The sequence below is a fragment of the Paenibacillus lautus NBRC 15380 genome, from assembly GCF_004000945.1.
GTDB lineage: Bacteria > Bacillota > Bacilli > Paenibacillales > Paenibacillaceae > Paenibacillus_AQ > Paenibacillus_AQ lautus.
In genome coordinates, this window is the sequence record NZ_BIMF01000008.1 from 57,672 (window position 1) to 115,342 (window position 57,671).

The 57,671-nt window shown below is 47.7% G+C and carries 51 protein-coding genes and 1 pseudogene (2 of these 52 cut by a window edge); 5 read left to right on the top strand and 47 right to left on the bottom strand.

Annotation, left to right across the window (positions count from 1 at the left end; genetic code table 11):
- The 13 genes and pseudogenes from PLA01S_RS15855 to PLA01S_RS15920 form a co-directional block, all read right to left on the bottom strand.
- Positions 1 to 1,169, bottom strand: the 5' end (the start) of a protein-coding gene (locus PLA01S_RS15855) for a polysaccharide lyase family 8 super-sandwich domain-containing protein (protein ID WP_164817439.1). Its footprint begins 2,773 nt before the window's first position; the window shows 1,169 of its 3,942 coding nt (coding positions 1-1,169); it begins with the start codon at positions 1,167 to 1,169; the stop codon falls past the left edge of the window.
- A 320-nt stretch (positions 1,170 to 1,489) separates the two neighbouring features.
- Entirely contained in the window at positions 1,490 to 2,461 is a 972-nt protein-coding gene (locus tag PLA01S_RS15860) for a metallophosphoesterase family protein (protein ID WP_127593046.1), read from the bottom strand.
- Positions 2,436 to 3,683, bottom strand: coding sequence for an MFS transporter (locus tag PLA01S_RS15865; protein ID WP_127593047.1), 1,248 nt, complete (start codon positions 3,681 to 3,683; stop codon positions 2,436 to 2,438). Before PLA01S_RS15865 ends, PLA01S_RS15860 begins: the two co-directional genes overlap by 26 nt.
- Positions 3,680 to 4,498, bottom strand: coding sequence for an MBL fold metallo-hydrolase (locus PLA01S_RS15870; RefSeq protein ID WP_127593048.1), 819 nt, complete (start codon positions 4,496 to 4,498; stop codon positions 3,680 to 3,682). Before PLA01S_RS15870 ends, PLA01S_RS15865 begins: the two co-directional genes overlap by 4 nt.
- Before the next feature lie 331 nt (positions 4,499 to 4,829).
- Positions 4,830 to 5,597, bottom strand: a complete 768-nt coding sequence (locus PLA01S_RS15875) for a DeoR/GlpR family DNA-binding transcription regulator (protein WP_127593049.1) — start codon at positions 5,595 to 5,597, stop codon at positions 4,830 to 4,832.
- Between the two features lie 109 nt (positions 5,598 to 5,706).
- Positions 5,707 to 6,567 carry an aldo/keto reductase gene (locus tag PLA01S_RS15880; protein WP_127593050.1) on the bottom strand — a complete coding sequence of 287 codons (861 nt, stop codon included), beginning with the start codon at positions 6,565 to 6,567 and terminating at the stop codon, positions 5,707 to 5,709.
- 28 nt (positions 6,568 to 6,595) lie between these two features.
- Positions 6,596 to 6,928: an ArsR/SmtB family transcription factor gene (locus PLA01S_RS15885; protein ID WP_127593051.1), complete on the bottom strand. Its 333-nt coding sequence runs from the start codon at positions 6,926 to 6,928 to the stop codon at positions 6,596 to 6,598.
- A gap of 282 nt (positions 6,929 to 7,210) precedes the next feature.
- On the bottom strand, positions 7,211 to 8,425 hold the full coding sequence (locus PLA01S_RS15890; protein ID WP_127593052.1) for an MFS transporter: 1,215 nt from the start codon (positions 8,423 to 8,425) through the stop codon (positions 7,211 to 7,213).
- A gap of 142 nt (positions 8,426 to 8,567) precedes the next feature.
- Positions 8,568 to 9,152 carry a TetR/AcrR family transcriptional regulator gene (locus PLA01S_RS15895; protein WP_127593053.1) on the bottom strand — a complete coding sequence of 195 codons (585 nt, stop codon included), beginning with the start codon at positions 9,150 to 9,152 and terminating at the stop codon, positions 8,568 to 8,570.
- A 191-nt stretch (positions 9,153 to 9,343) separates the two neighbouring features.
- Positions 9,344 to 9,679, bottom strand: coding sequence for a hypothetical protein (locus tag PLA01S_RS15900; RefSeq protein ID WP_246059586.1), 336 nt, complete (start codon positions 9,677 to 9,679; stop codon positions 9,344 to 9,346).
- A gap of 320 nt (positions 9,680 to 9,999) precedes the next feature.
- Positions 10,000 to 10,965: a phosphotransferase enzyme family protein gene (locus tag PLA01S_RS15910; RefSeq protein WP_164817440.1), complete on the bottom strand. Its 966-nt coding sequence runs from the start codon at positions 10,963 to 10,965 to the stop codon at positions 10,000 to 10,002.
- 38 nt (positions 10,966 to 11,003) lie between these two features.
- A pseudogene (locus PLA01S_RS32610) lies at positions 11,004 to 11,287 on the bottom strand (TipAS antibiotic-recognition domain-containing protein); the annotation flags it as partial.
- A gap of 90 nt (positions 11,288 to 11,377) precedes the next feature.
- Positions 11,378 to 12,583, bottom strand: coding sequence for an MFS transporter (locus PLA01S_RS15920; protein ID WP_127593056.1), 1,206 nt, complete (start codon positions 12,581 to 12,583; stop codon positions 11,378 to 11,380).
- A gap of 125 nt (positions 12,584 to 12,708) precedes the next feature.
- On the opposite strand from PLA01S_RS15920, the gene PLA01S_RS15925 reads away from it, so the two are divergent.
- On the top strand, positions 12,709 to 13,323 hold the full coding sequence (locus tag PLA01S_RS15925; protein ID WP_127593057.1) for a TetR/AcrR family transcriptional regulator: 615 nt from the start codon (positions 12,709 to 12,711) through the stop codon (positions 13,321 to 13,323).
- Between the two features lie 79 nt (positions 13,324 to 13,402).
- Here the strand turns inward: PLA01S_RS15925 and PLA01S_RS15930 are convergent, their stop codons facing one another.
- From PLA01S_RS15930 to PLA01S_RS16010, 17 genes are all read right to left on the bottom strand, one after another.
- The gene (locus tag PLA01S_RS15930) at positions 13,403 to 14,524 is read right to left on the bottom strand and encodes a hypothetical protein (protein WP_246059587.1); all 1,122 of its coding nucleotides are present in this window, start codon (positions 14,522 to 14,524) and stop codon (positions 13,403 to 13,405) included.
- Positions 14,525 to 14,658: 134 nt separating this feature from the next.
- A complete protein-coding gene (locus PLA01S_RS15935; protein ID WP_127593187.1) occupies positions 14,659 to 15,462 on the bottom strand; it encodes an ABC transporter permease in 804 nt (267 codons plus the stop codon).
- Positions 15,463 to 15,474: 12 nt separating this feature from the next.
- Positions 15,475 to 16,284, bottom strand: coding sequence for an ABC transporter permease (locus tag PLA01S_RS15940; RefSeq protein ID WP_127593058.1), 810 nt, complete (start codon positions 16,282 to 16,284; stop codon positions 15,475 to 15,477).
- The gene (locus PLA01S_RS15945) at positions 16,281 to 17,264 is read right to left on the bottom strand and encodes an ABC transporter ATP-binding protein (RefSeq protein ID WP_127593059.1); all 984 of its coding nucleotides are present in this window, start codon (positions 17,262 to 17,264) and stop codon (positions 16,281 to 16,283) included. The genes PLA01S_RS15940 and PLA01S_RS15945 overlap by 4 nt, the downstream gene beginning before the upstream one ends.
- Positions 17,265 to 17,324: 60 nt before the next feature.
- On the bottom strand, positions 17,325 to 18,500 hold the full coding sequence (locus PLA01S_RS15950) for a radical SAM protein (protein ID WP_127593060.1): 1,176 nt from the start codon (positions 18,498 to 18,500) through the stop codon (positions 17,325 to 17,327).
- Complete coding sequence (locus PLA01S_RS15955) at positions 18,472 to 19,578, bottom strand: glycosyltransferase family protein (RefSeq protein ID WP_127593061.1); 1,107 nt, start codon at positions 19,576 to 19,578, stop codon at positions 18,472 to 18,474. Before PLA01S_RS15955 ends, PLA01S_RS15950 begins: the two co-directional genes overlap by 29 nt.
- 26 nt (positions 19,579 to 19,604) lie before the next feature.
- Positions 19,605 to 21,119 carry a hypothetical protein gene (locus tag PLA01S_RS15960; RefSeq protein ID WP_127593062.1) on the bottom strand — a complete coding sequence of 505 codons (1,515 nt, stop codon included), beginning with the start codon at positions 21,117 to 21,119 and terminating at the stop codon, positions 19,605 to 19,607.
- Complete coding sequence (locus tag PLA01S_RS15965) at positions 21,106 to 21,381, bottom strand: acyl carrier protein (protein ID WP_127593063.1); 276 nt, start codon at positions 21,379 to 21,381, stop codon at positions 21,106 to 21,108. Before PLA01S_RS15965 ends, PLA01S_RS15960 begins: the two co-directional genes overlap by 14 nt.
- Positions 21,382 to 21,799: 418 nt before the next feature.
- Complete coding sequence (locus PLA01S_RS15970; protein ID WP_127593064.1) at positions 21,800 to 23,059, bottom strand: MFS transporter; 1,260 nt, start codon at positions 23,057 to 23,059, stop codon at positions 21,800 to 21,802.
- 140 nt (positions 23,060 to 23,199) lie between these two features.
- Entirely contained in the window at positions 23,200 to 23,610 is a 411-nt protein-coding gene (locus PLA01S_RS15975) for a DUF6157 family protein (protein WP_127593065.1), read from the bottom strand.
- Between the two features lie 1,254 nt (positions 23,611 to 24,864).
- Positions 24,865 to 26,631: a glycoside hydrolase family 2 protein gene (locus tag PLA01S_RS15980; protein WP_127593066.1), complete on the bottom strand. Its 1,767-nt coding sequence runs from the start codon at positions 26,629 to 26,631 to the stop codon at positions 24,865 to 24,867.
- A gap of 37 nt (positions 26,632 to 26,668) precedes the next feature.
- On the bottom strand, positions 26,669 to 29,143 hold the full coding sequence (locus PLA01S_RS15985; RefSeq protein ID WP_246059589.1) for a family 43 glycosylhydrolase: 2,475 nt from the start codon (positions 29,141 to 29,143) through the stop codon (positions 26,669 to 26,671).
- Between the two features lie 5 nt (positions 29,144 to 29,148).
- Positions 29,149 to 29,985, bottom strand: a complete 837-nt coding sequence (locus tag PLA01S_RS15990; RefSeq protein ID WP_127593067.1) for a carbohydrate ABC transporter permease — start codon at positions 29,983 to 29,985, stop codon at positions 29,149 to 29,151.
- An 11-nt stretch (positions 29,986 to 29,996) separates the two neighbouring features.
- Positions 29,997 to 30,890 (bottom strand): carbohydrate ABC transporter permease, encoded by an 894-nt coding sequence (locus tag PLA01S_RS15995; protein WP_127593068.1) that lies wholly within the window; start codon positions 30,888 to 30,890, stop codon positions 29,997 to 29,999.
- A gap of 96 nt (positions 30,891 to 30,986) precedes the next feature.
- Positions 30,987 to 32,369, bottom strand: a complete 1,383-nt coding sequence (locus PLA01S_RS16000) for an ABC transporter substrate-binding protein (protein ID WP_127593069.1) — start codon at positions 32,367 to 32,369, stop codon at positions 30,987 to 30,989.
- A gap of 128 nt (positions 32,370 to 32,497) precedes the next feature.
- Positions 32,498 to 33,574, bottom strand: coding sequence for a GntR family transcriptional regulator (locus tag PLA01S_RS16005; RefSeq protein WP_127593070.1), 1,077 nt, complete (start codon positions 33,572 to 33,574; stop codon positions 32,498 to 32,500).
- 271 nt (positions 33,575 to 33,845) lie between these two features.
- Positions 33,846 to 34,901: a GntR family transcriptional regulator gene (locus PLA01S_RS16010; protein ID WP_127593071.1), complete on the bottom strand. Its 1,056-nt coding sequence runs from the start codon at positions 34,899 to 34,901 to the stop codon at positions 33,846 to 33,848.
- Between the two features lie 131 nt (positions 34,902 to 35,032).
- Here PLA01S_RS16010 and PLA01S_RS16015 point away from each other — a divergent pair, with 131 nt between their 5' ends.
- Positions 35,033 to 36,634 carry a sialidase family protein gene (locus PLA01S_RS16015; RefSeq protein ID WP_127593072.1) on the top strand — a complete coding sequence of 534 codons (1,602 nt, stop codon included), beginning with the start codon at positions 35,033 to 35,035 and terminating at the stop codon, positions 36,632 to 36,634.
- Positions 36,635 to 36,756: 122 nt separating this feature from the next.
- On the opposite strand, the gene PLA01S_RS16020 is transcribed toward PLA01S_RS16015, so the two are convergent.
- The 5 genes from PLA01S_RS16020 to PLA01S_RS16040 all read right to left on the bottom strand — a co-directional run bounded on the left by PLA01S_RS16020 (position 36,757) and on the right by PLA01S_RS16040 (position 41,268).
- Positions 36,757 to 38,055: a hypothetical protein gene (locus PLA01S_RS16020; protein ID WP_127593073.1), complete on the bottom strand. Its 1,299-nt coding sequence runs from the start codon at positions 38,053 to 38,055 to the stop codon at positions 36,757 to 36,759.
- Positions 38,048 to 38,596, bottom strand: a complete 549-nt coding sequence (locus tag PLA01S_RS16025; protein WP_246059617.1) for an RNA polymerase sigma factor — start codon at positions 38,594 to 38,596, stop codon at positions 38,048 to 38,050. Before PLA01S_RS16025 ends, PLA01S_RS16020 begins: the two co-directional genes overlap by 8 nt.
- A 183-nt stretch (positions 38,597 to 38,779) precedes the next feature.
- The gene (locus tag PLA01S_RS16030) at positions 38,780 to 39,514 is read right to left on the bottom strand and encodes a class I SAM-dependent methyltransferase (protein ID WP_127593075.1); all 735 of its coding nucleotides are present in this window, start codon (positions 39,512 to 39,514) and stop codon (positions 38,780 to 38,782) included.
- Positions 39,515 to 39,828: 314 nt separating this feature from the next.
- On the bottom strand, positions 39,829 to 40,248 hold the full coding sequence (locus PLA01S_RS16035; RefSeq protein ID WP_127593076.1) for a hypothetical protein: 420 nt from the start codon (positions 40,246 to 40,248) through the stop codon (positions 39,829 to 39,831).
- Between the two features lie 33 nt (positions 40,249 to 40,281).
- A complete protein-coding gene (locus tag PLA01S_RS16040) occupies positions 40,282 to 41,268 on the bottom strand; it encodes a phosphotransferase enzyme family protein (protein WP_127593077.1) in 987 nt (328 codons plus the stop codon).
- A 218-nt stretch (positions 41,269 to 41,486) separates the two neighbouring features.
- Between PLA01S_RS16040 and PLA01S_RS31995 the strand changes: the two genes are divergently transcribed.
- The gene (locus tag PLA01S_RS31995; protein ID WP_164817442.1) at positions 41,487 to 41,657 is read left to right on the top strand and encodes a hypothetical protein; all 171 of its coding nucleotides are present in this window, start codon (positions 41,487 to 41,489) and stop codon (positions 41,655 to 41,657) included.
- 11 nt (positions 41,658 to 41,668) lie between these two features.
- Positions 41,669 to 41,848 (top strand): H-type small acid-soluble spore protein, encoded by a 180-nt coding sequence (locus PLA01S_RS16045; RefSeq protein WP_127593078.1) that lies wholly within the window; start codon positions 41,669 to 41,671, stop codon positions 41,846 to 41,848.
- A gap of 106 nt (positions 41,849 to 41,954) precedes the next feature.
- Here the strand turns inward: PLA01S_RS16045 and PLA01S_RS16050 are convergent, their stop codons facing one another.
- A complete protein-coding gene (locus PLA01S_RS16050; RefSeq protein WP_127593079.1) occupies positions 41,955 to 43,361 on the bottom strand; it encodes an outer membrane protein assembly factor BamB family protein in 1,407 nt (468 codons plus the stop codon).
- Between the two features lie 196 nt (positions 43,362 to 43,557).
- Positions 43,558 to 44,124 (bottom strand): DUF4367 domain-containing protein, encoded by a 567-nt coding sequence (locus PLA01S_RS16055; protein WP_127593080.1) that lies wholly within the window; start codon positions 44,122 to 44,124, stop codon positions 43,558 to 43,560.
- Between the two features lie 574 nt (positions 44,125 to 44,698).
- Between PLA01S_RS16055 and PLA01S_RS16060 the strand changes: the two genes are divergently transcribed.
- Entirely contained in the window at positions 44,699 to 46,042 is a 1,344-nt protein-coding gene (locus PLA01S_RS16060) for an FAD-binding oxidoreductase (RefSeq protein ID WP_127593081.1), read from the top strand.
- 238 nt (positions 46,043 to 46,280) lie between these two features.
- On the opposite strand, the gene PLA01S_RS16065 is transcribed toward PLA01S_RS16060, so the two are convergent.
- From PLA01S_RS16065 to PLA01S_RS16110, 10 genes are all read right to left on the bottom strand, one after another.
- Positions 46,281 to 47,870, bottom strand: a complete 1,590-nt coding sequence (locus tag PLA01S_RS16065) for a response regulator (RefSeq protein WP_127593082.1) — start codon at positions 47,868 to 47,870, stop codon at positions 46,281 to 46,283.
- A 22-nt stretch (positions 47,871 to 47,892) separates the two neighbouring features.
- Positions 47,893 to 49,638: a sensor histidine kinase gene (locus tag PLA01S_RS16070; protein WP_127593189.1), complete on the bottom strand. Its 1,746-nt coding sequence runs from the start codon at positions 49,636 to 49,638 to the stop codon at positions 47,893 to 47,895.
- A gap of 163 nt (positions 49,639 to 49,801) precedes the next feature.
- A complete protein-coding gene (locus tag PLA01S_RS16075; RefSeq protein ID WP_127593083.1) occupies positions 49,802 to 51,322 on the bottom strand; it encodes an ABC transporter substrate-binding protein in 1,521 nt (506 codons plus the stop codon).
- 105 nt (positions 51,323 to 51,427) lie between these two features.
- Positions 51,428 to 52,330, bottom strand: a complete 903-nt coding sequence (locus PLA01S_RS16080) for a carbohydrate ABC transporter permease (RefSeq protein ID WP_164817443.1) — start codon at positions 52,328 to 52,330, stop codon at positions 51,428 to 51,430.
- Positions 52,331 to 52,352: 22 nt separating this feature from the next.
- Complete coding sequence (locus PLA01S_RS16085) at positions 52,353 to 53,279, bottom strand: ABC transporter permease (RefSeq protein WP_127593084.1); 927 nt, start codon at positions 53,277 to 53,279, stop codon at positions 52,353 to 52,355.
- Between the two features lie 293 nt (positions 53,280 to 53,572).
- Positions 53,573 to 54,724, bottom strand: coding sequence for an N-acetylglucosamine-6-phosphate deacetylase (nagA, locus tag PLA01S_RS16090; RefSeq protein WP_127593085.1), 1,152 nt, complete (start codon positions 54,722 to 54,724; stop codon positions 53,573 to 53,575).
- Complete coding sequence (locus PLA01S_RS16095) at positions 54,721 to 55,509, bottom strand: DeoR/GlpR family DNA-binding transcription regulator (RefSeq protein WP_127593086.1); 789 nt, start codon at positions 55,507 to 55,509, stop codon at positions 54,721 to 54,723. Before PLA01S_RS16095 ends, nagA begins: the two co-directional genes overlap by 4 nt.
- A 273-nt stretch (positions 55,510 to 55,782) precedes the next feature.
- Positions 55,783 to 56,256: a GlcG/HbpS family heme-binding protein gene (locus PLA01S_RS16100; protein ID WP_127593191.1), complete on the bottom strand. Its 474-nt coding sequence runs from the start codon at positions 56,254 to 56,256 to the stop codon at positions 55,783 to 55,785.
- 113 nt (positions 56,257 to 56,369) lie between these two features.
- The gene (locus PLA01S_RS16105) at positions 56,370 to 57,239 is read right to left on the bottom strand and encodes a hypothetical protein (protein WP_127593087.1); all 870 of its coding nucleotides are present in this window, start codon (positions 57,237 to 57,239) and stop codon (positions 56,370 to 56,372) included.
- A gap of 398 nt (positions 57,240 to 57,637) precedes the next feature.
- A protein-coding gene (locus PLA01S_RS16110; protein ID WP_127593088.1) for a short chain dehydrogenase crosses the window boundary here: on the bottom strand, positions 57,638 to 57,671 show its end. It continues 566 nt past the right edge of the window; only the last 34 of its 600 coding nucleotides appear in the window; its start codon lies off the right edge, out of view; its stop codon occupies positions 57,638 to 57,640.

A 57,671-nucleotide genomic window follows, 5' to 3' on the forward strand; every position in this document is an offset into this window, starting at 1 on the left:
GCTTTTATTTTGCCGATACTGAAGATGGACAGCCCCTCCGTATAACTCGGGAACGTTGTATCCGACATCATTTGGCCTTTAGCAATTTGGCGTACCGTCGCTGCATCCCGAGCGTTCAGGCCGTCCGCCAGCATGACGAGTGAAGCCAAGATTTTCCGTCCCGCCTGATGATCCTGTGATGCTTCGCGCGATATCGCACGTCCTCGTACCGTATCCATCATGGCGCCTTTATACAGAAAAGGGCGGTACGCCTCTGTTACCCAACGAATGACATTAGCGATATTCGGGTCCGTAACGTCCCAACTCGAACCGCCAAGGAGGTACAGCAGCTTCGCCATGTCTTCGAGCAGAACGGCACCGTAGCTTCCTGTATACGCGACATAGTCATGTTGGATAAACGACCCATCCTCGTAAAACCCGTCCCTGCTCTGCACATACAACAACACCTGGCTGATCGCATCACGGCCTTGAGCCATCTTGGCATCCGTCTTGCTCAGCACGCCGCGCAAAGAGACAATCAGCGCTTTATCAAGCCGATTCGCACCCGTTTCTTGGAGTGAAGGGGAATTTGTACGATAGGTTGGATCCGGAACGAATTTGTCCAATGCCTTCGTGTAGTTTGTTTTTTGCGTTGCGGACATTTGATCATAAATTAAAATCATCGCATCCGTCAGGTTCATCGGCACGCCGATCTCCCAATCCCACCAATTGCCCGTTTCACCCTTCGTTTCGTTATATTTGTTAGCATACATCCAGTCCAGTCCACTCAGAATGTCAGCAGCTAGCTGCTCATTTCCTCTCAGGGATGATCCTGTTGTAGCATAGGCCAGTGCCATTTCCTTCAGCCTTACATAGTTGGATGAAATCGTACTGGAAACGCTCCAGTTTGCCAGATCACTCCACAAATAAGTTCGCCCGGCGTTTTTGTTCATCGCTGCCCAGTACTTGTTCGCGTTTGTTTCGATTTGACTGATTTTCGCTGCAATTTCCGTGTCCGACGTATCGATTGCCGTCCCCCCTGTCAAATATACATGCCACCTCTCCCTCAGCAAATCGTACTCGTCTGCAGCGGTTGATGCTTGTACTGGTCCGGCAAACAACAAAATGGGATACAGCATGAAACTGGTAAGAAGAGAAACCACAGTGAATTTCTGCCAACGTAAGCTCATCACAATATCTCCTTCCAACTTTCGATTTAAACTACTGATTGATAACACCAGCATCCTTTGGTATGAATCCCGTCTGTCGCATCACCCCCTTTCATGCGGCCATCCGCTATTCACAAGATCGAGAAAAAAGCCACGTTCAATCCCTCAGATAGTATGGTGGCGTCAAGACAACATTCTAAAAGAAAGAGGCAGATTGAATGTGGCTCAGTATGAAAGGAAGAAGATTCGTAGCTTATTGTTAACTCTTTAGGAACTTTATTTTCAGGATGAAGAGAAATTGCGTGGAAAAGGTTGTGAATCAATACTCTACCCTTGATATTCTATCGATGAAGCTGAGCGTCCGGCTCATGCAACGGTAATTCCGCGACAAGTCCGTCGCTCTGGCGGATCCATGTCTCGAACTGTCGTTCGCCCGCTTTTAATCGAATGACTCTTGCTCCCGTCGGAAACTTATCCTTACGCATACCGTCTACATAACTAACGTAACGAGTAGACCTCCCGTAGCATAGACGTATGCCGTGGAGTGTCCCGCAATAATCGTTAGAGTGGTCATGACCGACGAATGTGCCCATAACATCGCCCATCTCTACCATGGCGGCGAACAAGCCTGAATTTACCTTCGGCGAGCTGATCCATTCGCTGCAATGGCCCTCGCATACGCTCGTCTTCCATACCTCATCGTATTCCGGCAGCGGAATATGAAAAAAAGCCAGTGCGGGCAAAGGCGCCCCGCCATTCCGTTCGGCCAATTGCCGAGATTCGGATACATACCATTCGATTTGATCACGGCGTATCCAGTCGTATCCGCCCACCGCAGCAATCGGTGAGTAATCGCCGCTGTCGAGAAAAAACAACGCGGCCGCTGGCTTCCCTGCCCGATCGTCAATCGTCAGCACATAGTTTCCCGCTCCGCTAACTCCCGGAGGATCCGGTTGGGCAACGCAATATTCATGCAGGAGCTGCTCCTCATGCATTCTCTTTCGAGGCAAGCTCCCTTCCGAGTCATGATTGCCAAACACAGCCGCCCATGCCACGCGGCTTTCTTCAGCAACAGCGACCGCGCTTCGGAACGATTGAAGCGGATCTTTGCTTCTAGCGCTTGCCGTCAAGTCGCCTGCAAACACAACAAGATCCGGCTGCTCAATTGCGATGATTCTCTCCATCGTCGCCTTCGTCATCGAGTCGAGAAGCGGCGTCTCCGGATCCAGGTCCTCAGCGTCAATAAACTCTACATCAGAAAACTGTACGATAACAAACGTTCCATCCTCACGAAACTTCAGCTTTTTCACCAAGGTATACCCGCCCCTTTGTCTCATATTCTTTCCAATACCATAACCCGATTAAAATGAATACAGCAGCACACGCCAAATACATCGATGTCACGCCATACTGCAAACCGACTACCCAATAAATCAACGTCGGGCCGATCGCCGCCCCTAAATCGGTAGATACGGAATAAGCGGTCATGACTGTAATAACGGAAGTGCTCTTGGCTGCGTCAGAAGCCATAGCGTCCATGATCGTACCCAGCGCGGTGCTTGTTATCATGACGAAAATAACAATAACAATCCAAATACCAATCGGCAGCTGCCACGGAAGTAATGCGTAACCAGCCGCCGCACCCGCCAACGACAGCATAAATAAAGGCAGCCTTCCTCTCGGCCCATCCGTACGCTGTCCGAACCATCGGGCCAAGAACGGCTCCCAAGCACAGCGCAGCGCTGTCAATACGCCGCCTAACGCCGTACTGCCGATAATCAATCCGAACCACGGGATCCCCGTTGGATAACTCGTATCGATAAGATACGTAAGTGTCGCGCCGAACACGGCGTGCAGCAACGATATAATTAATCCGCTTATCACGATTTTCTTCACCTGAAGCGACCACACCTTACTTCTGTTACCGCGAGGTAATTCCATTTGGTGTGATCCGGATGCTTTCCCCTGACTTATGGATGCCGCGATCAACGGAAGTCCGACCAATGCCATCATGCCAAACCATATCGAGACGGACTGTAATCCGAAGAAGGGCACAAGCAATCCTCCGAACAGCACGCCTACCAAGCTGCCAAGGCGCCACAACCCGTTATACGTTCCCATTAAGCGCCCTCGATTCGTATCGTCGGAGTAGCGAATGACGGTCAAGTATCCGCCCATTCGCATCAAGGACCATGCAATCCCCCACACCGCTCGCAAAGCTATCCAAAGAACGAAGCCTTTGAAGACGCCGTATCCTACGGTGGTTAGAGCCGCGAGCAATACGGAGATGAACAGACCGGTTCGAAGCGACATGCGGTGATACAACCAGCCAATAACAGGATTAAGGGGCAGCCTTACTAGTCGGTTTATCGACAGCAGTACGCCTACCTGCCAAAGCGCGTCCAGTCCCGCTTCCTTCCAATACACAGGGAGGACAATGTACAGCATCGAGTCTCCGAAGAGGGTTAGCGCCGTTACGATACCGACAATCCTAATCTGGCGCTGTTCTATTGCGTTGCTGCTGTCACTCGTCATAGGTCTACTATCAGGCCATCGTAAGCCACCTTAATGCCCGCGGGTTCGAAAGCGCGTTCAAAATCATCATGCAAAAATCCGGAGTTATGTGTAAAATGAGTCACGTATACAAGGCCATTACTTCCAAGCGTACCTTCTTCCCGCCACACGCGCTGAACCTCCAGCACGGTTTCAATCCCCATATGGTTTGGATTTTGATTATTGTTCGTAAAGCTGTGCGTGCAATCGAGTATCGCCATATCAATCACTTTGCCTTGAAGCCATTTCCAAGTATCGTCATGCAGCCATCCGGTGTCATTGCCGTAAAATAGCGTTTTGCCCCCTTTTTCTATGTGAAACAGCAAACAAGTTTCCATTTGGTCATGATTCGCGAGCAAAGGGGTGACTTGTGTGTCGCCGAGTGAAATCGTCTCGAACGGGCGCAATAAGTGGAACGCAAACCTGCCTCTAGCGTCCGGACCAAGTGCAGTAACGCTCTGGCTAATCGCAACATCGTTGCCATAGATATGTAAGGGGTGATCGATACCGTGCGCAAATCCTTCCATTCGGTTGTACAAATCCGATGGTTGAAAATGATCGTAATGCGTATGCGTAAACAATAGATGCTCAACCGCGCCCAAGTCGATCCGATCACGGAGCGCCTGCATATGGGAATCTGCGGAATAGTCAACCTTGATAACGCCATCGATTAATACAGAGCTTCTGGTACGAATGTTTTTTCCTCCGAGCGATCTCGCGTTGCAGCAGGTGTCACAGCGGCAAAACGGGTTTGGGAATCCTTCCGCCGCAGCTGTTCCAAGAAAGTGGATTTTCATTGGTTTCTCCTCCCTTTGAGAAGCAATCGTTTATTTTCTTGACCCTTGATTAATACAGATAATACCACATATATACAATCAATCACATACAATTATTTATGATTTACAACCTTTTTTCTTTCGAAATCCGTTGACCGAATATGCCTCGAATAGATCATGAACTACCTAGTTAATTCAATGGATCGAGTCAAGCTACTATCGGGGTTAAAAGTTGATTATGCTGCGACATAAATACACATGAATACAACCCCTTATAACCAAAAACCGCCCCATAAATATAAAAAAAACGATCCCTGGTTCGTGGAAACCAAAAATCGTTCATGTGATCCTATTATTGGTATACGATTTCGATGCCGTTTTTGCTAAATGTATCAACAATATCCCGGTCGATTTTGGAATCCGTCACAAAGCGTTCGACTTCTGTTACTCCGCATACTTTGATAAATGAATTTTGTCCGAACTTGCTGCTGTCTGCGAGGGCGATGCAGCGCTTCGCGTTCGCGTGCATTATTTTTTTCACTTGGACTTCGCCGATGGCGTTATCCGTAATTCCAGCTTCTAACGTAACCCCGCTCATACTCATAAAGAACAAATCCGCATGAAAGCGCGATGTAAACTCTTCCGCCAGATCGCCGATGATGCTTTGCTCTTCGTGACGAATAACGCCCCCGGTCATAATCACCGTATAACCCGGCATCGAAACCAATTCGTTCACGATCGGAAGCGAGTTTGTAATAACGGTTAATCGATCGAATTTGGCCTTCAGCGCTTTAGCAATCTGGGTGTTCGTCGTACTTGGGTCAAGCGCGATGGACATTCCTTCGGTCACATAACGAACCGCAATTTGAGAAAGCTCCGTCTTCTCTTCCATATATATAGATTCGCGGATCGGCAGCGGGATTTCCCGGCTATAGTCGGGCTCATTCAGAATCGCACCGCCGTGCACCCGCCGCAGGTAGCCTTCGCTTTCTAAATATTCGAGGTCACGTCTGATCGTCTCGAATGAAACCCCGAAATGCTCTATGAGCTCCGACGCTCGGATCGATTTGTCCTGATTCAGTTTCTGAATAATAATTTGATGCCGCTGCTCAGCAAACAACTACTCCACTCCTTACTTGCCTAGACTTCTTAAATAGAAGTTTACCATAAAAGCATTCAATCCTCCTGTTCAACTGAATTGTGCTATTTCGTTTAAATCCAGCCCGCACTTATTTTACAAATAGCTTCATCAACTGTATGTAAATCGGATTTATCATGTAGCCAGTCGGGTTAACCGAATTTCTTGTACCCGTGTCTAGTTCCCGGATTCTGTCCATTTCCTCATCGCTCAGGTCAAAGTCAAAAATTTCGCTATTTTCCTTTATCCTTTGCAAATTTGACGATTTAGGGATGATAATAACTCCCCGATTTATATGCCAGCGTAATATGACTTGTGCAACTGACTTTTGATGATGATGGGCAGTCTCAACGAGAACCGGATGCTCCAGTAATGCCTTGTTTCCTTGTCCCAATGGACCCCATGCTTCATGCAGTATCCGATCACGAACCATATAATCATGCAAATCGTGTTGTTGAAACTCCGGGTGCGTTTCGATCTGATTGATCATCGGTAATATCCGAGATTGCATTTTGAGATGCTCCAAATGCTCGATTTCGAAATTTGCTACGCCGATGACTTTTATTCTCCCTTCCATGTACAAATCCTCCATCGCCGCCCATGCTTTCTCGTAATGAGGGCCAGCAAAATGAATCAAATACATATCGAGATACGTAACATTCAGTTTCCGACAGGTCTGCTCAAACGCCTTCTTCGTTGCGTGATATCCAAGATCGGTTGTCCATACCTTGGAAGTAATGAACAGCTCTTCTCGTGGAAGACCGCTTTTTTGCAATTCTCGTCCCAACGCTTCTTCATTGCCGTATATTTTCGCTGTATCAAAATGACGATATCCCGATTGAATTGCCGCTGCGATGGTTTTTTCAAAGACAGCTCCCTTCTCGATTTTATACACGCCAAAACCAAGCTGAGGAATTTGAACACCGTTTGCCGCCTCGACGGTTCGATACATCTGTGACCACTCCTTCTGTTCTTACGATTTATTCACATTGCAACAACGCTCTTTCGATTACATGAACTAGATTTTTTAATGACTGAAGCTTGCTTCTCGAATCCAGCCTATAGTAATTGATGGTCCCTTCTTTACGAACACTTACAATCTGAGCATCTTTTAAAATCTTCAAATGATGAGAAACGGCTGGACGAGATAGATGAGTATTCAACCTGATCTCTCCCACTCGCATTCCGGGATTTTGCGGTCCCTCTATCAATGTTTTAAGAATGGCTTGTCTTGTTTCATCACCGATGGCGATCAGCACCTTTTGGTTGTTTTTGAACTCCTTAGCGATATCGGCTGCGATTTCCTGATTCACCTAATCCCCCCGTTTGTTTAACCGTTTAGTCTTTTTGACCAACCTAGAATAACACACTACAAGATTCGAAATGCTATCGGTAAAGCAAATGGAGATCCATATTTTTCCTTGCTGATAAAATACCTGCAATTTCGATTCATGTTTAAATTATGGCTGCGCAAAAATTAAAAAAGCCGCGATTTTACGCGGCTATGTCAAACATGGACTCCGATATATTCACGTGCTCAACTAGAGCCATTTAAAAAATCAATGTCGCATTCACGACAGACTCGACACCATCATTCAACTTATATCGGCGAGTGCTCCCCTTTTTTCCGTAAAAAAGTACAGTAATGCCAAGATCGGAAAAAGAACGCCAACCCACATCGCCGCTTTCCAGCCGCCTATGGCGTAAGCCCATCCCCCGGCTGCGGAGCCTATGGCTCCACCCGCAAAAAAGATCGCCATATACATGCCGTTCAGTCGGCTGCGCACCTCAGCTCCCAAAGCGAAGATCGCTCGCTGTCCCAACACCAAATTGGCGGACACGCCCATGTCGAGCAAAATAGCAGCAAGGACGAGGATAACGATAGAAAATATAGAACCTCCAGAAAACATAATTGGCAAAACTTCCGATAGAATCACCAGCGCGATGGACCATCCGGTTGCCGAACGGATCAAGCCTTTATCTGCAAAGCGGCCAGCTATAGGCGCTGCCACCGCACCAGAAACCCCTGCCAAAGCGAACAGTGCTACACCTGTTGAAGAAAAATGAAACACTGGACTCGTTAAAACGAGCGGAACCGTTGTCCAGAACAGACTAAACATGCCGAACAAAAACGCGTGATACAGTGCGCGGCGCCGCAGAATCGGCGTTGTCTTGAGCAGATGCAGCATGGATGAGATGATTACCGGATATTTGTCCTTCGTTTGCGGCCGCCTTGCCGGAAGGACTTTTGCCAATACAAGAGCCAGTACCAAGAGCATAGCGGAGGAAATAATAAAGATGGCATGCCAGCCGAAATATGTATCCACCATACTCGAAACCGGACGGGCCAGCATAATACCCAATAACAGACCGCTCATTACGTTGCCTACATTACGTCCACGCGTCTTCTCAGGGGAAAGATGCGCCGCGTATGGAACTAGGATCTGGGCCGCAACGGACCCGACACCTATAAACAAGGAAGCGGCAAGAAACAGAGCCGCACTTCGGGCTTCAGCGGCGATGATCAAAACAATAGACGTCAGAATCAGCAGCGTAACCACCAATTTGCGGTTTTCAAGCAAATCTCCCAAAGGGACTATAAATAATAAGCCGATCCCGTAGCCGATTTGGGTCAGCGTGACGATCAAACCTGCGGCTTCCGAAGATAACCCTATGTTCGAGCTGATCGATTCAATTAAAGGTTGTGTATAATAAAGATTTGCAGCGATCAATCCACAGGCAACAGCAAGAATCATGGTGATCCATGTTGAAACAGATTTCTCCACTCTTTCCTTTGCGTTTTCATTCATGTTAAGCACTCCTTTTTTATGAACTATTGTATTACAATACAGGAATGATCGTTCCAGTATGGAGATAGCTTGCCCCCTAAGCTCACACTCAAAGGGGGTGGATTTTCGGAACGATCATTCCGATTTGTTGAAAAAAATAGGTTTACAGCATCTCGAAGACCGCGTTCATCATACCATGGACTTTATGGATATCGCTTTGGATCCTGGCCATTACGTTAATGCTATGGTTGAGATTCAGCAGCAGGTACGATAACATTTTAATATCTTTCTCCGGGGCTATTTCTCCCGTTTCTTGCCCTTTCCTTAACGTCTCATAAAACAGCTGCTCTAATTCCGTAAAGCTTTGACGAATCGTATTCTGCAAGGGCTCATCCACGGTATCCAGACCAACAGAAGCATTCGTAATCAGACATCCATTGGGGAAAGCTTCACCGTGCGTGGCAAAAGCGTTCGTGATATGCAGCTCGAAATACTGGCGGATCCCCTCGATCGCAGAAGTTGCATGTATCATCTGATCGCGTTTTTTTTGCGACATTTTTTTATAATATTGGATGGCCTCGTAATATAGCGTCTGTTTATCCTGAAACGTTTCGTACATACTGGATCTGCTCAACCCCATAGATTCCAATAAATCCGGTATGCTTGTAGCTTCATATCCTTTTTCCCAAAAAACAATCATAGCTTTGCGCAGTACTTGCTCCCTGTCAAATTTCTTGGTCCGTCCCATTGATACCCCCTCCTTTTCTACATGAGTATAAACCAACTGGAACGAGTAGTCCAGTATTTTTTCAAGCAGCAGAAGACGATTCAAAGTGATACGACTAAATAATATTAGATCATCGTTAAATCGGCCTTGAGTCTCCAGAATACAGAGAAGAGAAAGGTCATCGTCCAATGACCTTCCTCCTCCTCATTCGTTCATTTAAATAGATTTTCGATAACCCCACGATCGAAGTCGTTCACGATTTTATACTCCTTGCCGTACCTTTTATGATTGCTCGAACCGTTATAGATTCGCACGTGGTCCGGACTAAAAAAGTATACGGCGAAGGTCGGGCCGTTCCGGCCCTGGAACCAAACTTCATATTCTTCGCTACCGTAATCCACGCTGCTGGTTTTACGCAGTTTGACTTCGGAAAAGCTGTTCATAATCCGCTCAATCTCCGCGGGATCTGTAATTTGTATCTCTTGCTCGTTCGGACGGAACCGATTTTTCCTGACGCTCATATGGCTGATGGTCTTAGGCTCAATCAACTGATCGAGCACCATCTCCTTAAACGATGTTCTGTTTTGAAACGCCGAATATATCGTCGCGCTAATTAGAATCAGGACGCAAATTGCCAGAAAGACATACCATGTGCGTTTATTCAGCCGCCATCTCCTCCCTCGTGTCGAAATAAAGCGTCCACTTTGATTATAACATCAATCACAACCCAGAATTATCCAATATTCGAAGGCTATATTTTCACCTTGTACCAGCCAGCTTCTCCTAAGAAATCGGACCTTGTCAATCCATCTTCACCTAACAAGCATCGGTAGTTCGTTACCGTTCCATCGGATCCTCCCTTTTAGGATTACTGGAATTCGTCGATCAACGATATTCCTTTTAGAATCCGCATCCTGCTATCCCTTAAAAAATCACGGGTCCAATCATCTGGTTGACTTAAATCCCAACTCCGATGCATACCGACAACGACGATAATTTCACGCAGTCTCAGGAAAAGCTTCAGCTGATCCTTCCAGTCGTCAGGCATGTGACGACCATCCTCTGTATAGCCTTGCTCGAAATGTTTCATGAAAAGTTCGTACTGCACCTTACGTTCAGCCTTCGAATCTTCCCCGAATACATAGAGCAAATAATAAAGCTGGATGGCAATGTCTTCGACATACCAACTGTACTGGCATTCGTCGAAGTCGAAGAGCGTTATTTCCCCTGATTCATCAACCATGAAATTTCCTACATTGATATCTCCGTGTATCAAACCGAAATTATCAGTCGTAATACGGAGACTGGCCAAATGTGCCTTAAGTTCATCAAGCGCAAAAAGAATGGGTAGATGCTCTGTCGGTATATAATTTCTGGCCAGTAAGAGGTATTCATTGCATTCCCATGTGTGTCTGTTAGCCTTAGGTTTGTAACGCTTTGACAGTTCGTGGAGACGACCAGTCAGCCGTCCGCATTGTTCGTAAAGTATGGAATTACCTAGGCATTCTGGGTATCCGATTTTACGGCCAGGTGCATATCTGAAGGAGGTCACGTAGAAATCAATAGAATTTCCTTGGATTCGTTCGAAGTCCTTTCCATGAACCGAAGCTACCGAGTCTGAGACAGCCAAACCATTCTCTGATAGATAACGAATCCACTCTATTTCAGCTGCAAGTTCTTCCCCTGTGCGATGAGAGCTCGGTGTGAAACGGAGGATATAGTTCACATGATTGCGATTGTAGGAATAAATAAAGTTCTGAAAACCTCCAATGAAAGTCAGCTCCTCCGGGCTAACTCCGAACCGTGCTGCGCCTTCAATGGCATGTTCGTCCAAGAACATTAATTTTATGTTTGGGTCCATGCGCACTCCTTTCATTCTAATCCCAAATAGGTATGATGCATAATAGCATCATATATAAATTCGGCTAAGTCTTCATCACTAAATTGATTGATATAATGATTGAAGCGATTATCAAATTTATACGTATGTCAATACATGTTAACATGTATTGCACATACGATAGATTCTTCCAGATAACTTTTCCATTCTGAGATTAATTGCTGTACTTCATCGGAATATGGAGATTGATGCATGCTGGACGCCATTTTTTAAATACATTTTCCATGTTCTGTTCAAATTCAGAAAGGAGGTTCGCTTATTCACCACGAGAGAGTCCCCGATACATATTCATCCAATGTGGTAATGATGGTTTCTAGTTGTTGTTTTCATACATTAATGTTCATATCTATGGTTTGCTGGGAAAGCCATGTTTCTTCGAACTCCACGCAATAATCAATGCAATGAGCAGCAAAATCAACAGAACTCCCGGAAACGACTTGACTCCAATAAACTCCAGCAAAGCGCCGCCGACAAGCCCACCACCGGCGATGGCCAAATTCCAGACTGTGGTATTGATCGGCATGACGATATCCACACCTTCTTCACCACTTGCATCGGCAAGCGCTGTTTGCAGCATGGTGGCGGCACCCCCGAAGGTAAGTCCCCATAATGCCACGGCCGCATAAACGACGAATGCCGATGTGGCGCCCGTCCATAGTGCTGCGGCAACCAGCAGGAAGCCCAATAGACTGAGTAATACAAGCAGGCGTAGGTGACGATCTATCAACAGACCCACAATCCAGATCGAGATCAGTGCGAACGCTCCAAATACAAGCAAGACCAGATCAACACGCGCAGCCAGTCCCAAAGGCTCAAGAAACGGCGCGATATACGTATATAAAATATTGTGTGCCAGCATCCACGTCAGCACCACCATAAGAATCGGACGGATGCCGGGCATAACAAACACCTGACGGATAGTCATACGTTGATTTGCAGGCTGCCCGGGATAGTCCGGAACCTGCCACACAACCCATCCAATTAATGCGAGAGTCAGAAGCGACATGAGTCCGAATACAAGGCGCCAACCGATCAGGTCACCGAGCAAGGTGCCAACCGGCACGCCTAATGTAAGAGCAATCGGAGTCCCGACCATCGCGACTGCCAAGGCACGGCCTCTTAAGGCATCCGGAACCATACGTCGTGCGTATCCGGCAATCATCCCCCAAGCGGCACCCGCAGATACACCGGCAAAAAATCGAGCGACCAGCGTCAATACATAGCTGCTAGACAGTGCGGTCATCGAGTTGAAGATGAAAAAACCTGCAATAATGGCTAGCAGAAGCGGACGCCGCCTCATCCCGCCTGTAAACATAGCAAACGGAATTGCCGCCACAATGGAACCCAAAGCATAAGACGTCACGAGCTGTCCGGCCATCCCTGTTGTAATATTCAAACCTCCCGCGATATGCGGCAGTAAACCGGCCGGAATGGTTTCTGTAAAAATACAAATAAAACCTGTCATCGCAAGCGCAAGCAGTGCCAACCAAGGAAGCCTGGCGGGCATATTGGCCGTTTGTGCCGTACCCGTAGAAGATGATAATTGAGACAAAATAGTTTCCTCCTTAAGAAAAATTAAATTATGGATCGATCATTCCATATATTAAATTTAATCCTTCTCCCTTGTCAAGGACTTCTGGATCGATTAGTATATAATTAATTAGGGGGGGCATTTATATGGCACGAACAGGACGTCCACGCGCTTTTAACCGTGACGAGGCAGTTGCTGCCGCCATGCTTCTGTTCTGGGAACACGGCTATGAATCCACTTCGCTAGCTCAGTTGCGTGCTGCCATGGGCGATATATCTGCTGCGAGTTTCTATGCCGCTTTCGAATCAAAAGAATCCCTGTTCCGAGAAGTGATGAATCGGTATATCTCTACTTATGGACAAGTTTCTGAAAGTTTCAGGGATACAAGCGTGACATCCAAAACGGCCATCGAGCAAGGGTTACGGCAATCGGCTCGAATGCAGACAGAAGGTTCCCATCCTCTCGGTTGTCTGTTGATTTTGTCCGCTGTGAACTGTTCACCCGAGCAACAACACATCCGAGAGATGCTTGCCAAGGAACGAGCAAGGGTCAACGGTTGGCTAAAAGGTTGTATAGAGCGGGCCGTAGCCAATGGAGAGCTGCCGGGTTCAACGGATATCCCCATGCTGGTAACCTTATTCGAAACCTTTCTGCAAGGAATTTCGACACAAGCCCGGGACGGTGTTTCATACGAAGCCATGGATGCAGCCATTACTCAACTGATGAGCGTATGGGATGCATTATCGACGAAGTCAGGCTAACGCGACCATCATTAAACCGTAAAGTAAATGAACAAAAAACCTGCTAGCCATGGCTAGCAGGTTTTGTTCTAACAAAGCTTCACCTGTTTCTGAATACCCGGTCTTCTTTCTTGTATGAATCGCATCCGCTTCCGCAGGTACTCACCAGTGAGTCTTTGGAACCTTCGAGCAGCGTAATCAGTTTTTGCAAGAGAACAGGCTCTTCCTTTTGGAACTCATCGAACCGGAGCTTCAGCCGTTCAAACATTACTTTATCTTCGCGAATTTCATGACGAATGTATTGATCTCTCAGCTTCATCGCCCTTTTGGCGATATCCTTGTAGCCAGCCACAAGCTCTTCGTCATACGGGATAATCCCCTCATCCACCAAGTATCCGATCCGCTCGCTCATCATTTTTTTGTGCTCCCAGAGCACATGAAGATGCCTTACATCGTTACGGTCACCAAGCCTTGCATCATTGCCCTCTACAGCCTCATAGTACAGTCGCAAATAGTCATATACCTTGATTCCGAAAGCTTCCTCGTTGTCCGAATTGTAATTGATCCGGTTGAGATGGGTCTCTCCGTTTAGATAATCGCGCAGCTGGTCAATCGCGGCCGTTTTATCAAAAGGATATGGAGAATGCGGTTCGTATTTATAAAAATACGTATGATGATCGGCCGTGAGCTTCTCCTTTAGAAGATGCCTCATAGACTGAACGGCGTCCTGGAATTCCCGGAACGGGATCTGCAAATTGCGGTAAACTCCCATAAGGTCGAACATCGATGCATAGAAGGCACTTTCGCCCCAGTCGAAACCGTATAGAAAAAGATGATGAGGAAACGGCTCTTTCTGATAGGAGGCCGCCGGCGATAGCCTGGCTTCGTCCAAAAACACAACGCAATAATAGCCGTTTCGGATCTGATCCGCGAAAAATTTCGGCCAGGCGTCCAATGCCAAACTCTCCAAAATCGTATAATTGACCGAGCAGGTGAGAAGAAACGGGTTGTTGAAATTCAGTTCGTTGGGCTTGCCCCGAAAAAAATCGACATAGTACTGCCTGCCGTCCTCCAGAAAGTTTTTTTTGCAAAACAACTGGATAAAATTGCTGTAATACCAAGGAATCGTCTCTTCGTGGATGCTGGTGATCGAAAGCGTGTAAGCCCACCGCAAAAATCCTTTAAGCGGCGGATTCACCACCGGAAGCTGAAATGCGTTCATCATGATTTCCCCCTTTCTGACAAGTGATCCGGAATCGTGATCAGCAGTGTTCCGACGATTGCGTCCGACACATCTAGTCTCTTTCTTTGATGCAAGGATGCAAACTCGGCGTTCAGCCCCACCAAACGACTGGCTTAACTGCTCGCGCTGCTGTATCCTTTTACGGCCTGCTTCCAGAGCAGCCGTACAGCTGCGAAGAGCACAAGCGAGGCGGCCAGCGCCAGTCCCGCATGAAGCCAATTGATCTGTTCAAGCAGAAACATCGGTCCGAAATTGGTAATGAGGAATAGAGGAATAACAAAGGTTCCGATTCGGCGGACCCAGGCAGGGTAAATTGCCATGGGGAAATTGTTGGCGTCCCAGATGGAATGGGCGATCTCCGACACAGAGCCCGTCTGAACGAACCAGAATGAAAGCAGCGCCGGGATAATCATCAGGCAGTATGTGATGACAACGGAGACGAGCAGCAGCAGGGCAAACCCCGCGAGCTGCAGGAACGACAGCGGAATATCCATCGCATGCCAGCCGATACCGACCATGACGAACCCAACCAGAATATCGGGGATCGGCAGCGCCAAATCAACGTAGCGCAAAGACGCCATGAACTGAAGGGATACCGGCTTTGTCAGCATTAAATCAAGCGAACCGTCCTTAATGTATTCCGGAATTTTCATGAAGTTTGTAAAAAACAGGCCAACGTAAATTCCGGTCACCACCGTATGCATGCCTATAAATAGAAGCAGCCCTTCCGGCGGTATGCCATCTACATGAAGATCGGTGCGGAACACAACGAGCACATATAACAGCTTGGCAAGCAGGTAGACGGATTCGACCAGCAGGCTCATCATAAAATTGCCCCGAAACTCCATTTGGGCGATGAGACAATTTTTGATGAATATGCCATACAGCCGCATGTATTTCCTCGCGATTTTAAACATACGCAACGTCCGCTACCCCCCTACTGCCGAATATTTCTTCATGGAAACGCGCCATGTCAGCCTGGATAACCAGAAGAACAGCAGAATCCACCCACACTGGATAAGCAGCCCTTGGTACATAGCCGCTGTTTCCGCTTTCCCGCTGAGGATATTGACCGGAAAATAAATCGTATATGGGAATGGCGTGTACTGAAGTGCCTTCACAACCGACTCCCCGAAAATCTCCAGCGGAAACATCCCTCCGCTCAAAATATTGACGAGCAGACTTGTAATGACGAAAAAATACGAGATTTCATGCAGATAAAAGGCGCTCGCACAGATGCAGTAGGCGATCAGGAAATTGAGTAAAAGTGCCCCCGACAGCGTGACCGCGAACAAGATCAGTCGTATCGGCTGGAGCTCCAGCACTTCACCGACAGACGCGAACCCAATAATGCCGACGAGCAGCAAAGCCGTAATCCCGTAATAGATCGCCTTCTGGCCGAAAAAAGATACCAACCGATACCCGAAATAGCTGACCGGTTTGATCAAATACTTGTTAAGACCGCCGTTTTTGATATCGTCGGCAATCTGGTGCTCGAACTGGGTAGCAATCAGCTTGGACACCAATCCTGCCATGATCGTATACAATATAATTTGACTGTACGAATACGAGAACAACGCAGCCTGACCGGAATGACGATACACCGCCGTCCAGATGAAATACTGGACCAGAATCGGAAACGCAGCCCCCAGCAGACCAAGAAAGAAATGAAAACGGTATTCCATTGAATGCTGGACGCCCATCGAAAAAACAGCCCTATACAATTTGCGTCTGTTCATCCGACGGATTCCTTACGATAGAGCATCGAAATACTCTCCTCGATCGCCACGTCCTCGATCGTCCAGTCAACGATCGGAAACGAATCGAGCACGGCACGCGACACTTCCTTCAAGCGGTACTTAGGCAGCTCCAAAACAGCATTGTAATCGTCTGCACTGACGATTTTCCCGAATTTGGCCAACCGCTGCTCGGCAACGGGTTCGGAGAACTGCAGCTTTATTATTTTGTTCTCGTCAAAAAGATCGTTGATTTTATGAAGATCACCGTCGTACAGAATACTGCCTTCATTGATGATGATCGTCCGCTTGCATAGGTCCTCCACATCCTTCATGTAGTGGCTCGTCAGCAGGATCGTCGCGCCGAATTGTTCATTGTAGTATTTCAGAAACTCCCTGACCTTCTTCTGGGAAGGGAAATCGAGGCCGATCGTCGGCTCATCGAGATAAAGCAGCTTAGGCTGGTGGATCAGAGCGGCGATGAGCTCCATTTTCATCCGCTCCCCAAGAGACAGCCGACGCACCTGCACGTCCAGAAGGTCCTGCACTTCGAGCATTTCCGATAACTCGGCAAGAACCCGGCAGTAGAGATCATCGTCTACGTCATAAATACATTTGTTCAAATAAATCGACTCGCTGGCGGGAAGGTCCCACCAAAGCTGGTTTTTCTGGCCCATCACAATGGAGAACAGCCGTTTGAACTCGTTCTTCCGCTCCCATGGCACATAGCCAAGTACATTGGCTTCCCCGCTCGTGGGATATAAAATGCCCGATAACATCTTGAGCGTTGTGGTCTTGCCCGCCCCGTTGGGCCCGAGAAATCCAACGCACTCGCCGGGACCGATATCGAAGGAAACGGATTTAACCGCTTCCTTCACCAGTGACTTGCGGGCAAACAAATTTTTTAATGAATTTTTAAGCCCGGCTTCTTTCCGATAATACACAAACGATTTGTGCAGCTCCCGCACACGGATAAAGTCCATCTCCGATCCTCCCGAACGTTTGCCTGATTCGCCTGATTGAACGGCATAAAGTTTAAACGCTTAAACTCCATTGTTATAAAGCAGCACGCATTTCGAGCAAATCGGCATCAGACCGCACGCCAGAACCTCACGCTGTTTCCGAAGATCTTCGCCGTGGAAAATATCCGCCACACTATCTTCATACAAATTGCCGACACTGAATTCCGGAAAAAATTTGCACGGATTCACTTTCCCGTCCGGCATCACGTCCATCCGGTTCGAGATCGAGAAGCACTTCGTCCGGTTCATGGCCGGCTTCTCGCTTCCCCGGATAAACCCTTCCACCTCTTCCGGCTCCAGCGCGGGCTGATATCGTATCCGTACATTCCATACGCGTGAATTGACGCGTTTCAGCTCTTCGATCAACGTATCGAAATGGTCCGGTGAGATGTGGAACGTGAAAGAGTGCCAGCTGTTCTTATGGTCGTCCACAAAGCGGGAGGCAAGGTGCGGGAAATGGGCATCGAAGTAGGCGTCCATTTTCTCCGCCGTACCGGAAGGGATGTACCAAGGGAAGCAGAAGTATACGGAATCTACGCCCATCTCTTCGAAGAATTCCATAAAGCTGTAAAGCTGGCCGACCATCTGGTCATTTACCGTTAGAGCTACAGACACTTTGCCTTTGTACAGGCCCTGCTTTTGCAGATCCAGCAGCAGCTGTATGGCGTGGATCACTTTCTTGAACGTGCCTTTGCCTCTTATCGCGTCATTCTCTTTTTCGAAGCCTTCCAGGCTGACCAGCATGACCAGATTTTCCGACATTTTCAGAATGGAATCCAGCTTTTGTTCTATGAGTATCGCATTCGTACAAATGGTTGTATACCGATCTTCTCTGGCCAGCAGCTCCGCCAGTTCATCGAACTTGGAGTAGAACAGCGGCTCCCCGCCCCACAGGAACACGCGCGATTTGCGTTCTTTCGTTTCGGCAAGAAGCTTCTCCACGACAGGAATCTCGATTTCGTCGTTCTTTACTTCTTTGGCGAAGCCGTGATGGAAGCCTTCCGGATTCCATTCGAAGCAGTGCTTGCAGCGCAGATTACAGCCGTTATTGAGCTTGATCCCGATCTCATAAGGCACGGGGGCTGCATAAGTCGGATCCTCCTTGAGCTTCCTTCCCGTTTCCGCTAGCGGCACCAGGGTTCTTTTCATATTACGGAACGTCAGTTTGTCAAACGTAACTGCTGTTTTCGGCTGCATAGGTGTTCCTCCCAAAATGGTTAATTTTTGATCGCTGCTCCAGTAAACGTCTGCAAATCTCCTGCAGCATAGGTTTGGAAAAATCCTGGGCTTTCCACTCCGCAAACCGGATACCGAAACCACAGGATTCCCAATAGGTTGAATTATGAAGCTCATGGTCGCCGAACGGTTCCAGCATGACAAATGGGATTCCGAACGACAGCGAGTCGTTCATGGTCGCTCCCCCCGGCTTGCTTATGATGGCTGCGCAATTTCGCATCAGGTCCGTGTAAACGGAGTAATCCTCGAGCGGAAACTCCCGCAGAACGCCGTCTTCACGGACATAACGGAACATCGGCGGAAACGTGTGCCGCCCCTGCTCGTTCTTGCTCCACGGATCCCAGGAGGCCTCCGTTCCGAAGTAGCGCGTAGCCCCGTCGTCCTCCTCCACCTCGGAGGGATCGTAAACGATCACATCAAGGCTGTGGCCGAGCTTACGAAGTTCTGAGATCGTCCCGGCATAGGTCCCGATCCCCCAGCCACCGCCATGGATCAGAATGCGTCCGGTACGCTGCGTGTAAGGAAGAGGCTCCGCTTCGTCCGAAGCAAGGTAACTGCCCGGCGACAGCTTTGAAGGCTCGTAGAACCAGACGTTGTCGTAGGCTAGATATAACTGCTTGTGTACCTTATAAGACGGTGTATCACTCGCATCCAACCGAATCAGCCGGATGTCCAGGGGGATGCCGGCAGCTGCCTTATAACGCTCCAGAATCGGCAGCCAGAATCCCGTGAAGACTGCAAAGCGGGAGATGCCGGCATGTCTCCAAACGTCCAGCATTCTCCGAACCGCTTCCTCGTCCAGGGAGGAGTCAACGGGCTTGGCCAGCTTATGCCCCATACGGGCAACGGAGAAATCCGCATGGAATGCTTTTTTGGTGGAACGTATTTTGTGCCGGACCTCTTCGTGGTACAGATTTTCCAGAACATAAACGTCTGCTCCGATACCTCTGCCTTGCAGGTACGTTTGCAGATGCATAGCCGGAATGTATGCGCCGAGCGAATTCCCCGACGCCAGCAAGGTAACCGAAGATGAATTCATGCGCCCCCCCCCCCCGAGTTCCAGATTTAGTTGTACACTTTAACGGACAAGTCGGCGAGCATTTGACGCAGTCTTTTGACCAGTTCGCTGCGATGTCCATCGTCACGTCCCAGCACGGCTGCATACAGCCGTCCCTTCGGCATACCCCGTTTGTCCTGTGTTCCTTCGGCGATACGGCGTCGGGTCAGAATCTCGTTCACCATGACGGTATTAGATGATAGCGGCACGATCCCGTAATCCCCGGGTGCTGCCAACAGAAGACCGGTTTTGCGTAAAGCTTGCAGGAGTTTCCCAAATGTGAAGCCTTCGGGAAGACCGAGAGAGAAAAACGTAAGCCATCCGGTATGGCCGTATGGTTCCCACCATTTATTGAGATACGCGTTAATCAGTCCCATGGACTTGCGGGCGTTGATCTCCACAATGGATACGACTTCTCCGTCCTCCAGTATCATGGAGTCGAAGCAGACGAAGCCATGGTAGCCGTCCTCGACCAGAGCCTGGAGCGCTTTCTCCATCACGGTAAAATAGCCGGCGTTCTCCAGCATTCCGTTAAAAGCTTCATCGGCTTTGATAGACCCGCTGTAATTTTGCTGGTGATTCATCATCCGCTGAACGGAAATGAACTCCTTCTCACCGTTCTCCCGGATGAACCAGTGAGAACTGAAGTCGGTCACTTTCGGAAGCAGGGGCTCCAGCAGGAATTGAACGCGCAATCCGCTTCCCTCCTGTTTATGCAGGTGTTCTGCGATCCTTCGCTGCATGGCTTCACTGTCGATGAACAGGTTGCCCTTGCCCGAAACACCGAATGGGTCTTTCATTAGGTATGGCCCCCGCTTCAAAAGCGTAGTTCCGATCGCCTCCATTTCCGCAGCGCTGTTTGCCTCCATGCCGTAGCGCTTCTCGCCGATTCTGGCCAGGAGTCGGCTCGAGTATATCTTGGAGTTAACACGTACAACCGTCTCCATGTCCGGCAAAGAACCAAAAGGTCCGGCGGCACGGAGGTAAGTTTCCGTTTCTGCTGTAATGGCGTACGGAGATAGAATGTTTGCGGCGTGGGTAAACAACGCTTCATCCGGTGATTGTGTTTGGCGCAAACGGTTTGCGGCATTCCTGGAAGAGGTTGGGTCCGGCAAGACCGCACCCTCAGAATAACCGGCACCGGCTGTCTGCAGCGTTCTGTTTGCCGGTATTAGCTTTTGGGCTTGTTCGGCTGCAAGGCTGAACATGCACCGCTTGAAATCGTCCGATTCCGGTAAAGGCTTATTCTCATCGTTCAAATCATAGTGATAGCGGGTCCGAAAAGAAAAGCCCAACCCGTTTAGGTATTCGTGCAGCGCCGGATCGATTTTGCAACGACTGTAAAGGACATCGTCCGGAACGCATAATGAAAAAAGCAGCTCGTCCATGCATAGGACAATCGATTCTCGGTCCTTATCGGGCATAGCGGGCAGCCGGGCCAGATTCGGATCCCTCCAACGTGTTTCGGGATCGAAGGTACCCATTACAATTTTCGGAATCACGCCGGCTTCATTGCTTGACATCTTCGTACAAAGGCTGCTCCTGCGATTGGCAGCTTTTCAGAAAAGTGATAAATGAGTCGATCGACTGGAGATGTTCGTAATCGAATTGGTCATAGTCAATGACCACGTTTAACTGATCTTCGACTTTGAGCATAAACTGGATCATTTGCAGTGAATCGAGGCCTATATCGTTGTTTAGATCCGTTTCGGGGGACAGGACTTCGCGGAGTTCCGGTTGGTCTTCTTTGATCGAGCACAAAATGTCTACGATTTTATCGTACATGACTACACTCCTTTAAAAGGTTAATATACGAGGTACAACCGAATCCTTACGTTTAGAAAATCCATTCGAATAAAAAACGCCTTAAACATTTCCCTCCTTTTTCCATAGTTACAATTATTATCTTCTTGGTGTTAAAATCTGTCAACAATAAATATAACATGATTCTATAGAGCGAAATTTGTTGAAATTGTCTTACGAAAAAAGGAGCCGTAACCTCAAAAGGTCACTAGCTCCTTGTACTCATGACATGGCCATATGCGTTATGGTTCCTGCGCAACTCCTAGGATACTTTGTATAAGCTTCCACACTTCGTTCGGTATGTCCATTCTCCGTCGATCTTTAATGAAAGGATCGCCTGGATATTCAGCCTCGCTTGCTTTAAGTGGATAAACTCCCATTTTGTCGAGGCTTGGAAGCATTAATCCGGTATGGCTTCTTGTTCGTTCTGCAGCGGCATGCCTGCTTCAACCAATCGCTTGTTGCGAGCGAAGAACACAGTAAGCACGAGCATAAACAGTCCGGTACCGACCAGCAGCCATTCGATTTTGACCACGTCGGCAAGAGGTCCGAATATCAACATCCCGATGGGCATCATGGAAGTCGAGATCATCCCGAAGACACCGAATATACGTCCCAGATAATTTTCGTCCACCTTCTCCTGCAGCATGACGGTCGTCGGCGTATTAAATATGGGCATCGCAACTCCGAACACAGCCATGATGGCTAAATAAATCCAGAATACAGGTACAATGCCAAGCGCAAAAGTGGACAGGGCCATGATGAAGCTGGCTATAGCCATCGTGTACACTTTATTTTTGAAGCCGCCCCATGACGCGATGATCCCTCCTCCGGCCATCATGCCGACGGAAAAAGCGATCTCGATTGCCGTCAAGCGCCAAACATCGTCACCGAAGCTGCGGGTAACCTGCAGCGGAGTCAGAAAGGCAGCAGGTGCCATGAGCACGAAGAAAAAAGCGAAGAAGATAAAAAAAGATTTTAAAAAGGCATGCTGTTTTATGTACACCAAGCCCTCCTTGAAGTCGTCCAGATAGCCTGTACTTTGCGTGTCAGATGCCTTTTTGTGCAGCGGAATTTTGAGAAACACAAACAAGGTAAAGATCGCGATCGCAGCCGTAACGACGTCGATGAAAAAAATCACTTCGATCGTTGCCATGGTAAGCAAAGCCGCGCTGACGATGGGTGCTACGAACATGGTGAGTGCTTGTAGGCTGCCGTTGATGCCGTTTACTTTCGTTAGCTTTTCTTGAGGCACGATTTGAGGCAATATCGCCCCGACCGCCGGCGTCTGAATACCTGCTCCGAGTGCGCGTACGGCAGAGATGATAAACAGCAGCCAAACCGCTTGGTAGCCAAGCATAAACGTAATGGCCAAAATGAGCGTAACCACCGCGATCATCGCATCCGCAATCATAATGAGCGATTTACGGTTGAAGCGGTCCGCCCATACCCCCGCAAACGGCGACAGCAGAAACGTCGGAATGAATCCGCAAATAATATACAGCGTCATCATGATGCCTGACTGCGTAGTCAGCGTAATGTACCACATGATAGCATATTGCACCAAGGCAGAACCAAACAGCGAGAGGGTCTGGCTGCTTAAGAAGAGAATGATGTTCCTCTTCCAATGGATTTTCTTATCCTCTTCGGCTTCTGACATCGTCCCACTCCTTTCTTAGATAAATCTCCCTCACTCGAATTACACTCATTGTAACTTAAAATGAAATGCGATTTTTCTTCTTAATTGCTCATTTTGCGTCCATTTCTGGTTAGGTAGACATGAACTTTCCGATATATCTCCTATGCGCGTTTGGACCTCATCGCCTTAAATTGGGTAATACCTTTATAGTTCATGAGTTTTATGTATTCCTCTGACTCTACAGCGTAGATCGCGACTTTTCCTTGAGCGTTATGATGAATACCCCAGCCATAACGCTTGCCCAATGCTGAGGTCCGAAGACAAGGCTGGCCTTTGGAGAAAAACTTCTCGCGAGCGGTTACTCTTTCATTTTCCGAGATATGATTGCGCTCGGCAAATACTTCAAATAACACATCCTCTTGCGTGTATTGGTAAGGATGGTTCGATATCATCTCATACTGAATAACCGGTACGGTCTTAGACTCACCTTTAGCCTTCGGAATGATAGCCATGCTAGCAGGGCAGTCTTCGGCAACTTGAATAAAGGTATTGTAATGATTCATATCTTTCATATTATAAGGGTTACCTCCCGTTCATTTTAGTTCTGTCGTCCAATCCTTTCCATAAGAACATAATATCCTCATTTTCTTTGGAGCGACAGTGTTTTCTCAGGACAAGAGCTCACGTCGTAATATTAGTTCTCCCGTCTACATTGCATTCTAGTTTCATTCTCGGAATAGCTTTTTGGATCGTAATATAATTTATTGAACCTCCATTCTGAGGCGTATCGGTCAATGTTATATGTATTCGATGACTAGGGAACATCACCATGATGCGCACCATAATTTTAAGCGCTTAGATGGACGACAAGTTTTCTTGGATCGCCATACATACTTTGCAATATATCAAATCTTAGACAACATTATAAAATCTGGAATACATATCGCCGAGATACGAATTATATTTAAATATAGGGAACCCATATGGGAAACCAATGACACTTTGAACTGAACCCCAATTGCTAGACACCATCTAACATTGGAGGTGCAGTTCACTTTAGGTGGTTTTTATGAGCAAGAAGCTGTTAGACTAACTCCGTATGGACCGTGATTCCGCTATTTGTAAGTAAAGGTACTAGATATAAGGTTAAGCGGACACAGGTTCCGCTATTGCCACACATATTACCGCAAAAACAGAGAAAAGCCGAGAATAACGGATTCTGTGTCCGCGAATCATTGAAATTGGTGCAGTTATTGGGAAATAGCGGACCTCCTGTCCGTATACATTAGATGCACACCACAATACAACAGAGCACACCGACACATCAGTGCACACTGCATACATTAGTGCACTATGCATACATCAGTGCACACCGACACATCAGTGCACACCGCATACATCAGTGCACACTGCATACATCAGTGCACACTGCATACATCAGTGCACACCGCATACAACCGTGCACACAGCATACATCAGTGCACACTGCCATCAATTGTCCGATGTTTGTATTTATTGAATCAGTATTGTCATTTCCAGCTCTTTGGTGGAGTTTTTCGCGCTTATCCATACTGTTCAGTTGAGTTTCCATCAAGCAATTGCTTATGCCACCTCTGGATGTTCTATTGCATGTATTTTTCCCCTATATAAAAAATAATCCAAAGTGGCTGGAAGAAGCAGCAGGGACCCGTCCTATTGACGAGTCCCTGCTGCTCTGTGCACACCTATATCTCACCAGAAATCTAAACTATTCCAGAAAAAAGTATGGATGAACGTTCTCTATTCGCTCAAGCCAGATTAATGCTTCGCATCGAGTCCATATTCGCTTAAGCCAGATTAATGCTTCGAATCGCTTCCATATTCACTTTCGGTTTGCGCTCGATCGTCAGCAAGCCGTTCACTTCCTGCTGCACATCCGTAATTTGCGTGTAACAGAATCCGCTCACGTATGGCAAATTTTTAATCGCTTGCGTAACTCCCTCGTACCGCTTCAAAAATTCCTCCTCGCTGCGAACCTGATTGCCGTAGCCCCAGCCCTCTTCGCTTGTAAAGGCGATGCCGCCGTATTCGCTGATGATCACAGGCTGGCCTCGATATCCATAACCCTGCGCGAATGGATAACGATGCTTGTTATGCGCGAATTCGTTGCCTAACAGCGCATCTTTGTCCCGGTATCGCTCTTCCAGCATAGCGCCTATCTCTTCATAATCGTGAAGTGTAATGATATCCGAAACCGTATGTTCCCAGCCGTCGTTCACGATGACCGGCCGCATCTGGTCGAAGGCCTTGGTCAAATGATAGATTGATTCCGTAAATTGCTGCTGCTTGCGGTCGGTGGCTATGTCGGTTATCCCCCAGGACTCGTTAAACGGTACCCATGCGATAATGGAGGGATGATTATAATGCTGCCGGACGACGGCCATCCACTCATTCGTGAATCGCTCAACCGCATCGTCACCAAATTCGTAGGTCGACGGCATTTCCGACCATACCAGCAGCCCTTTGCGGTCGCACCAATATAAGTAACGGGGATCCTCCAGCTTCTGATGCTTGCGCACGCCGTTGAAGCCGAGGGCCAGCGTTTTGTCGATGTCTTCCAGCAGCGCTTCCTCCGACGGAGGCGTCAGATGCGTATCGTTCCAATAGCCCTGGTCCAGCAGCAGTCTCTGATAGATCGGCGTATGATTCAGTATGACTTGATCGCCTACGATCCGGATGCTCCGCATGCCAAAATAGGAGTAGACCGTGTCGATGGGATTACCATTTTGTTTCAGAATCATCTCGACGTCGTATAAATTCGGATGGTTCGGGTGCCATGGCTTGATCTTCCATTCCCCTGCCGCTTCGTTGACGACACTTAAGTCAACCGTTAATGTTCCTCGCTCCACGCTCGTTTCCGTCGAGCGGATCAGCTTCCCGTCAAACCGGATGATCGTCTGAAGGGTTAATCCGTCGTAGCCGTGCGCGGCATTGCCTAGTTCATAACCGAAATTCGCCGACCCGCGTTCCAGTTCCGGCGTTATCTTCACTCGGCTGATGTGAATCGGATTCACGTATTCCATCCATACGGTTTGCCATATTCCGGTCGTCTGTACGTACCAGCAGCCGAAGTTGTCCTTCATCCATCGCTGCTTGCCGCGCGGTTGGGTGCAGCTGTTGCTGTCCACGGCTCGAACGGTAATCCTGTTCTCCTGGCCAAACTCGACCGCTTCGGTAATGTCGAAGGAAAAGGCTGCGTATCCTCCCTCGTGCGTGCCGATTTTGCGTCCGTTGACCCACAGGGTCGCCGCGTAATCGACCGCTTGAAAATGCAGCAGGATCCGTTTGCCTGCTTCCTTGGCAGGTATGACAACCATCCGCTCATACCATACGCAGGGATGGAACGATTCATCCGCTATGCCGCTTGCTTTTGTCTCATACGCGAAGGGGACCGTAATTTTGCGGTCGGCTCCAAGACGGTCGTACCACTTGCCGCTTTCCCCTTCCCATGCATCGTCGAACCGGAAATCCCATTCCCCGTTCAGATTTTCCCAGTTTTCACGCACCAATTGCGGTCTAGGATAGTCTTTAATATATTTGTGTGAGCTAGACATTATGTTCCACTCTCCATCATCTGTTAGTTTATCGTTTCTATTTCGTACCCATGGATTCCACCGTTAAGTTGCCGAGCTCGATCTGCTCCGCATGAACCGATCGTATGCCTACTCTCCCTTGCATGAATGCCCGGGGATCATCATAAGTCAGGACCGGCTCTGCCCCGTCCTGCACATATACGTGAATCGTGCCTCGTACAACCTCGATACGCAAGCTTGCCGGCTCGTTTGGTTTCAGCGAAACCTTGACGCTATGCAGCAATTCTGAATCGTAATTATGTTTGTACAGCTCGAGCTTCGTAGCGCTGACCGCCAGGAAATATCCCATCAGCGAATCGCTCACTTGATCCCGGAAATCCGACTCGTTGGTCACTCGGAAGAGCACGCCCGCCTGACCGGACGGATCGTCGCCCAGCTTCACGGTCGTTCGGATGCGATAATCGGTCCAAAGAGGGCTTCCTCCATACATCTTGGCATCGGAATCGGCTGCGCCGACATACCCGCCGTCGGTTTCGATCCATTGGCCGTGAACGTCCTCGGAGCTTGTTTGTTCCAGAAGATGCTCCAACTTGAACGTTTGCTCGTCGACCAGCTCGAAGTCCATTGTTTTCCATTCCATCGTTTGGTCGCTGTCCAATTGAATGGCAACGCTATGTAATCCCTTTTCGAGCTTTAGGGATCCAACCCGAATTTTAACCCAGGGTTCGCTACCGGAGTATTGGCTGCCGTCAGCTTTATAGTTTCCGGATTTCTTATCGTCCACGAGCAGCTTGAAGGATGTCGGCCCCGCTCCTGCCTTAACCGTCAAGTCCAGCGCATAGGTGCCGGATTCCGAAACATTCACCGCATAACGCAACCAGTCGCCTTTTTCTGTCAGCGAAGCCGAGTAGCTTCCATCCTCAGCCGTCCGGATCGCCGTACCGTCCGAACCACGCCATGCACCTGCTTTCGAAGGATGGCGGACCGAGAATCCTCTGTCTTCGCCGCTTAAGTAGTGTACCGCCTCCATGCTGCCCGGAAGCGGCTTGGCTGTTTCGAAGTCACTGCTGCCGGAAGCGTGGTTCGAGAATGCCGTATACGAAAAGCTCGGCTCGCCGGTTTCGTATCGGTATCCGATTTTGCCTGGTCCGAACGGCTCCGCCGATTGATCAAGCTTCAGATTGCCGTCCAGGTAAACCCGCAGCCGATCTTCTCCGCGCTCGACGCGAATCGTGTGCAGCTTGGACCAATCCGTATCTGCGGGGATCTCCGCCGTTGCAAGCACCTTGCGTGTTCCGTCCTCCATCCTCCCCACGGATAACCGGCCCTGCTCCGGCTCGATTTCGGCGAATCCGTAAAGATTCGTTTCTTGATACGCAAACAACGCGGCGACACGGGCTTTTGATGGCACCAAGTTATATTCGGCCGTATATATTCGATCCGTGCTCTCCTTGCTGACGATTTGTCCGCTTCCTCCTGCATTCGCTGCCTTCCACCGACTTGGATCGATGGCGGCTGCATCCAGCCGATCGGCAAAGACCGGCCCTCCCGGGACGGGCTGATCGTAATTCGTAGGCCCCAGAATCTCCATCTTGTCACCGTTGAATACTAGCCGGTCGATGTTCATGCGACGGACGGGCGGGCCTTCCTGGGATCTTCCCGTCAAGTTATGGTAAACGAGATAATAGGAATCCAGATCGGGTCCCAGGACGGTCGAGCTGTGGCCGAGCCCGTAGAAGTCCGGCTTGGTGCTGATGACGAGCGGATTGTTGGCCGGTATGTTGTACGGACCAAGCGGCGAATCATGCGACACGGCATAATGAATGCGGTAACCTTTGCTGAACACATGATTGCCAGTATAGGTCATGTAATAGGTGCCGTTCCGTTTGATGATCATCGACCCCTCTGTCCAATGCCCCAGATAGGGACCTGGAATCGTCTGACCTACACCGAAATCGGCCGGTCCGTCCATCGGAACGCCGACAATGCCCGACGAACCTGCATGGGTAAACAGCCAGGAGCCGTCATCGTCGATAAACACCGAGCCGTCGATACTCATCCCGACGTTATCGGAGATCCTTTCGAACGGGCCAGTCGGCGATTCGCTGCGGAACACGTAATGTCCCTTTCCTGCCGGAGAAGTGTATAGATAAAACCAGCCGTTCCAGTAAATCACTTCAGGTGCGTAGGCGCCGGTCGATACGGGATCCTCCGTCACCAGACCCGCATACCTCCAATCGACCAGATTGTCCGATACCCACGCCTTGATGCCCGTCCGGTGATCCTTCGTGCTGACATACAGATAATAGCGACCGTCATGCCGCAGTACATACGGGTCTCCGTTGCCGTAATCCTCCCATTCTTCCTCTAGGGAGGGAAAAGGATTGGCGTACATTTTTCCGTTGTAAATATCCAAATCGACCGCCTCCGGTTTCGTTCTTGAATCGCATCCCGACAATGCCAATCCGGCCGCTAATCCTAACGTGCCGAGACAACAAACGATCTTCAACAGGCGCGTCATTCTTATCGGCACGTGCCTCACCCCTTGATTCCGCTGATTGCCATCGACTCGATAAAGTATCTTTGGCAGAAAAAGAATACGATGATCACCGGCACCATGGCGATGATGGCGGCGGCCATGATCATCGGATAATCAGACTGGCCGATGTACATGGCCTGCATCGAGGCGATCAGCACTTGAATCGTTTGTTTCTCGGGCGTATGCAAGTAAATCAGCGGACCGAGAAAATCGTTCCAGATGCCCATAAAGCCAAGGGCGGCTTGGGCGGCAAGCGCCGGCTTCATGATCGGCAGCGCGATCTTGAAGAAAATGCCCGGAAAGCTGCAGCCGTCAATCTTCGCCGCTTCGATCAATTCCGTCGGCATCGCGCTTTGCAAATATTGCCTGATGAAAAAGATGACAACGATGTTGCCGAACAGGCCGGGCACGATGAGCGGCAGCAGTGTGTCCACCCAATCCAGCCTGGAAAATCCGATATACTGCGGTATCATAACGACCGAATACGGAATCATCATCGTTCCGAGCAAACCCATGAACAGCATGCCTTTGTAAGGAAATTCGAATTTGCCGAACGCATAGGCAGACATCGCTGATACCAGCATCCCAACCGTGAGGACGATCACCACGATAATCAAGCTGTTCATGAATCCGTGAAGCAAGGGCGACTCCAGCCAGACTTTCGCGTAGTTATCGAACGTGATCGGATCAGGAATCCACTGTGGCGGAATTTCAAATACGTTTCGCCGATCCTTTAACGAAGTCGAGATGGTCCAAATAAACGGTGCGATCATAAAGATCGAACCGCAAAGCAACAGCAGCAGCGACCAGAGGTCCGTCATTTTTTCCCGTTTCACAGATTTCCCCCCTAGTCTTGGTAAACCCATCGATTGGAAAGCTTAAATTGAATGAGCGTGACGATAAAGATGAGAATGCCCAGTACCCAGGCCACCGCGCTGGCATAGCCCATATTGAAGTACTCGAACGCGTGCTGGAAAATGTAATAGACGACTGTCGCGCCGCTGTATTCCGGCCCGCCATCCACCGCAAGCACGTAAATTTGGCTGAATGACTGGAACGCACCGATGATGCCCATGACGATGACAAAGAAATGGATCGGCGTGAGCAGCGGGATGGTAATTCGCGTCAGCTTGTGCCAAGCACCGGCGCCATCGATTTCCGCAGCTTCATAATACGTCGAGGAGATCGATTGCAGTCCTGCAAGGTACAGCACCATGTTCCCGCCGATGCCGCTCCACAGACCGATCAGGATGAGCGAAGGCTTTACCCACTCCGGCTTGCCCAGCCAGTTAGGCCCGGTTATGCCGAACGTTTCCCACAGGAAGTTGTTGAGCAATCCGTAATCCTGATTCAATATCCACTGCCACAGCAGTGATACCGCAATAATCGGTGATATCACCGGTAGATAATAAATCGTGCGCATGAACGAGATGCCGGCGAATTTGCGGTTCATTAAGATGGCCAGCAGCATCGAGAGTATCATGCCGAGCGGAATGCCGATCATCAAATAGACCGTATTATACAACGATTTGTACACTTTCTCATCGTTCAACAGATCCTTATAGTTGGCGAGCCCCGACCACTGCGGATCGGTAAGCATATCCCATTTGTGAAAGCTGATATAGATCGAGAACAAGATCGGCACAAGGCCGAACAAAAGAAACCCGAGAACCGGCGGAGCGACGAACAGATACAACCACGCCAGTTCTCTTCTGCGATACCCGCCAAGCTTGGTACCCATATTCCATTCCACCTTCGCCTGTATTTCGTTATGACAGGATGCCCGTAAGGCGGGAGGCGCCGATATGAATGGCTGACGCCCCCTGCCCCTTCGGCATTATTTATTGCCTTTGTCGTACAACTCCTGCATCTTCGGCTGGATCTGGGCCGTAAAGTCTTTTGCCGACATCTCACCGTTCCATACTTTGCTCGCGTTCTGGTTGAACGTATCTAGCCATTGCGTATCCTTTGAGAAAGCTACAACGTCCGGACGTCCGTAATCTTGGATAATATCGAGGAATACTTGGCGTGTTTGCGGTCCTTTGTCCATTTCCTTAAATTCGCCTTCCGCCATGTCGATCAGGTTAGGAACCGCTTGACCGAGCTGGTAGTTTTCGCGCTGCCCTTGCTCATCCAGGGACAGGAAGGCCGCCAAGTCGAACGCTTCCTGCGGGTGTTTGGATTTCGCCGAAACGGCAAATCCCATTGAGCCGAGCCAGGTCGCCGTTTGTCCCGTATTCGGGCTTGCCGGCCACGCGGCAATGTCCCAACCGAAAGGCAGCTCCCAGAATGCAGGTTGATCCCATGGGCCCATCGCAAACATAGCCAGCTGGCCGTTAATAAACCGGGTATATGCGTTCATCGCTTGCTCGGCTTCCTGGTTCGGGCTGACCTTGTGCTTCAGGTTCAGGTCTGCAACAAATTGCATCGCCTCATAAAATTCGGGCTCGTTCACCTTTACCGTGCCAGTGGCGTAATCGATATATTCACCGCCGTTGCCCCATACCGCCGATTCAAGACTGTAAGCGCCTACACCATATTGATCGGGCTTTCCGTCGCCGTTATCATCGACCGTCAGCTTTTGGGCTGCTTCCAGCATGTCGTCCCAGGTCCAATCCCCTGCCGTTGCGGAAGGATACGGGACACCCGCTTCATCAAACAAATCCTTGTTATAGACAAATGACCACGGTCCTACGTCCTTCGGCAGCCCGTACAAGTCTCCGGCACCGACCTTGCTGCCGTCGAAGCGGTAGCGGTCCATCGCCTGCTTCCATACGTTATCGGGATTAAACAAGGATGTCTGATCCAGATAGGACTGAATGTTGAGAAGCGTTCCGGCTTCCGCGAAGCGGTAAAACTCCGGACCTCCGACGTAGAATACGTCCGGAACCTTGCCGGAGCTGATCAGCGTCGTCATCTTCTGCGAGTATTCGCCCGGCGGCACCGAAGTGTATTTAACGGTGACGTTCGGGTACTTCTCCTCGAAGGAAGCGATCAGCTTTTCGAAAATCTTTTTTTCGTTCGGATTGCCGTGGCCCATAAACTCAATCGTTACAGGTTCTTTTGGGTCCTGCCCGGCGGAAGCTTCATTGCCTGGCGTCGAAGTGTCCGGGTTGCTTGGAGCAGCCCCGTCATTGGGTCCGTTGCCGCCGCTGCATGCGGTTAACGCAAACATCAGCAGCAGCATGATCATGCCTGCGAATTTGCTCTTCGATTTCATGCGATTCCCCTCTTCTTTAAAAGATGTAGTGTAAGCGCTTTACGAAATCATGATAACTTATAATAATATAATTTTATATACTATATTTATTATAAAATAGGTGTCTCCTCGCTTCTCGACCTTTCGCTTTATTCTTTTACCAGCATGACCGGCACCACGATTCTTCTCGCCTCAAAAGCTCCTTCGATCTGCTCGATTAACAGCTCTACGGTTAACCGGCACATATCCTCCTCGTTTTGGCGGATATACGGGACATTCGGCAGATCCGGCGGATCGAACGTGATCAGCTCCAGTTCGTCCGGCACCTGTCTACCGGATGCAACTGCCGCTTTATAGGCATTTCTGCACAGTTCCGTATTGGCCGTTATGATGCCGGTAATATGGGGACAGCCATCTAAAAACGCCCTGATATGCTCGACGGATTGACCTGATGCGATCTCTTCCAGCGGGAGGAGACACCATAAGCTTTTGTCGATCGACAGCCCATGCTCGAGATAAGCTTGCTCAAACCCCTGGGCCCTCTCGTCCGTCACCGTATTCGTAATTTCGGGAGAGATGAACGCGATGGACGAATGGCCTTTGTTAAGTAAATACTCCACGGCTTCCCTTGTGCCGTTTACGTTATCCGAGCTTACGCTGTAAGTCTTGATCTCCTTCAAGAACCGATCGATCAGAACGAATGGGAAACGATCCAGCGAAAGCCGCAGAATCGAATCGTTGTACGTCTCGTTTTCAACCGGAAAAATGATCATGCCGTCCACCCCCTGCTTCAGGAAGGACGAGATAACCTTAGACTCCTCGAGCTGGGATTCGCGCGTAATTCTCAGCATCACTTCATAGCCTGCGGCGGACGCGTACTTCTCGATATTGTCCAAAAAGCGCTGGTCCACTTTCGTTTTCATCGTCGGCAGCACTAACCCGATACGCCCGCTCTTGCCCGGACCTGCTGTCCATTCTCCCAACTGATCAAGCGCCGTGGCGTTCTCCGGCCTGCTCATCACGAAGGTGCCCTTGCCTTGGATCCGGACGAGTAAGCCTTCCTCCATCAGTCCAACCAGCGCGTTTTTGCTTGTAATTTGACTTACGCGGTAACGTTCGGCCAATTCCTTCTCCGAAGGGACCCTGTCGCCCTCCCGCAGCTTGCCGATGGCGATCAGCCGCTTGATATCTTCCTGAATTTTTTTGTATAGCGGCAGAGATTTCAATGCCCATCACAACCTTTATAATTTAAATAGTATATTTAGTATATTATTATAATATAACTTGACGTTTGTAAATGACGAAAACATCTACAAGAGGATTCCAATGGAGACGGACTGTTCTTAATGGAGGTTTTTCTTGCGATATCAGGAATGCCCATGCTTCGAAGTTTATACTTTCTGATATCTTCAAAAAAAACGGTCTGAACTTAGTTCAGACCGTTTTTTGGCGGGATATTTGATTGTATTCTTAGACCAGAACTTCGCAAAGTCCGGATCATTGTGACCAAATCCAGCGGACCGGTACGACTTCACGCCTTGGCTCGTGCGTCCCGGACAACTGTTCCGTCAGCAAATCGACGGCACGCCGACTTACTTCATCCAATTGCTGACGAATGAAAGGAATACCTTCGAGATCCGGATCATCAAATGCTGCTAGCTGCGGTTCGTTCCCTGTACCCGTCCAAATTTCCCGAATGGCATAATGGGCATAGCGGGCCAATTCCGCGTTAACGGCAAAAACGGCCGTGATATCGCTCCGATCGCGCAGAAAACGGGCAACCTCCCGTTGTCCGTGCCCTTCTGCTATGGTCTCTAAATCCAGCATGCACCACAGCGTCTTATCTATAGGCAAACCCTGTTCCATGCAAGCGGCCTCGAAGCCTTTGGCTCTGTCGTCTGTAACCGAATTTGTAATTTCCGGTGACAGGAAGGCAATGCGCCTGTGCCCCGCCGCAAGCAAACTGGATATGGCTTCGCGAACACCTCCGTAATTGTCGGAGCTGACGCTGTACGCCTTGATCTCCTTCAAGAAACGGTCGACAAGCACTAATGGAACCCGATCGAGCGACAAGCGTAGAATGGCGTTATTGTAGCTTTCCTGTTCAACCGGGAAAATGATGAACCCGTCGGCTCCTCGTTCTTGGAACTGCTCGATCGCTCGGGATTCTTCCTCCTGCGACTCGCGCGTAATGCGAATTAATAAGTCATACTGCCTTTCCGCGCAATAGCGTTCCAGACCGTCCAGCAGCTGCTGGTCAATCTTGGTTTTCATTGTCGGCAAAATAATCGCGATCGTCTTATTCGTACCCGACTGAAGGTGCGACTCTTCTTGAATGCCCAGCTCCCGAACGAAGGTGCCCTTTCCCCGATATCGTACTAACAAGCCTTCCTCTACCAAACCGTTGAGTGCGTTCTTGGATGTAATCTGGCTTACACCGTACCGCTGAGCCAAATCCTTCTCCGACGGTACTAAAGCGCCTGCTTGCAGTTCGCCGCTCTGAATGCGCTGGCGTATGTCGTTTTGAATACGTTTATATAACGGATGCTCCATGTCTGACCTCTCTTTTTACGTCAGTCCCAACTGAAAAATAATATATATTTAGTATATCTTAAAATATATTCATTGCGATACAATCCATTCTAGAAAGCGCTTTCTAATTCAAGTTGGGAGGTTCATTGCATATGAAACGAAACAAAGGCTTCTGGAAAAAACCGCTTACTTTCGTCGTTATGCTTGCGCTTGCTTTAACGGCAATTCCATTGTCGCCGGTTCATGCCGCTTCATCAGGCATGGCGTGGGCTTCGCAGCAGATTGCCATCTATACGCCGCCATCAGGAGGCGTATGGTATCCAAGGCTGCTCAAGCTTACGCCGAGCGAGTGGCTCGTATCCTTTGACACCAACGCTGGCGGGGGTAACACGCGCATTGTGGTTTCCAGAACGCAGGACGGCGGGTATACATGGAGCGCTCCGATCACAGCTGTCTCAAGTAGCGCCGGCAATGTGGGGAACGGTCAAATGTTAAGGCTGCCGAGCGGGGAAATTTGGTTAGCCTATCGGCAGGTCGTTCAGAACGGCTCGACCTATGATATCCAGCTTAACGTCAGGCGGAGTGTCGACGGCGGGAATACCTGGAGCAATTTGCCGGGCGGATTGATCGGGAGTTCAACCGCCTCCAGCTTTAAAGGTTTGTGGGAGCCGCATTTGGACATGATCAACGGCACGATTGCCGTGCTTTATGCGGACGACAGTCCGGCCGCGGTCGGAACGACCGGGCGGCAAAATTTGTATATGAAAACCTGGAACGGAAGCGGCTGGGGCACCCGAATCACGGTCAGCGACGGAGTCGCCGCCGGCTCCCGCGACGGCATGCCGGTCATCACGCGAATGAATGACGGGCGGTATATAACCGTATTCGAAGCCTCGGACGTTGCCGGCCACCCTTTTGTCATCAAATATAAAATATCGCCGGACGGCTTCAATTGGTCGGTTCCCCGCCAAACGATGTACGTGCCCAGCGGCAATGGCAAAAAGGCGGGCGCGCCTTTCGTCGTGAAGCTGGACGACGGCCGTCTTATGGCCGCATTCCAAACCGATGAAAGCAGCGCCAATACGGGAGATCCTTACACCTCGATGTTTACGATGATCAGCTCCGATAACGGCGCGTCATGGCAGTACAAAACCAACGTTTTTCCGGTATCCGATACAAAATCCTCCAACTGGAATGCCCTGATGAGCATTGATTCCACCCGCGTCGCAGCCGTCACCAGTGCGACTTATCCGTCAAACGGCATCTATCTGCGCTTCGGGCATGCCGTGACGCCGACACAAACGAATGTTGTCAACAATCCCGGCTTTGAAACGGCCAACGTGGCGGGCTGGACTACGTACGGCGATGATTACCCGAACCGGATTCTTATTCATGGAGCTAATGACGGCGTTGGGCTTCCCGCTGCCGAAGGCTCTTACTTTGTCGGTCTCGCGGGCACAAGCGGACCTTCGACCGCATATGTCGGCCAGACGATTACCGGTCTCGATAACGGCACATATACGATGCGCGCCCGCATGCGCAGCAGCGGAGGTCAGAACAGCTGCGTCATGGAAGTGAAGGACTATGGAGGCAGCATGCTTCAAACCGGGTGTCCGGTGACAACAGCGTGGACGCCTGTCTCGATATCCAATATTCAAGTGACGAGCGGCAAGGCAACGATCGGATTTTACGTATCCAATTCGTCCTCTTCCCAATGGGCGGATATCGATCAGGTCGAGTTCTTCCGAAACTAATAGTGCATTAAAGTAGGTGAAATTGCATTATTCTAGGGCCGTCCATAAGTCATCGTAGATGATAGTGGACGGCCCCCTTTTATTTTTAGTCAGCAAAAATAATCATCACATGATCGCTCTCCTTACATCTCTGCAAACATGGCCTCCGACACAAGAAACGCTGTTCCGTCGTATTCATACCGCAGCCGGACCGCGACCGGGAATTCGCCAGGCGAAACCTGGATCGGCACCGATGCATATAAGGTGCCTCCCTCAATGTAATACCTAACTCTGTTGCCAAGCGTGGGCTGATCCAGCCAAAAACCGGCGTCTTCCTCCATATATTCAAATGTGCGAGTTACCCCGTCCAGCATGAATTGAAATATCCGTTTTCCCGCTTCTGCTGTCGCCTTGTAGCTTAGTCTGGACTTTACCGAAAGTACCGGATCGGCTGAGATCACCTCTCTAAAACTTTCTGTTAGAAGTTTCAACTCCGATTCTCTAATGCCAGTACCGTAGCCGGTTGTCAAAATGATTGCAAGTACATCCTCCTTGTTATTTTTTGCAGGCAGCAATGCAACGTCTGGATAGTAGGTTTCGTTGCTCACATTCTTCCAATCATGAAAGGTATGTTCCGTGTCGCTATACTGAACGTGGATAGAGCGGATCATCCCTTCTTTTTGGATCAGAGTTCCGGTCATCTTCAGGCCAATCTCCGTATCCTCTTTTAATATCACGGTATTCCCCTGCTCGTCTCCAACCTTGATTCCATCCAATGGTGCTCCCGTTTCGTCTATGTCGATTTGCTCAATAAGCGAGATTTTGTGTGTATCGTTACGAATAGTAACGTCTATCGTTTCCTCATACGTCATCGGAATCGAATCCCGCAGCAGCAGACGGAGTCGATATACGGTTTGCGCCTCTTCTCTGTTGATCTCCTTCACATACACTTCATAAACCCAAGGGCTGGACACATCGTAGCGCTCAAGCGGCCATTTCACCTCGGGATGCTCCCATATATCCGGCGATGGGCCGCCCCAGATGCCAAGCTCTCGCTGCAAGAGAGCTACGGTCAGTGTCACGATCGTGCGGTCGTTAGCCTGTTTGACCTCACTTTTTGCAAGGTTCCACCAGTCGAAGTCGCCTCCTGCCCCAAGTAGGAGACTGGATTCAAACGTTCCTCCCCCCTGTGTACCTGGACTTGGGCCTGCCGGATGGGGGATAGGTGGGGCCAAGTTTCCGAACCAGATACCAATCCCTAACAGAAGCAGTAACACAGGAACGATGGCTACAGCAGCTCGCCTCCATCCACGGCGGGTTCTTTTCATTTCAACAATAGTAAGCCTTTTCTCTACATCCTCCATCATGTCAGCCTTAAAACGTCGCTCCTTAAAGGGCGGTCCAGCCAGTCTCTTATTCCACTCCGGCTTCCATTCATTCATCGTCGCTTCCTCCTTCCCACCTGGCGGCAACCTTCTTTTTAGCTCTGTAAATTCTAGACTTTACCGTCCCTGGCGAAAGACCGGTAATACCGGATATTTCCTCTATGGATAGCTGATGATGCACACTCAGCACGAGGGGGTCTAGAAATTTACCGGGCAGCTTTAGAACCTGTTGCCACAGTTCATCCGCCTCCTCCCGTTTCAAATACTCCGACTCGGCAGATGGCGAAGACATCGTCCCGTTCCGTCCATCACCTGGGGATCGATCTCCAGTCAACACCACTCTGCGCAAAAACGCTCGTTTCAGATAGGAAAGCGCAGTGTTTCGGGTGATTTTGAGCAGCCAGGTTTTGACGGAAGCCTCCCCTCGAAAGAAGGCAACATTTTGATAAGCTTTAATAAACACATCCTGCGCAACATCGTCTGCTGTATACGTATTTCTGGTGATCACGTAAGCATAATTCCAAACGTCCTCACCGTAGGATTCCATCAGCATCCGTATGTCCGAAATATTCAGTTCCGCAGAATGCTGCATCTGCATTTCCCTCAAGCTGTTCTCCCCCCTTATCAAAACAGACTCCACAAGGTCGATGAAAGTTCCCGAAATCAAATGAATATTATCCGGTAGTTCAATAAGTATTTTTCGTCACTTTAACCGATTCTCTTCGTGAACTAAAAAAGGACACCTGTTTAGGTGTCCCTCAGTTTATTTTGTGCAAGCTGGTCAGACTTGCTTATCTGCGGCGATTAATAAGAAAATGGGGCGCCTTAATGCATCATGCCATTCTGGATCCTGAAGCTGCTCGCGTTCTGGCTTAAGCTCAGACATTTCCCTAAACTGGAATCCTGCTTTCACTAACGCATTCATCTGTGTGGCTATATTCCGATGGTACTTGGTGACTTCATTGTCAAGAAATCTAGTTTGGCGTGCGCCCTCCTCATGATAGTGATCGATAGGCCAAAACAACTTCTCCCCGTCCGGGCTATAATACCAATCTTGTTCGGCCACAGCAGTAAACACGGGGTGTTCAACTGAAAAAACAAACGAACCTCCTACCCTTAGACTTTGATATACCTTTTTACAGATATCCTCGAAATCAGGAATGTAATGAAGTGCAAGCGAACTAATGACGAGATCGAACTCGTTAGCAGGGTAGTCAAAATCCTCTATTGCGGACTGCACATATTCTATATTTGTATCATCGGTCATCAACCTTGCCCTCTCCAGCATGTTCTTTGAGATATCCACTCCGACCACAGACCGCGCATGCTGTTCTCTTGCGTACCTGCAGTGCCACCCGAATCCACAGCCGAGATCAAGCACCTTTTTATCCCTGAGATCCGGAAACATGGATCGAAAAGCCCCCCATTCTCCTGCTCCTTCTAATCCTTTGATTGAACGGGGGAGTTGATTGTAATTCTCAAAAAATCCCAGATCATCATACTTGTTTTGCTTCACTGCAATCTCCCCTTTTACCATTTTTATAACTCGATCCCATTATATTAGACCTATTTTCATTCCTCAACGCCAGTCTTGTTTCTGCTTTAATTGTGATCATGGATCGAGCACTGTAACTCAAAGCGTTTATTCCCTATCTTCTTCATCAAGACGTAAGGTGAATACAAGTGCCCACTCCGTATTTCTTAACGAATCCGTTGACAGATCCGCTGCATGTATTCTATTTGAACTTGTAGCATGCATGCCAAACACATGTACGGGCTGATCTAACGTAAACGAACGTGGACGCGTGTCCTGAATCAAACCATATGCAGTCAATAAAGGCTTGGTCCCGAGTGAGAATTGGTGTTGACTTTAATCTTGCTGAACTCCTTTTGACCTTCCATGGATTCCGTATCCACAGATATGATCAGTTCTACTTCTTTGCTGACCTTTTGCTCGTCCGAACTGTAAAACAAATCTCCGATCGACCCTGCGGAATCTACCTTCTGCCCGTTCTTCCAAATATCGATGTCCAAGTTAGGTTTATTTCCCTCATACTTTAATTTAAATGCACCCGTCATCGGACCGAGGAATAACTTAAACTTTGCTGCGTCCCCTTGGAACAAATCCACCGGTGTAAATTCGATCTTGGAAGATGTCGAATGGGTCTCAGACGAGATCTGCCCCTTAGTTCCTGCAAAGCAACCCGTCAAAATCATGAAGACGATCAATATACACGCTTTAAACCTCAATTTACTACCTCCATTAAAATAGCTATCATGTTGCTAAAGTTGAATATCGCAGCCATCAAAAGGTAAACCTCTCTCAATCAGCTTAACAGCATGGTTTATTGCATTCTGTTGGTCCTCTGTAAGAGAGCTCTCATGACCATCCCATTCACTTAACCACCAGAAGAAAGAACAAATATTTCTATACTCCATAAACATGGGGATTGTTTGTTTCCAGAACTCGGAGATATGGTGTTCCTTCTCGTAACCCATGAGGAATTCACGCAAGAACTGCTGGGCAAACCTGTTTTTTGTGACACGATCCTCTGCATGCACTCCCCACCAAACGGCATGAGTCGCTGCGATGGCAATATCTAATGAAAACCAGCCATAGATACTATCGTCAAAATCAAAGACCGTTATTTCACTGTTGTCGATAAAAAAATTATAAGGATGGAAGTCATTATGAATCAGTCCAAACGAATCGCTGCCCCTAGGCAGGGAATCAATTATGCTCTCCATGGAAATCAATTTATCAAGAAGTACATAGAAACGGCCTCGCTGCAAATGAGGATTATTGATATTTCTTCTGCTCCAGCTGTCTCTCTTTACAAGAATGTCTGATGTTTCATATATTGTCGATAGCCTATGCATCCTTCCCATGGTTTCTCCCCAATTCCTGAATACCTTTGGTCCCCATAGCTGTTCATTGTGTTTATCAAAAAAGCGACCTGCAGCCTCTTGAAAAGCAGTTGCAATATACCACTTATCTTCATCGCAGAACACGGCCGTTAGTTCATGATTACATGTTTGAATGGGTAATGAAGCACGTACTCCGTTCTTCACCAAGTAATAAACCCAATCCACCTCCGCCCTTATCTTCGCTGCATATTCGTGTGATTTCTGAGATAACCGTAAGATATAGGACTGATCATCCTTAGTAAACCGATACACTTCATTGGTTGAGTTACTCACGAAGATTAACGTTCCTACATTAAATTCGAAAGACTCTGCGGCTTTAAGCAATATGTTCGAGCTTGCCATAAGAATGCCTCCATCTTTTTAAGAGTCATTTTACTACCGCCCAGATTGGGGCTCCTTGGTATAACGTAATGAATTCATGGATAGTTACTCAAACACAAATAATTATAAAAGCCGCTCCTTCGCAAACGCACGCAAACCACTGCATAAGTTCGTAAGGTTTGGCGCATTGTAGTAATGCAGAGATTATAAAGGTTTTATCACAGCATGGAGGGATCGTTTTGGCGAAGAGCAAACAGCATCAGGAAGCGCATGGGATTGGGCAAGTAGAACAACAGCTGAATAATCAAATGGAGGCTGCCGAAGAAATTCAAGGACCATCGAAGCTGGACCGTGACATTAAAAAAGCCACTCACCGTCGGGTTGATCCATTGAAAGACCTTTCGAAATAAGGAGAATTGTCATGGACAAACAAAGAGCGATTGAAATTTCGGAATCAGCCATTATGAAAAATGTAACGTATCAGGATACCCCTATTTATATCCAGCATGTTAATGAGGATGAAACCGCTCGGGTCTATCCGATCGGAAACTCGGAGCAGGAAATGAACGTCCCTTTATCCAGTCTCACCGAGCATCCATAAGATAGAAACACTCACCCAACCTTAAACAAAAAATCCCATCCAATTTCGTTGGTGGGATTTTTTATTGTTAAAACGAAATATGATTCAAGTAGCACAAGCTATTCCTTTATTTCAGTGATGCCTGTACCTTTACCCCGAGGAGTTTACCCTCCGCTTGGATGATGATCATACCGTTTGTCTTTAGCGTCGACTCGTGTAAATCTGCACCCGTCGTTACTCTAAAAACCGGCAACGTCGTCAACATATTGATGCCGAGTAATGTGCCGTTACGCTGCGCCCGATATAACCCTTTCCCATATACGTCAATCTGCGCAACAGGTGCATCGCCTCTCCAATCGATCTGTTCTCCATTTGCCAGCTTGATGCCTGCCAGTTCACGAGTCATTATGTCTTTGAAAATCAACCGTTCCTGAACCAGTCCGATCAACTCCCAGTCGCCCCCATAAGGGCGAGGAAAAGTTCGCAGAGGAACCTCGCCTTTCTTATAGGTGCCAAAATGGTATTCGGCCACCTTATTGCCCTGATCCATGTATAACTTCCCTTGGTTTATAAATAAGCCGCCTCCGCCGTACTCATATGGCGACTCCCCCGACATTTTCCAGCTATAATCTCGGCTGCTCTTCTTTACGCCGGTCTTAAGGTTATACACATTTACGATCACTTTGCGGTCCGGCAGCGACTGATAATCAGTCAGCAATGGAGAATAACAGTCAACCGAATACACGAGACCATTTTTAATTTGCAGCGCTTCTCCCTGACCAAAATGGTCCCATAACTTCTTGCCCGTTTTCTTGTCATAGGCAGTCAATTGAAGAGAAGTGAGCGCTCCTTGTATATAGAACGTCCGAAGGATTACTCCATCCGCCTCCTGAAGATAATCAGTGCCATGTCCTTCTCTTGACGGCTCGTTCGTTTTCCACCGTAACTTTCCTGTGGCTGCATCAAACGCGAAGGTACTGCTCCCTTTTATTGCATACAGCGTATCGACAGTTGGAACCAGCACTTCCGTCCGAAGCCGAGTATCCATGTAGATGGATGTGTTCGACTGCCATTTCAATTTGCCTGTCTTTGCGTTCAGAGCGTATGGCTTCTGATCTCCCGACAGGCCATAAATAACGCCATTATTAAATACAACATAAGGCTTCAGATCCTTACCGTAACTCCATAACCGCTTGCCTGTACTCGCATCGATGGCAATCAGCTTTTTCCCGGTGAATGCGAACACCTTGCCATCTTCAGCAATCGCCTGGCGACCTAGATAATTCTCGTCGTCCATATCCAGATAGTTGTCCACCTTCACCGTCCAAGAAGGTTTTACTTCAGGAACTTCGAAGACTGAGGAAGGATACCAGTTGCGTACCGAAACATCGGCAGGTTCTGCATTCACTTGCGTAGGTGGTACAGCCAACACGCCATGGACAGTAAGTAAGCCTGCTGCAATACTTGCAATGATACGTCGTCGCAGTTGACCTTTGAGGTGTATACTCCATCGTTTCATTTCGATTCTAAGCATGAATAGCCCTCCCATTTGTTATGGCTTCTTGCTTCACGACAAATACAACGCTCAGAGAGGGCATAAAGTTCCAAGCAAACTATAAATAATCTTTAAATTCCCTTAAGTAATTGCCTACATAAAAAACTGTTTATCATCCCAAAACGGGAATCAACCCCAATTCGCATTGGAGAAGATTCCCGTTGGTTAAAATTTATTATTCCAAATAGCTTTCGGCAATTTTCATTAAAGTTTCTTTGCTTACTTTATTTATGTCCCCACTTATAGTATAGGCGTATTTTACCTTTTTATCTGGGTTCTCGTATACCCATTTCAGCTCGTGCCACTGCGAAGGACCAAATTCTGTTAGCAGCATTTCTACTCCCTTCACTTGAACCTTCTCCTGCTTAAATTCAACTTTCTCGTCAATATACGTTGTAGGGTTGCTCTTTCCACTCAGATTAGTGATATTAACCCCGATTTTATCTTCGCCATTTTGATACGTAGCAAAGAGAAGGAAAAACTGATCTGTCATTTCAACCGGCATCATGGCATATCCCTGATTGGATTCTTCCGCCTGCTTTCTCAGCTTTTCTGCCATTTTCTTTTTTTCTTCCGAAGAAGGAGGATTCACTTCCTGAGCATTTTTAAAGATTACGTCCGCCTTTTGGAATGTATAATTTCCATTGACTTTGTCAGCGATCTTAATGGATTTATCCGTAATCTTATCGCGCAAGTGAGAAAGATTTTGGACCAAAAATGTGACAGCACCAAAAATCACCACAATCTAAAACGAACTTCGCACGGAGTTTGTTCAGGTGGATCGCCATGTTCTGCACAACTGCTGCATCAGAGCTGGTTCTCTGACAATCTGCAATACAGGGCCTAATTATGGTGGTTGCGCCACTTTGAATACTAAAAAAAGCTTGGGATCCTTTTCAGATCCCAAGCTATTATGAGGAATTTCATCTGTTGACAAACAGCTTAAAAGGCATATCCTCTTGGTGCTCGATAAATTCATAAAGGTAACGCATAAATTGCCCTCATTTCAAATGAACTGAAAACGTATATTTTTATTTTACATATCAAACGGATTATAAAGTGTCTCATAGATTACAAATATGTTCTTAAATATAGAAGCTTCTCATTATAGCATGTATAGTTTACGACTTTTACATACATTAGAGAACAGGCTATCCGGAGCACGTTCTTCATGAAAGGATATCCCCGGTAGTCATTCATTACTAATATATTTGATCCACACGCGTAACCATAGACGATTGTACTCCATAAAATAAACGATACCGTATTTGTATGAATAACGGTCAAATACACTTTCAGATTAGGAGCTGTTTTTGGTGAATTCAAAAACGAAGCTGACCGGAAGAGTTATTTTCCGAGGAGACCCTGGTTATGAATCGGCACGTAAGAACTGGGATCCCCATACGAACCGATTCCCCAAGGTGTTTGTTTTTGCTCAAAGAACCCAAGATGTTGCCAACGCCATAAAATGGGCTCGCGAGAATCATGTCCCCATTCGCGCCAGAAGTGGAAGGCATGCGCTAGAAACCAATCTCTCCCAAGTCAACGGAGGCATTGTAATCGATGTAAGTGAGATGAAGAAAATTAAGTTAAACAAAAAAAACGGAACGGTTATTGTTGAGACGGGTAATAGAGTAGGAAGAATTGCCAACACGCTTGCTGCGCAAGGATTTATAGCCCCTTTTGGCGACAGTCCTACGGTTGGAATTGGGGGAATCACGCTCGGTGGGGGAATCGGGCCGCTGCAGCGGACAATCGGCCTGATCAGCGATAACCTGATCGAGCTGGAGATGGTGGATGCGAATGGAAAAGTGATTGTTGCCAATAAGAAACAAAATGCTGATCTCCTATGGGCATCCCGTGGTGGTGGCGGCGGAAACTTTGGAATATACACAAGATACAAATTCAAAGTGCGCCGGGCACCAGCAAAAGCAACCGTATTTAAGATTACCTGGCCATGGAATCAATTCGAGAAGGTATTAAAGGCATGGCAACAATGGGCTCCTTCCGTCGATACCAGGCTGGGCAGCGAATTAAATATTGGCCCGAAAAAAGGTGGCAATGTTATGATGGAAGGGCTGTTCCTTGGATCAAAAACAGAGGCCCTTCGTCTATTAAAGCCACTTACATCCGTTGGAACGCCAACGGCGAGCATCATCCGGTTGCTGCCTTATACGGAGGCCGTAAAATTCTTATTGCCTCCTGATCCGGTCCTTACCCAAAGGTTCAGTAACCAGTTCTCTTCCGGCTTCGGAAAACGTCCTTTCCCCGATAAGGCTATTAAGGTGATGCGCAATTTTCTCGAGAAAGCGGAGGCAAATTCTACCGCCGGATTCTTTTTCCTCAACTGGGGCGGCGCTGTAAGTCGGGTTTCCCCTAAAGCTACTGCGTTCTTCTGGCGTAAGGCGAAATTTTATGTGGAATGGAACACCTCATGGATCAAACCATCCGATGCAGCCCGAAATATTGCCTTAACTCGAAACACACGCCGAAAATTACAGCCCTTTATCGTGGGATCCTATATAAACGTACCAGACCAGGGAATTGAAAATTCCGGGCCGGTTTACTATGGAGCTAATTTTCCTAGATTGCGGAGAGTCAAAGCTAAATATGATCCTCAAAACGTATTCCGCAACCCCCAAAGCATACCTCCGGCCTAGTTAAGCGATGATTGATTATCGATAACGTAAGTGCAATTATCCTATGGTTCATGTGTAATAAAGTTAAGGGCTGCCCAAATGGCAGCCCTTCTGTCATAATACAAACACGAAAGGATCTAATGACTAGCGTTCCATTAATGATAAGAACAGGATAAAGGGCCGTAGATACATAGAAGCCTGCATTTCCTTGCGTAGGAAACACAGGCTTTCTTCTGTTGAATGGAGTCCCCTGTTGAGATTAAGATTGCTGTCTAAACTCCTGCGGAGAAACACGGTATACTTTTCTGAACATTTTGGAAAAATGCGAGAAGTTATGATAGCCAAAGGTTTTGGCTACTTCGGATATAGGAATGGTCGAGGTCAAGATTAAATCTTTCGCCTGCGACATCCGGACAAACAATATGTAATCTGTAATCGATTCGCCTACCTCGCGTTTGAACAGACGGGACAGATAAGCAGGATTGAGATGTACAAAGCCGGCTAGCTGTTCTCTTGTGATCGGTTCGTGCAAATGCTCCTTTATATAGGATTGAATACGTTGTATCACGGAGCAATTCGAATGGAGCTGATCATGGATGACCTGAACAACTTGAAGAACCGAAGCTTTCAATTGTTCAAGATTACGCGGCTGAGCATACAGATGAATTCCTGCCTGATCCTGAAACAACTCCAACGCAGACAGTCCATTTTTATGAAGAATATAATGCACCATTTGCATAAATTCTTGCCGGAAGCCTTCAAGCTCACAAACCGAAAGTTGCGGATTTCGGCTCAGCTCTTCGATACGTCCATGAATCTCTCGCTGCATTTCTTCCAGCTGCCCATGCTCCATCAGGAGGGTCCAGGTCGATAGTCGCGGAATCATCGTCTTAATGGAATGGGTACCTAATGAAGCCAGCATATACACTTGGTTGGATTTATTCAAATTGTTGTACTCCATTTCCAGCAGCTGCCTGTATGTATCGGCAATTTCATACAAGGTGGAGTGATTGCCGATATAGCAGGAAATATTACAACCAAAGTAGGTATAACAGTCCTGAATGTATTTTTCACAGCGCAAGTTCAGTTCATGAGCAGCATCCCCCTCCGTCCCCTCTTCTCCAACAATAAGGACGACATTCACCCCCTGTTTGGTCTGAATGACCTCTCCTTTGCCGGCAGGCAGCAGCATTTCGGATGCACCTTTGCGGATGGCGTATTCCATGATCTCTTCATCCTTTGTGCTGAGCTCGCGCAGCCAGGATTCCACGCTCACCAGAACAGGCAAGAATACAGCATCTTGCAGTCCGCTAAGCTCATGCTCTTCAAGAACATCTGTAATATTAGCTGTGGTACAGACAATTCTGCCCGAAAAGACATCATTCCAGAACTTATCCGTGATCAGACTTTTTTTCTTCCGCCACAGCTCATAATACGGTTTGTAATGCTCGCGTATATGACGGAGTTCCTGCTCCTGTTGAATAGTTTGCAGCGCTTTGGCTATTGTTGCCTGAAGCACATCAAATTCTATCGGTTTTAACAAATAATCGAAGCCATCCAGCTGAATCGCTCTCTTCATGAAGTCAAAGGCGGAGTGGGCGGTTAAAAAAATGGTCTCTGTATCGGGAGAGATATCATTCACCCGCTCAAGCAGCTCAATTCCTGTCCCTTTGGGCATTTCAATATCACAGATCATAATATCAATCGGTGTACGTTCAAATACCTGTAATGCATCACGCATATTATAAGCCTCATACACTTCAGACACCTGCAGATCCTGCCAATTCACGCCGCTTTTAATTCCCATTACTGCATAGATCTCGTCATCTACAATAAGTGCCCTATACATGCGACTACCCCCATACAGATCATCAATATGAAGTAAACTCCTCTACCGTTAAGAAAGGAAGTACAATTCTTATCCTGGCTCCGGAATCCGGAACGTTATCAAACTCGAGGCGAGTCATGTGCCCAAAGATATGCTTAAGACGGTACTGCACATTGGTGATTCCTAAATGCTCCCCTTTCTGATTCTCCATGAAACCACCCGATTGCAATTGCTCCAGCACTTCTTTGGAGAAGCCACTCCCGTTATCGGCGATAACAATCTCCAATTGATCATGTACGGAAAGGCTGATATGTATGGCAATATGAAACGGATGATCCATGAAATCAAATCCGTATTTAATTGCATTTTCGATAAAAGGCTGAATTAAGAGCGGCGGAATTGCCGCTTGCTCTGCACCATCCGATATGTGTATTTCATAGGTGACTCGCTCTGGAAACCGGACCTGCTGTATTTTGATATAACTCTCCATATGCTCCATTTCTTCCGCAATCGTCACCGCGATTTGATTCGTCTTCGTTGTAAAACGGAAGTACTTGACGAGGTTCATGCACATGAGCTGGATCACGCTATAATTCTTAATTTCAGCCAAATTGTAAACGATATTGATGGAATTCAATAAAAAATGGGGATTGATTTGGAGCTGTAAATGCTTGAGTTCGGCCTTATGCGCCTTGATCTGTTCCTCGTATACGCTGATCTTCAGCTCATGGATCTCGGAGGCCATGCTGTTGAAAGTTTCGTTGATTATGGTGAATTCCTTCGCTTTAGAAGCATGAAGCCGCGTACTCCAGTCCCCGTGCTTGATCCTGCGCATTCCGCGGACAAGATTATTCATGGGCTTGAGGAAAATCTCATTGAGATAAACCAAATAAATAATCAGAATGATTAAAGCCACGATGGATATGATGATAATCCCTCTCCGAAAGTGATACAGATTCTTCAGCATCTGGGACTCGGGTACAAAAGCGCTTAATATGACATCTGTGCCCTGAATTTGATTCATGACTACGATATATTTTCGATCGTCCTTCTTCACGATTTGATACACTTCGTTGGATTCAGAGGCACGAGAGGTATTCAGGCGGTTCGTTCCGATAGCTGACGTGTTGGTAATCAATTCTCCCTGCTCATTCACAAAGCTGGCAAAGCCATATTCCAGATGAATCAAATCCAGCGGTATCATCAAGTTCTCGAGTTCTACAAATGCCCCGAGGTAAAAATCATCTCCCGTATCCACCAGTCTGATCAACGCGTATTTATGCTGGCTGTACTCAATAGCCTTCCATTCCCGGAAATAGGCGCTCTCCGGCTGAACCTCCTTAACCAACTGTTCAATGGTGGTTTTGATGGATAACAGCTCTTCGTAGGATTGAGTCTTGATTGGTGTAGTGAATAAGTCCTGCTTCTGTACGGAGTAGATAAATTGAAGATCGACGCTATTGTCAAACCGGTGATAACGAGTAAGCGTATTCAAGATTCTGGCCTTGGCAAGATAGTACTCATCGGGATCATTCAGAAGCTGTGAGAGCGCCGCAATGTTCGGATCTTCAACAGCAATATTGTACAAAAAATTCGTTTCCTTGTTCAGGGCTGCCTCGATCTGGTGCGAATAGAGTATCATCGAATTTTTATTCGAGTCCGCCACCTGCTCCCTGATCGTATTGGATGCATAGTAGTTGTTGTAGAGAAGCAGGGCCACAAGAGGAACCGCAATCGTAACGAAACCGATGATTAGCTTAAAGCGAAGCGAGTCTTTAATATTCAACATATGCATACACTACCCCGGCTCCATGAAAGGTTAGCAGAATGTGCTTCCTCAGTATAGTAGGTCATCTACACTCTGAGTATAGTCACATACAGGAAAAAAAGGAATCCCTTATAGGACACACAACGATAGTCCCGGTTCGGAATCCCCCTATTCCTTATCTTCGTTACTTCTGAGTTTCTGCCCACGCCGCCAGCTGCTTTTCAACTTCGGCTTTAACTTTATCAAAGCCGGCAGATTTCCGTTTTTCTTTCCACTTGGCAATGATTTTTTCAGGATCCACCGCTCCGGATCTTAACGAAGCTCCAAACTCTTTCTCCACATTCGCAATGGATGCCATCTCCGATTTGACAGGCTCTTGATTAAAGGCAAATCCAAGCGCGATGGAATGCTCCGCTCTTTCATTAAACTTCTTGAACTCTTCCCACTTATTCGGATCCTCGTTTGCCCATAGATAGGAATTGAACTGATTCCCGAACATCCAGCCCCCCGGATTCGGATAAGTTTGCGTGTCCGCGTTCACGCCTTCGGGAAAATCAATCATGTTATCGGATTTCTTAACATAGTGAATGCCTTCGATACCCCAATCCAGCATATTGAGCAGCTTCGGATCGCTATACAGCAGATTAAGGAACATCATGGCTCGTGCAGGATCTTTGGACGTTCGTGAAATACCCAGCATCGCGCCTTGCGCGTCTCCTGTCGTCGTAAACGGCTCCGCCGTTTCGACTTGTACCACCTCAACGCCCGAGCTTATGGTCATCTCCTTGTCTTTCCCTGGCTTCAAGGATTGGGCAACCGCAAAGGCTTTACCCGCCTTAATCATATTCATGCCTTGATCAGCGTCTGATGTCAGGATATCCTTATCAAACCAACCGTTCTGATTCCACTGATGCATCCGTTTATAAAATTCAATGAACTTCGGATCCTCTAGGGTATCCACGGCTCTCAGCTCTTTACTTCCCCGAGGAATCGAGAGATTGGCAACGATGCCATCATAATTGGCTGCTTCCCAAATGTTTGTGAATTTGCTTGAAACGATTGGAGTCACGCCAGGTTCATTGTCCTTAATGGTTTGGAACATGGCTTCCATATCTTCCAGCGTCTTGACGCCATTCGTATCAAACTTGTATTTATCAACCAACTTCTTGTCGAGTAGGAATCCGAAACCCTGGCCGAATTCTTTCTTGGTAGGAAGTGCGTACAGCTTGCCGCCAATTCTGGATCCTTTAATAAATTCCTCGCCAAGGATACCCGGAATATCTTTTCCGTGTTGGGCCATCAAATCATCAAGTTCCAGATACTGCCCTTTAGCGACATCCTTCGGATACGAGAACCAGCTGGCCGTAAACATCAGATCAAACGGCTCATTCGAGATTTTCATCAAGTTGGTCTTATCATCCCAAGAAGCCCACTCAATAGGCTTTAGCTCAATGGTTGCATTTATCTTTTCTGTAAGATATTTGCTCATCTCTTCCTGAACAAGCTGCAAGTCTTTGGGAGCGGTTGCCGGATATACGAGCGTTATTTTATAAGGATTGAGTGAGGAATCTGAATTTTGGCCTGTTTCATCGGTTTGTTTGCCCCCGGTATCGGAAGTATTTTCGGTTCCCCCCTTACTGCAGCCTGTTAATGCCAGCATTCCGCAAAGCATGATCATAAGCACCAAATGATGCGCTTTTTTCATATCCCTGAGTTCTCCTCTCAACTTTCAACTTTTTATATAAGGCACGAATTGGAGTACGAATCGCCTAACCTGCCCCACCTCCTCTAATGAACGATCTTATGGCTGCTAACCTTTTACGGCACCGGTTGTGATCCCGCTAATGTAATACTTCTGGAAGAACGGGTAGGCGAACATCAAGGGGGCAATGCCGACAATCGCAAGTGCCATGCGGACGGTTTCCCTTGGCATCTTGGCGAGCAGGTCCCCAACCTGAGCAGAGCTGTTAGACTTCATTAGAAGATACTGAATGTTAGTGAGCGTCTTTGTCATCAGATATTGGATGTTATATAACTCCGGTTTATCGATAAACAGCATACAGTTGTACCAGTCATTCCAGTACGATAACGTGTTGAACAGTCCAATCGTGGCCATAATCGGCAAAGAAAGCGGAACAACGATTTTAAAGAAAATCTTCAGTTCGCTTGCACCGTCAATCGTCGCGGATTCAACCACGGATTCAGGTATGGTGGAGGCGAAAAAGCTCCGCATGAGCAGCACATTGAATGCACTTAACAGCAAGTTGGGAATGATCATGGCGAAAATTGTATTTTTCAGATCAAACATATTCACATAAGTGATATACCAAGGTACCATTCCGCCGCCAAACAGCATGGTGAAAAATATATAGAAAGAAATGGTGCGGCGAAACGGCAGCTCGGGCCTGGATAACGGATATGCAAAAAGTGCTGTTATCAACAGGCTTACGACGGTTCCAACCAGCGTGGTCAAGATCGTAACGCCGTAAGCTTTCGCTATTTCCGAAAAATCATGGAATAAAAATTGATAGGCTGCAAAGCTGATCTGACTAGGTAACAATGAGTAACCGTTCTGTAGAATGGAATCTTCACTGGATATCGACACCATAAAGACCAGGATGAACGGAATTAACGAAGCGACTGTAAAGGCCCAGAAGAATAGGTGAATCATTGATGCGCCGATCCATTTTTTAATACTCCATTCCTTCACCATTTCTACCTCCCTCCCCCCTCTGTTAAAATAAAGCGTCTCGTTTATTAATGCGTCTTACTGCCGTATTTGCTACTAGGATGAGCACCAAACAAACGACGGATTGATAGAATCCAGCTGCTGTCGACATGCCGATATCTCCCGATTGAATCATGGCACGATAGACAAAGGTATCGATGGTATTCGTTGTCGGGATCAGAGCGCCAGTATTCATAGGAACCTGATAGAATAATCCAAAGTCCGACCGGAGAATGCCGCTGACCGCAAGCAGGGTCATGGTGGTGATGACAGGCAAAATAAGCGGGATGGTGATCCGGGTCATCTGCTTCCACTTGGTTGCACCATCGATCGTGGCAGCTTCATAGTATTCTTTGTCTATTCCAATAATGGAAGCAAAATAGATGATGGATAGATAACCTACGTTCTTCCATGCATTTACGATGACCAGGATGTAAGGCCAATACTTGGGTTCCCCGTACCAAGACACCGCCTCAGAACCAAACCAATGGATCAATAATCTGTTCACAAGACCACTATCCACATTCAAAAAGCTGTATACCAGATAGGCAACCACGACCATCGAGATGATATGCGGCAGCAGGAATGTGCTTTGATAGAACCGGCTGATCGCTTTATCCTTAATTTCATTAATCAGCAGTGCTACCAGAACGGCTAAAACCAGATTAAGCACAATAAAAACGAAATTGTAAAGGAAGGTATTTCGGGTAATGATGTACGCATCCTGTGAGTTGAACAAGAATTTAAAGTTATCGAAACCGGCCCACGCACTTCCCCATATACCATCGACATAATTATAGTTTTTAAATGCTAGAATTACGCCGTACATCGGGACATAGTTGTTGATGAACAAGTAGACGATCCCCGGCAATGTCATTAGCAGCAGCCACTTATACTTCTTCAGCCTCTTCTTTAAATGAGACGAACCCCTCATGTGCCAGCCCCTTCTTATCACGTCATGTAAACCTTTACATCCCCATTCTATAACCAATGATTCTGGTCAACCACTATCCATATGACTTTCTGATACCACAATGGTGACTTCTTTTCATCCGACTACAAATTGAATCAACAAAGTCCGGATAAGCTGTTGAAGTTTTTAATTGCAAAAAAGGGGGCCCCAAAAGGTCCATAGACCTTGGGGCCCCCCGCTGTAAGTTGCATGACGAAACGCGTACGAATCCTTCTTCCAATCGCAAGTCATGCTTGATTAATATAAAACAGGCTTTATCGGTAGATTTCACCCTCAATCATCGTCCACTGCACTTGATATCTTTCGTCCATTAGGACGAGATCCGCATCGTATCCGACCTCGATTTTTCCTTTATGAGATAAATCTAGAATACGGGCCGGCGTTGTTGAAGCCATGTGCACGGCATCCTCCATTGATATTCCGTTAGCTGCGGTCAGACGTAAAGCTTCATTCATAGTCACGGTACTCGATGCTAAAGTGCCATCCGCAAGCCTTGCAATCCCCTCGGAAACGGTAACATGATGACCTCCAAACATATAAGTACCATCACCTAATCCCATCGCCTGAAGCGCATCCGTAATAAGCACCATGCCTTCAGGCCCTTTGAGTCGGTGCATTAATCTGACAATGGCTGGATGGAGATGGACTTGATCGACAATCGCTTGCAGGCTTACATGGGGTTCTTCGAATGCGGCTACAATCAATCCGGGATCTCGATGGTGAATCGGTCTCATGCCGTTAAAACAATGGGTTACATGACTCGCTCCGGCTGCGAAAGCCAGCTTTGCTTCCTCGTACGTGGCATCGCAATGAGCTACGGCAATCACAACATCCTGCTCTTTCAGATAGGATATGAGCTCCAATCCTCCAGGCAATTCTGGTGCGATCGTTACCATTTTAATGAGCGAACCCGCTTCCTGAAAAATCAACTTTATTTCTTCCAGATTCGGATGGCGAAGATATTTCTCGTTTTGCATCCCTTTACGCTTCGGATTCAAATAGGGTCCTTCCAAGTGAATGCCAGCGATCCTTGCCCCTTGTTCTCGTCCGATTACAGATTTCACGCTGCGAATCATGTTCAGCAGGTCTTCCATCGTCGAACTCACGGAAGTTGCCAGAAACGAGGTGCATCCGGTTGCAGCACAAGCCCGTGATACTTCTTGAATGCTGTCCTCGGTTCCGTCCATCATGTCATAGCCGTTGGCCCCATGAATATGAACATCAATCATCCCCGGTAAGAGCCACATTCCTTTGCCATCAATTCGTTCATCATCACCTTCGATCTTTTCAATTTCTTGCGTCGGTTCTATTCTCGTCAACTTCCCGTTCGCAATCCAGACCGTTGCAGAAGGAAGTATTTGATTAGGCAGATGGACTTTAACATGTTGAATGATTTTGTTGTTCATTTCGACTCAACTCCATTCTGTTGGTTATGAGCCTGACACTCTATAAGTGTAATATTTTTGTGGTCTAATATTTCTTGTATTTCAATGGGAATCGATTGATCGGTTACAATAATATCCACGTGATCAAAGTCTAACTTGAACCTCGATTTCACCCCGAATTTTGTATGATCCGCAACGAGTATAACCTGGTCCGAGCGCCGCGCCATTTCTCTCTTCACCCGGACATCTTCTTCATATGGATAATAGAGTCCGTCAGGTTGAATTGCCGTCGCACCGATGAACGCTTTGTCGGCACGGATTTCACTGATTTTATCAATGACGGAAGGACCGTATAATAACCGATTTTGGGTATGCAGGTAACCGCCGAGCACGTAGATGCTCAGATCATCTCGCTTGGAGAGTATTCCTACGTTATCTATGGAATGCGTAACCGCTGTTATCTGTTTTGCTCGAATATGTTCCGCTACAAATTGTACGGTCGTAGATACGTCCAAGAATACAGTTTCATGGTCCCGAATCAGTTTAGCGGCATGCTCGCCTATCATGTTCTTGCTCGTGGGCTCATCAATAAGTCGTTCCTGATAAGAAGTAAGTTCCTTTTGCAGTTCAGGCAAGGCTACCCCTCCGTGCGTTCGAACAACAACTCCTTCTTGAACTAATCTGACGATATCCCTGCGCGCGGTATCCCGCGACACTTGAAAGAACGAGCATATCTCTCCAACACTCATCGTTTTATGTTGTTTTAAGTAATCCAGGATTTTTACTAATCGTTCCTCTTGGAACACATCCTATCCCTCCTATTTAAGTATTTAGATCCTATGTATAAGTATATATAAGTAATTTGAAACAAACAATAAGCAAATGTAAGTTTGTTATTATTTTTGTTAAAACAAAAAACCACGATCATCGCGGTTTTTAAAGTGTGCAGATGCTAGCCCTTCGACATTTTCATTCCGGCAATCGTGACATAAGTCCATATACATACGCAGATAGAATGAAGACAGGCCGCTTCTTGCGCAGAAGCAGCCTGCCCTTACAATCGAAGCATGATAGCCAACTTAATAAGTAAACGATTGTTTTACAGTGCCAATCCGAGCGTTTGCATATTGGATTTCATTACATCTCATATTTTCAAACGCTTGCACTGCTGCATTAGCAACGTCAATATCTTGTGCGCTTGTTCCTCCACTTACACCAATGCCACCGACAACCCTTCCTTCATGGACCAAAGGTATTCCTCCGCCAAGAATAACAACTTTCCCCTGATTCGTCGTGTTAATACCAAATGTAGCCCCTCCTGGAAGCGCAGATTGCGCTAAATTTGCCGTAGGCATTTGCATAGCTACGCTGGTCCAAGCCTTGCCTATGGCAATATCAATACCTGCTATTCTAGCATTATCCATCCTATGAAAGGCAATGAGGTTCCCCCCTTCATCAACGATCGCTACGTCAGAGTTGAGTCCCATTTGTCTGGCACTTTGTTCAGCGATTTCCAATAACTTCTTCGCAGTCGTTAAAGTGAGTTTGTACATCATAGCTCCCCTTTACTAAATAGAAATACTGCATTATATTGTCATATGCCTATAGTGGTGAATGGAAATAACAAAATAGCCGCTGACCTTGATACAGATCGGCGGCGTAGAGACTACCAGGAGGATAGTTCGGTCCTTTTCCAATTGTTTTGGGCAACGCAAACATATACATATTGGTCGTCCCAAGCGATCTGTCCCTGGCTGCAGGCAGCGCTGGACGAAGCGGGCGTATACTTTTTGCGAAGACGCAGCATATCCCCGTTTACATCGAGTTTAGTGTCGGGTTCATTCGTGCCAATCCCGATATTGCCGTCGCTGCGCTGCATGGTGAGCGGGGAATCGAGCACTTTGCCGTCATCACCATAACGGACGAACTGCAGGTTTGCACCTGTATTGTCACCCGATTCCTTTGAACTGTCGGCCCGAACGGCCCATCTCGGTGTCGTCTCATTATCCTTGCCGGCTGCACTTAACTGGATGTCCCGGTTCGTCCCGCTTTCGCCGGCTACCCGCAAGATACCGCTCATCACATTGAAGTTGGACGAATGGGTACGGATCTCGCTTACGTCTGTGTCGAAGGGAATTTCGAACCGGGTGAACAACTGGTTCGGATATTCACCTGTCGGGGACATCGTCGTCTCGAACGAGATATGCTTATGATCTTGCTGCTCCGGATTGTTTGCCTTGTCATGGGAAATGATCGCCGTCTTGTCTTTGCCATTCTCGTCAACCCAGACGATCGCCGGCTTGGCCCTTTCCGCCGTCCATTGTAATCGAATCAGATCAGACTGATGCCCTTCTTCCTCAATCCACTTCTTGTCGGTGGACAAATGAAGCCGCTCATTGTGCGGAACGCGTATATCGTCGCCTTTCTGTTCCGATTGTCCAAGCTTCGTTGCCACTCCCTGCTCCTGATCCGTACATCCTATGCCGAGCAAGAAGAAGCTCCCCATTACAATCATAATCGTCCCTAATAATTTCACAGTGTTTCCCTCCGTTTATCTTCGTGATTCGAATTCGTTCGTAGTAATGAATAAAAATACTTTGTCTGATCGTATTATATCCAACACGCAGCGTACACCCATTTCATCAAATTTCCCGAAAAAATGATTCTTTTCGTCTATAAAATTTTGTCGGTATTCGTCCGAAAGGTGTGCTTCGGTTGGTCATACTAAACAGCCCAAACATTGATTCTTTTGTAGGCTCAGCAAGAGGGACTTTTGGGTCATTTGGTAGTGACTGGCTGGTTTGAGCTTAAAACATGAAGTCCTAGTCTTCCATGATTTTTGGCATCGTTAAAACAAAAAAAGCCGCGATTTCCGCGACTTTCGAGACTGTATATACTTATCCCCCGACCAAAAATTCACAAAAGGAGATTTGATTAATAAACTTCATAATTTTGTCCAGTTTGAGCT

What these genes read in the sequence shown, in the direction of transcription:
- PLA01S_RS16040 (WP_127593077.1), bottom strand. Translation starts at nt 41,268, where the DNA reads ATGGCAAGCTCGAACATATTGCTTAAAGCCGCAGAGTCTTTCGAATTT.
- PLA01S_RS16070 (WP_127593189.1), bottom strand. Translation starts at nt 49,638, where the DNA reads ATGTTGAATATTAAAGACTCGCTTCGCTTTAAGCTAATCATCGGTTTC.
- PLA01S_RS15945 (WP_127593059.1), bottom strand. Translation starts at nt 17,264, where the DNA reads ATGGACTTTATCCGTGTGCGGGAGCTGCACAAATCGTTTGTGTATTAT.
- PLA01S_RS15970 (WP_127593064.1), bottom strand. Translation starts at nt 23,059, where the DNA reads ATGTCAGAAGCCGAAGAGGATAAGAAAATCCATTGGAAGAGGAACATC.
- PLA01S_RS16085 (WP_127593084.1), bottom strand. Translation starts at nt 53,279, where the DNA reads ATGAGGGGTTCGTCTCATTTAAAGAAGAGGCTGAAGAAGTATAAGTGG.
- PLA01S_RS15995 (WP_127593068.1), bottom strand. Translation starts at nt 30,890, where the DNA reads ATGGGTACCAAGCTTGGCGGGTATCGCAGAAGAGAACTGGCGTGGTTG.
- PLA01S_RS16015 (WP_127593072.1), top strand. Translation starts at nt 35,033, where the DNA reads ATGAAACGAAACAAAGGCTTCTGGAAAAAACCGCTTACTTTCGTCGTT.
- PLA01S_RS15925 (WP_127593057.1), top strand. Translation starts at nt 12,709, where the DNA reads ATGGCACGAACAGGACGTCCACGCGCTTTTAACCGTGACGAGGCAGTT.
- PLA01S_RS15865 (WP_127593047.1), bottom strand. Translation starts at nt 3,683, where the DNA reads ATGACGAGTGACAGCAGCAACGCAATAGAACAGCGCCAGATTAGGATT.
- PLA01S_RS16025 (WP_246059617.1), bottom strand. Translation starts at nt 38,596, where the DNA reads ATGCAGATGCAGCATTCTGCGGAACTGAATATTTCGGACATACGGATG.
- PLA01S_RS16010 (WP_127593071.1), bottom strand. Translation starts at nt 34,901, where the DNA reads ATGGAGCATCCGTTATATAAACGTATTCAAAACGACATACGCCAGCGC.
- PLA01S_RS15930 (WP_246059587.1), bottom strand. Translation starts at nt 14,524, where the DNA reads ATGAACGCATTTCAGCTTCCGGTGGTGAATCCGCCGCTTAAAGGATTT.
- PLA01S_RS15870 (WP_127593048.1), bottom strand. Translation starts at nt 4,498, where the DNA reads ATGAAAATCCACTTTCTTGGAACAGCTGCGGCGGAAGGATTCCCAAAC.
- PLA01S_RS16020 (WP_127593073.1), bottom strand. Translation starts at nt 38,055, where the DNA reads ATGAATGAATGGAAGCCGGAGTGGAATAAGAGACTGGCTGGACCGCCC.
- PLA01S_RS15950 (WP_127593060.1), bottom strand. Translation starts at nt 18,500, where the DNA reads ATGCAGCCGAAAACAGCAGTTACGTTTGACAAACTGACGTTCCGTAAT.
- PLA01S_RS16065 (WP_127593082.1), bottom strand. Translation starts at nt 47,870, where the DNA reads ATGTATAGGGCACTTATTGTAGATGACGAGATCTATGCAGTAATGGGA.
- PLA01S_RS15895 (WP_127593053.1), bottom strand. Translation starts at nt 9,152, where the DNA reads ATGGGACGGACCAAGAAATTTGACAGGGAGCAAGTACTGCGCAAAGCT.
- PLA01S_RS15890 (WP_127593052.1), bottom strand. Translation starts at nt 8,425, where the DNA reads ATGAATGAAAACGCAAAGGAAAGAGTGGAGAAATCTGTTTCAACATGG.
- PLA01S_RS15935 (WP_127593187.1), bottom strand. Translation starts at nt 15,462, where the DNA reads ATGTTTAAAATCGCGAGGAAATACATGCGGCTGTATGGCATATTCATC.
- PLA01S_RS15965 (WP_127593063.1), bottom strand. Translation starts at nt 21,381, where the DNA reads ATGTACGATAAAATCGTAGACATTTTGTGCTCGATCAAAGAAGACCAA.
- PLA01S_RS15980 (WP_127593066.1), bottom strand. Translation starts at nt 26,631, where the DNA reads ATGTCTAGCTCACACAAATATATTAAAGACTATCCTAGACCGCAATTG.
- PLA01S_RS16075 (WP_127593083.1), bottom strand. Translation starts at nt 51,322, where the DNA reads ATGAAAAAAGCGCATCATTTGGTGCTTATGATCATGCTTTGCGGAATG.
- PLA01S_RS15940 (WP_127593058.1), bottom strand. Translation starts at nt 16,284, where the DNA reads ATGAACAGACGCAAATTGTATAGGGCTGTTTTTTCGATGGGCGTCCAG.
- PLA01S_RS15955 (WP_127593061.1), bottom strand. Translation starts at nt 19,578, where the DNA reads ATGAATTCATCTTCGGTTACCTTGCTGGCGTCGGGGAATTCGCTCGGC.
- PLA01S_RS16000 (WP_127593069.1), bottom strand. Translation starts at nt 32,369, where the DNA reads ATGAAATCGAAGAGCAAATTCGCAGGCATGATCATGCTGCTGCTGATG.
- nagA (WP_127593085.1), bottom strand. Translation starts at nt 54,724, where the DNA reads ATGAACAACAAAATCATTCAACATGTTAAAGTCCATCTGCCTAATCAA.
- PLA01S_RS15975 (WP_127593065.1), bottom strand. Translation starts at nt 23,610, where the DNA reads ATGAAAGATATGAATCATTACAATACCTTTATTCAAGTTGCCGAAGAC.
- PLA01S_RS15880 (WP_127593050.1), bottom strand. Translation starts at nt 6,567, where the DNA reads ATGTATCGAACCGTCGAGGCGGCAAACGGTGTTCAAATTCCTCAGCTT.
- PLA01S_RS15960 (WP_127593062.1), bottom strand. Translation starts at nt 21,119, where the DNA reads ATGTCAAGCAATGAAGCCGGCGTGATTCCGAAAATTGTAATGGGTACC.
- PLA01S_RS16050 (WP_127593079.1), bottom strand. Translation starts at nt 43,361, where the DNA reads ATGCTTAGAATCGAAATGAAACGATGGAGTATACACCTCAAAGGTCAA.
- PLA01S_RS16100 (WP_127593191.1), bottom strand. Translation starts at nt 56,256, where the DNA reads ATGTACAAACTCACTTTAACGACTGCGAAGAAGTTATTGGAAATCGCT.
- PLA01S_RS16045 (WP_127593078.1), top strand. Translation starts at nt 41,669, where the DNA reads ATGGACAAACAAAGAGCGATTGAAATTTCGGAATCAGCCATTATGAAA.
- PLA01S_RS16080 (WP_164817443.1), bottom strand. Translation starts at nt 52,330, where the DNA reads ATGGTGAAGGAATGGAGTATTAAAAAATGGATCGGCGCATCAATGATT.